This window comes from Brachybacterium sillae, from assembly GCF_025028335.1.
GTDB lineage: Bacteria > Actinomycetota > Actinomycetes > Actinomycetales > Dermabacteraceae > Brachybacterium > Brachybacterium sillae.
Genome location: NZ_JAFEUW010000001.1, coordinates 2,453,776 through 2,510,479, shown reverse-complemented (window position 1 = coordinate 2,510,479; position 56,704 = coordinate 2,453,776). Strand labels below are relative to the sequence as shown.

52 protein-coding genes (2 of these 52 running past the window's edge) are annotated in these 56,704 nt (G+C 71.7%); 13 read left to right on the top strand and 39 right to left on the bottom strand.

What is annotated here, in order from left to right:
* The 12 genes from panC to dacB all read right to left on the bottom strand — a co-directional run.
* On the bottom strand, positions 1 to 690 hold the 5' portion of the coding sequence (gene panC, locus JSY14_RS11560) for a pantoate--beta-alanine ligase (protein WP_259559264.1). Its footprint begins 147 nt before the window's first position; 690 of the gene's 837 nt are visible here — the first part of the coding sequence; it begins with the start codon at positions 688 to 690; the stop codon falls past the left edge of the window.
* The gene (locus JSY14_RS11555) at positions 687 to 1,622 is read right to left on the bottom strand and encodes a Rossmann-like and DUF2520 domain-containing protein (RefSeq protein WP_259559263.1); all 936 of its coding nucleotides are present in this window, start codon (positions 1,620 to 1,622) and stop codon (positions 687 to 689) included. The genes panC and JSY14_RS11555 overlap by 4 nt, the downstream gene beginning before the upstream one ends.
* Positions 1,619 to 3,163, bottom strand: a complete 1,545-nt coding sequence (locus tag JSY14_RS11550; RefSeq protein ID WP_259559262.1) for a PH domain-containing protein — start codon at positions 3,161 to 3,163, stop codon at positions 1,619 to 1,621. The genes JSY14_RS11555 and JSY14_RS11550 overlap by 4 nt, the downstream gene beginning before the upstream one ends.
* Positions 3,160 to 3,645, bottom strand: a complete 486-nt coding sequence (locus JSY14_RS11545; protein WP_259559261.1) for a PH domain-containing protein — start codon at positions 3,643 to 3,645, stop codon at positions 3,160 to 3,162. Before JSY14_RS11545 ends, JSY14_RS11550 begins: the two co-directional genes overlap by 4 nt.
* Positions 3,646 to 3,736: 91 nt before the next feature.
* A complete protein-coding gene (locus tag JSY14_RS11540; RefSeq protein WP_259559257.1) occupies positions 3,737 to 4,243 on the bottom strand; it encodes a DUF3180 domain-containing protein in 507 nt (168 codons plus the stop codon).
* Entirely contained in the window at positions 4,243 to 5,151 is a 909-nt protein-coding gene (gene folK / locus JSY14_RS11535) for a 2-amino-4-hydroxy-6-hydroxymethyldihydropteridine diphosphokinase (RefSeq protein ID WP_259559255.1), read from the bottom strand. The genes JSY14_RS11540 and folK overlap by 1 nt, the downstream gene beginning before the upstream one ends.
* Positions 5,144 to 6,016 carry a dihydropteroate synthase gene (gene folP, locus JSY14_RS11530; RefSeq protein WP_259559249.1) on the bottom strand — a complete coding sequence of 291 codons (873 nt, stop codon included), beginning with the start codon at positions 6,014 to 6,016 and terminating at the stop codon, positions 5,144 to 5,146. The genes folK and folP overlap by 8 nt, the downstream gene beginning before the upstream one ends.
* A 4-nt stretch (positions 6,017 to 6,020) precedes the next feature.
* On the bottom strand, positions 6,021 to 6,584 hold the full coding sequence (folE, locus tag JSY14_RS11525; RefSeq protein WP_259559247.1) for a GTP cyclohydrolase I FolE: 564 nt from the start codon (positions 6,582 to 6,584) through the stop codon (positions 6,021 to 6,023).
* Between the two features lies 1 nt (position 6,585).
* Entirely contained in the window at positions 6,586 to 8,625 is a 2,040-nt protein-coding gene (gene ftsH, locus JSY14_RS11520) for an ATP-dependent zinc metalloprotease FtsH (protein WP_259559246.1), read from the bottom strand.
* A 1-nt stretch (position 8,626) separates the two neighbouring features.
* Positions 8,627 to 9,181: a hypoxanthine phosphoribosyltransferase gene (gene hpt, locus JSY14_RS11515; protein WP_259559245.1), complete on the bottom strand. Its 555-nt coding sequence runs from the start codon at positions 9,179 to 9,181 to the stop codon at positions 8,627 to 8,629.
* A gap of 4 nt (positions 9,182 to 9,185) precedes the next feature.
* Positions 9,186 to 10,307: a tRNA lysidine(34) synthetase TilS gene (tilS, locus tag JSY14_RS11510; RefSeq protein ID WP_259559244.1), complete on the bottom strand. Its 1,122-nt coding sequence runs from the start codon at positions 10,305 to 10,307 to the stop codon at positions 9,186 to 9,188.
* On the bottom strand, positions 10,307 to 11,698 hold the full coding sequence (gene dacB / locus JSY14_RS11505; protein ID WP_259559243.1) for a D-alanyl-D-alanine carboxypeptidase/D-alanyl-D-alanine endopeptidase: 1,392 nt from the start codon (positions 11,696 to 11,698) through the stop codon (positions 10,307 to 10,309). The genes tilS and dacB overlap by 1 nt, the downstream gene beginning before the upstream one ends.
* A 95-nt stretch (positions 11,699 to 11,793) precedes the next feature.
* On the opposite strand from dacB, the gene JSY14_RS11500 reads away from it, so the two are divergent.
* The gene (locus JSY14_RS11500) at positions 11,794 to 12,303 is read left to right on the top strand and encodes an inorganic diphosphatase (RefSeq protein ID WP_259559241.1); all 510 of its coding nucleotides are present in this window, start codon (positions 11,794 to 11,796) and stop codon (positions 12,301 to 12,303) included.
* A gap of 155 nt (positions 12,304 to 12,458) precedes the next feature.
* Here JSY14_RS11500 and JSY14_RS11495 read toward each other — a convergent pair whose 3' ends face one another.
* Positions 12,459 to 13,154: a hypothetical protein gene (locus tag JSY14_RS11495; RefSeq protein ID WP_259559240.1), complete on the bottom strand. Its 696-nt coding sequence runs from the start codon at positions 13,152 to 13,154 to the stop codon at positions 12,459 to 12,461.
* A gap of 142 nt (positions 13,155 to 13,296) precedes the next feature.
* Positions 13,297 to 13,977 (bottom strand): peptide deformylase, encoded by a 681-nt coding sequence (locus JSY14_RS11490; protein ID WP_259559239.1) that lies wholly within the window; start codon positions 13,975 to 13,977, stop codon positions 13,297 to 13,299.
* Positions 13,978 to 14,160: 183 nt separating this feature from the next.
* Here JSY14_RS11490 and JSY14_RS11485 point away from each other — a divergent pair, with 183 nt between their 5' ends.
* Positions 14,161 to 15,246 carry an ABC transporter ATP-binding protein gene (locus JSY14_RS11485; protein ID WP_259559676.1) on the top strand — a complete coding sequence of 362 codons (1,086 nt, stop codon included), beginning with the start codon at positions 14,161 to 14,163 and terminating at the stop codon, positions 15,244 to 15,246.
* 104 nt (positions 15,247 to 15,350) lie between these two features.
* Positions 15,351 to 16,592, top strand: a complete 1,242-nt coding sequence (locus JSY14_RS11480; RefSeq protein WP_259559238.1) for a DUF4032 domain-containing protein — start codon at positions 15,351 to 15,353, stop codon at positions 16,590 to 16,592.
* An 84-nt stretch (positions 16,593 to 16,676) separates the two neighbouring features.
* On the opposite strand, the gene rlmB is transcribed toward JSY14_RS11480, so the two are convergent.
* The 10 genes from rlmB to JSY14_RS11430 all read right to left on the bottom strand — a co-directional run bounded on the left by rlmB (position 16,677) and on the right by JSY14_RS11430 (position 29,019).
* Positions 16,677 to 17,642, bottom strand: a complete 966-nt coding sequence (gene rlmB / locus JSY14_RS11475; RefSeq protein ID WP_259559237.1) for a 23S rRNA (guanosine(2251)-2'-O)-methyltransferase RlmB — start codon at positions 17,640 to 17,642, stop codon at positions 16,677 to 16,679.
* Between the two features lie 68 nt (positions 17,643 to 17,710).
* The gene (gene cysS, locus JSY14_RS11470) at positions 17,711 to 19,156 is read right to left on the bottom strand and encodes a cysteine--tRNA ligase (protein WP_259559235.1); all 1,446 of its coding nucleotides are present in this window, start codon (positions 19,154 to 19,156) and stop codon (positions 17,711 to 17,713) included.
* Positions 19,157 to 19,280: 124 nt separating this feature from the next.
* Positions 19,281 to 19,835: a phage holin family protein gene (locus tag JSY14_RS11465; RefSeq protein ID WP_259559234.1), complete on the bottom strand. Its 555-nt coding sequence runs from the start codon at positions 19,833 to 19,835 to the stop codon at positions 19,281 to 19,283.
* Positions 19,836 to 19,884: 49 nt separating this feature from the next.
* On the bottom strand, positions 19,885 to 21,081 hold the full coding sequence (locus JSY14_RS11460) for a LacI family DNA-binding transcriptional regulator (RefSeq protein ID WP_259559231.1): 1,197 nt from the start codon (positions 21,079 to 21,081) through the stop codon (positions 19,885 to 19,887).
* A gap of 166 nt (positions 21,082 to 21,247) precedes the next feature.
* Positions 21,248 to 23,239 carry an acetate--CoA ligase gene (gene acs, locus JSY14_RS11455; RefSeq protein ID WP_259559228.1) on the bottom strand — a complete coding sequence of 664 codons (1,992 nt, stop codon included), beginning with the start codon at positions 23,237 to 23,239 and terminating at the stop codon, positions 21,248 to 21,250.
* A 90-nt stretch (positions 23,240 to 23,329) separates the two neighbouring features.
* On the bottom strand, positions 23,330 to 24,319 hold the full coding sequence (locus tag JSY14_RS11450; protein ID WP_259559225.1) for a hypothetical protein: 990 nt from the start codon (positions 24,317 to 24,319) through the stop codon (positions 23,330 to 23,332).
* Complete coding sequence (locus JSY14_RS11445) at positions 24,316 to 25,215, bottom strand: hypothetical protein (protein WP_259559223.1); 900 nt, start codon at positions 25,213 to 25,215, stop codon at positions 24,316 to 24,318. The genes JSY14_RS11450 and JSY14_RS11445 overlap by 4 nt, the downstream gene beginning before the upstream one ends.
* Positions 25,212 to 26,168 (bottom strand): hypothetical protein, encoded by a 957-nt coding sequence (locus tag JSY14_RS11440; RefSeq protein WP_259559222.1) that lies wholly within the window; start codon positions 26,166 to 26,168, stop codon positions 25,212 to 25,214. Before JSY14_RS11440 ends, JSY14_RS11445 begins: the two co-directional genes overlap by 4 nt.
* A gap of 2 nt (positions 26,169 to 26,170) precedes the next feature.
* A complete protein-coding gene (locus JSY14_RS11435) occupies positions 26,171 to 27,565 on the bottom strand; it encodes an L-serine ammonia-lyase (protein WP_259559220.1) in 1,395 nt (464 codons plus the stop codon).
* Entirely contained in the window at positions 27,562 to 29,019 is a 1,458-nt protein-coding gene (locus tag JSY14_RS11430) for a DEAD/DEAH box helicase (protein WP_259559219.1), read from the bottom strand. Before JSY14_RS11430 ends, JSY14_RS11435 begins: the two co-directional genes overlap by 4 nt.
* A gap of 96 nt (positions 29,020 to 29,115) precedes the next feature.
* Here JSY14_RS11430 and panD point away from each other — a divergent pair, with 96 nt between their 5' ends.
* Positions 29,116 to 29,523, top strand: coding sequence for an aspartate 1-decarboxylase (gene panD, locus JSY14_RS11425; protein WP_259559216.1), 408 nt, complete (start codon positions 29,116 to 29,118; stop codon positions 29,521 to 29,523).
* A 28-nt stretch (positions 29,524 to 29,551) separates the two neighbouring features.
* Here the strand turns inward: panD and JSY14_RS11420 are convergent, their stop codons facing one another.
* Positions 29,552 to 29,767 (bottom strand): DUF6767 domain-containing protein, encoded by a 216-nt coding sequence (locus JSY14_RS11420; RefSeq protein ID WP_259559215.1) that lies wholly within the window; start codon positions 29,765 to 29,767, stop codon positions 29,552 to 29,554.
* Positions 29,768 to 30,068: 301 nt separating this feature from the next.
* Here JSY14_RS11420 and leuS point away from each other — a divergent pair, with 301 nt between their 5' ends.
* Positions 30,069 to 32,957: a leucine--tRNA ligase gene (gene leuS, locus JSY14_RS11415; protein ID WP_259559213.1), complete on the top strand. Its 2,889-nt coding sequence runs from the start codon at positions 30,069 to 30,071 to the stop codon at positions 32,955 to 32,957.
* An 88-nt stretch (positions 32,958 to 33,045) separates the two neighbouring features.
* Here the strand turns inward: leuS and JSY14_RS11410 are convergent, their stop codons facing one another.
* Complete coding sequence (locus JSY14_RS11410; RefSeq protein WP_259559212.1) at positions 33,046 to 33,198, bottom strand: hypothetical protein; 153 nt, start codon at positions 33,196 to 33,198, stop codon at positions 33,046 to 33,048.
* A gap of 116 nt (positions 33,199 to 33,314) precedes the next feature.
* Positions 33,315 to 36,005 carry an ATP-dependent chaperone ClpB gene (gene clpB / locus JSY14_RS11405; RefSeq protein WP_259559211.1) on the bottom strand — a complete coding sequence of 897 codons (2,691 nt, stop codon included), beginning with the start codon at positions 36,003 to 36,005 and terminating at the stop codon, positions 33,315 to 33,317.
* A 243-nt stretch (positions 36,006 to 36,248) separates the two neighbouring features.
* On the opposite strand from clpB, the gene JSY14_RS11400 reads away from it, so the two are divergent.
* Positions 36,249 to 37,574 carry a PrsW family intramembrane metalloprotease gene (locus JSY14_RS11400; protein ID WP_259559209.1) on the top strand — a complete coding sequence of 442 codons (1,326 nt, stop codon included), beginning with the start codon at positions 36,249 to 36,251 and terminating at the stop codon, positions 37,572 to 37,574.
* 30 nt (positions 37,575 to 37,604) lie between these two features.
* Here the strand turns inward: JSY14_RS11400 and JSY14_RS11395 are convergent, their stop codons facing one another.
* From JSY14_RS11395 to JSY14_RS11385, 3 genes are read right to left on the bottom strand one after another with little or no spacing between them, the layout of a single operon-like run.
* Positions 37,605 to 37,979 carry an RNA-binding S4 domain-containing protein gene (locus tag JSY14_RS11395; RefSeq protein ID WP_259559208.1) on the bottom strand — a complete coding sequence of 125 codons (375 nt, stop codon included), beginning with the start codon at positions 37,977 to 37,979 and terminating at the stop codon, positions 37,605 to 37,607.
* Entirely contained in the window at positions 37,976 to 39,445 is a 1,470-nt protein-coding gene (locus JSY14_RS11390; protein WP_259559207.1) for an amidase, read from the bottom strand. Before JSY14_RS11390 ends, JSY14_RS11395 begins: the two co-directional genes overlap by 4 nt.
* Positions 39,442 to 39,942, bottom strand: a complete 501-nt coding sequence (locus JSY14_RS11385) for a low molecular weight protein-tyrosine-phosphatase (protein ID WP_259559206.1) — start codon at positions 39,940 to 39,942, stop codon at positions 39,442 to 39,444. The genes JSY14_RS11390 and JSY14_RS11385 overlap by 4 nt, the downstream gene beginning before the upstream one ends.
* Before the next feature lie 122 nt (positions 39,943 to 40,064).
* Here JSY14_RS11385 and JSY14_RS11380 point away from each other — a divergent pair, with 122 nt between their 5' ends.
* Together JSY14_RS11380 and JSY14_RS11375 are read left to right on the top strand one after the other, a co-directional pair.
* A complete protein-coding gene (locus tag JSY14_RS11380) occupies positions 40,065 to 40,430 on the top strand; it encodes a DUF952 domain-containing protein (RefSeq protein ID WP_259559205.1) in 366 nt (121 codons plus the stop codon).
* 101 nt (positions 40,431 to 40,531) lie between these two features.
* Positions 40,532 to 42,034: a class I adenylate-forming enzyme family protein gene (locus JSY14_RS11375; protein ID WP_259559204.1), complete on the top strand. Its 1,503-nt coding sequence runs from the start codon at positions 40,532 to 40,534 to the stop codon at positions 42,032 to 42,034.
* On the opposite strand, the gene JSY14_RS11370 is transcribed toward JSY14_RS11375, so the two are convergent.
* On the bottom strand, positions 42,035 to 43,360 hold the full coding sequence (locus JSY14_RS11370) for an MFS transporter (RefSeq protein WP_259559201.1): 1,326 nt from the start codon (positions 43,358 to 43,360) through the stop codon (positions 42,035 to 42,037).
* A 107-nt stretch (positions 43,361 to 43,467) separates the two neighbouring features.
* On the opposite strand from JSY14_RS11370, the gene deoD reads away from it, so the two are divergent.
* Positions 43,468 to 44,190, top strand: a complete 723-nt coding sequence (deoD, locus tag JSY14_RS11365; protein WP_259559199.1) for a purine-nucleoside phosphorylase — start codon at positions 43,468 to 43,470, stop codon at positions 44,188 to 44,190.
* Positions 44,191 to 44,297: 107 nt separating this feature from the next.
* Here deoD and JSY14_RS11360 read toward each other — a convergent pair whose 3' ends face one another.
* Entirely contained in the window at positions 44,298 to 44,546 is a 249-nt protein-coding gene (locus JSY14_RS11360; RefSeq protein WP_259559198.1) for a hypothetical protein, read from the bottom strand.
* A gap of 35 nt (positions 44,547 to 44,581) precedes the next feature.
* The gene (locus JSY14_RS11355) at positions 44,582 to 45,376 is read right to left on the bottom strand and encodes a gamma-glutamyl-gamma-aminobutyrate hydrolase family protein (RefSeq protein ID WP_259559197.1); all 795 of its coding nucleotides are present in this window, start codon (positions 45,374 to 45,376) and stop codon (positions 44,582 to 44,584) included.
* A gap of 224 nt (positions 45,377 to 45,600) precedes the next feature.
* On the opposite strand from JSY14_RS11355, the gene JSY14_RS11350 reads away from it, so the two are divergent.
* The gene (locus tag JSY14_RS11350) at positions 45,601 to 46,329 is read left to right on the top strand and encodes a type 1 glutamine amidotransferase (RefSeq protein WP_259559196.1); all 729 of its coding nucleotides are present in this window, start codon (positions 45,601 to 45,603) and stop codon (positions 46,327 to 46,329) included.
* An 88-nt stretch (positions 46,330 to 46,417) separates the two neighbouring features.
* Here JSY14_RS11350 and JSY14_RS11345 read toward each other — a convergent pair whose 3' ends face one another.
* From JSY14_RS11345 to gcvT, 5 genes are all read right to left on the bottom strand, one after another.
* Positions 46,418 to 47,542 carry a glycosyltransferase family 4 protein gene (locus JSY14_RS11345; RefSeq protein ID WP_490715679.1) on the bottom strand — a complete coding sequence of 375 codons (1,125 nt, stop codon included), beginning with the start codon at positions 47,540 to 47,542 and terminating at the stop codon, positions 46,418 to 46,420.
* Between the two features lie 158 nt (positions 47,543 to 47,700).
* A complete protein-coding gene (locus JSY14_RS11340; RefSeq protein ID WP_259559194.1) occupies positions 47,701 to 48,912 on the bottom strand; it encodes a cobalamin-independent methionine synthase II family protein in 1,212 nt (403 codons plus the stop codon).
* 114 nt (positions 48,913 to 49,026) lie between these two features.
* Positions 49,027 to 51,996: an aminomethyl-transferring glycine dehydrogenase gene (gcvP, locus tag JSY14_RS11335; protein WP_259559193.1), complete on the bottom strand. Its 2,970-nt coding sequence runs from the start codon at positions 51,994 to 51,996 to the stop codon at positions 49,027 to 49,029.
* 15 nt (positions 51,997 to 52,011) lie between these two features.
* Complete coding sequence (gene gcvH, locus JSY14_RS11330; RefSeq protein ID WP_259559192.1) at positions 52,012 to 52,380, bottom strand: glycine cleavage system protein GcvH; 369 nt, start codon at positions 52,378 to 52,380, stop codon at positions 52,012 to 52,014.
* A gap of 40 nt (positions 52,381 to 52,420) precedes the next feature.
* Entirely contained in the window at positions 52,421 to 53,545 is a 1,125-nt protein-coding gene (gcvT, locus tag JSY14_RS11325) for a glycine cleavage system aminomethyltransferase GcvT (RefSeq protein WP_259559190.1), read from the bottom strand.
* 181 nt (positions 53,546 to 53,726) lie between these two features.
* Between gcvT and JSY14_RS11320 the strand changes: the two genes are divergently transcribed.
* Positions 53,727 to 54,323, top strand: coding sequence for a GNAT family N-acetyltransferase (locus JSY14_RS11320; RefSeq protein WP_259559188.1), 597 nt, complete (start codon positions 53,727 to 53,729; stop codon positions 54,321 to 54,323).
* Between the two features lie 125 nt (positions 54,324 to 54,448).
* Here the strand turns inward: JSY14_RS11320 and JSY14_RS11315 are convergent, their stop codons facing one another.
* Positions 54,449 to 55,687: an arginine deiminase gene (locus JSY14_RS11315; protein WP_259559186.1), complete on the bottom strand. Its 1,239-nt coding sequence runs from the start codon at positions 55,685 to 55,687 to the stop codon at positions 54,449 to 54,451.
* A gap of 135 nt (positions 55,688 to 55,822) precedes the next feature.
* On the opposite strand from JSY14_RS11315, the gene JSY14_RS11310 reads away from it, so the two are divergent.
* The gene (locus tag JSY14_RS11310) at positions 55,823 to 56,674 is read left to right on the top strand and encodes an aldo/keto reductase (protein ID WP_259559184.1); all 852 of its coding nucleotides are present in this window, start codon (positions 55,823 to 55,825) and stop codon (positions 56,672 to 56,674) included.
* Positions 56,671 to 56,704 carry the 5' end (the start) of an SIR2 family NAD-dependent protein deacylase gene (locus JSY14_RS11305; RefSeq protein WP_259559182.1) on the top strand. Its footprint extends 749 nt past the window's final position, so the window shows 34 of its 783 coding nt (coding positions 1–34); it begins with the start codon at positions 56,671 to 56,673; its stop codon lies off the right edge, out of view. Before JSY14_RS11310 ends, JSY14_RS11305 begins: the two co-directional genes overlap by 4 nt.

Below are 56,704 nucleotides of genomic sequence, written 5' to 3'. Positions count from 1 at the left end.
GACCTCCTGCCGCTCACGAGCCTGCTCGATCTCCCGCAGCACGGCGGTGGTGCTGGGAGCGGCTGCCTCCACGGCGGTCACCAGGCGCGACAGGGCCAGGGCCTGCTGCCGACCCGCATCGTCGAGATAGGCGTTGCGGCTGGACCGGGCGAGGCCGCTGGGTTCGCGCTGCAGCGGCACCGGGGCGATCTCCACCGGCACGTCGAGGTCCCCCACCAGACGCTGCACGATCGCGAGCTGTTGGGCATCCTTGCGGCCGAACACGGCGATGTCGGGCTGCGTCAGCAGCAGCAGTTTCAGCACGACGGTGGCGACCCCGGCGAAATGACCGGGACGGGCGGTCCCCTCGAACCCGGCGGCGAGGTCCCCGACGGTCACCGTCACCATCGGCGGGAGCATCGGGTACATCTCCTCGACCGAGGGCGCGAACACGAGGTCGACGAGGCCGTCGACCAGACGCAGATCGGCGTCGAGATCCCGCGGGTACCGTTCGAAGTCCTCCTCCGGCCCGAACTGCAGGGGGTTCACGAAGTCGGTGAGGATCACGTGGTCGGCGAGGGTGCGGGCGTGGTCCACCAGGGCCAGATGGCCCGCGTGCAGAGCACCCATGGTCATGACCACCGCGACGGTGCCGTCGAGGGCGGCGCGGGCCTGCCGCAGCTCCTGCTTCGTGGTCACCAGGCGGGTCATGCATCCTCCTCGGGGTCGGGCGCGTGGGGGTCGGCATCCGCGCCGTCCACCACATCCTGCACCCTGCGGGCCGCCTCCGCGGACAGACCGGAGCGGGCGAGGGCCGCGCGGGCCAGGGCTCGGTAGGTCGCCTTGGTGTCGCGGGCATGACCCGGTCCGCCGGTCGCGTCGAGGTCGGCGAGGGCCGCGAGGTGGGCGGCGACGGTGCCGGCATCTCCGCGGCGCACCGGCCCGGTGAGGGCCGCCGCCCCCTGCCGCAGCGCATTGTCGAGAGCCGCCTCGAGCAGGGGCCGCAGGTAACCGCCGGGGTCGTCCATGCCGAGACGCACCAGGGCCTCGCGCGACTGATCCACCAGCACCACGAGGTGGTTCGCGGCATGGGCGAGGGCGGCGTGGTAGAGGATGCGATCCCCCTCCGGGACGGTCACCGGCCGGGCACCGATCTCCACGGCGAGCGCCTGCGCGATGGCCAGGAAGTGGCCCCGGGCGGTGACCGCCATGGGGCAGCCGACCAGTCGCGGCAGGTCGGCGGCGGTGCCGGTGAAGGTCATGGCGGGATGCATCGCGAGGGTCACCGCCCCGGCCCGCTCCAGCGGAGCGAGGACCTCCACCCCGTAACGGCCGGAGGTGTGGACCACGAGCTGTCCCCCGGGGGCGAGACCGGTGGCGGCGATCCCGGCGGCCAGGTCCTCCAGCTGATCGTCGGGCACCGCGAGCAGGAGCATCTCGGAGCGCTCCACGATCCGGGGCACGTCCAGCAGCGGCACCCCGGGCAGCAGCTCCTCAGCGCGCTGCCGGGAGGCGTCGGAGACGGCGTACGCGCCGGTGAGGGCATGACCCTCGCGGCGCAGAGCGGCCCCGAGGACCGCGCCGACACGTCCTGCACCGATGACGCCGATGCCGAGCCGCGGGGCCCGCCGATCGGCGCTCATGGTGTCTCCTCGGGGACGGCGGTCGTCGGCGTGGACGCGGCCGACGGCAGGGAGGCGACGGGACGGGCCCAGCGCTCCCGGTCACGGTAGCGGCGGGCGACGGCAGCGCGTCGGGCAAGCTCCGCGTGGAGACGCTCGGCGTCGGCAGCGGAGCCGTGCTCCCAGTCCACGCCCCCATCGGCGGTGATCATCTCGAGGTGGGCCAGCCCCTGACGTCGGTCGACGGGTCCCTGCACCCATCGCACGCCCTGCAGCCGGTCGCTGGGGACGATCTGCAGACGGCAGGTGAGCAGCCCGCTGCGCAGCACGACCGCCTCCGGCAGCACCACCGCAGCGCAGGTGCGGCGGGCGATCCACTGCCACCGGTGCGGCGGATGCAGGCCGGGCAGCTCACGGGCCGGGGCGGTGAGCAGGTGCAGCAGGGTGGCGGTGTCGTCGGGGGTCCCGAGCGGGGTCATCACGTGCTCCAGCGTCGCACGCAGTTCCGCCTCGGTGCCGACCGGGAGGATCGCATCGGCACCGTCCTCGCCGTCCTCGATCCCGGCGGTGGCCACGGAGAGATCCACCCAGCCCGGTCCCCGCCACAGCAGGGGGCGACGCAGCGTGAGGGTCTGGACACGATCCGGAGCGAGGTTGTCGGTGCGGGTGCTGAACAGGCCCCGACGCAGGCGCAGCCCGGCCGGCGTGGTGCGGGAGACGAACCCCCAGCTCTTCTCCACCCGATCCAGCACGAGCTTCGGCACCGCCAGCACTGCGGGCAGCAACGGCAGGATCACACCCCAGCTCAGCGGCACCGCGCCGGTGAGCATGGTGACCACCGGTGCGAGACCCACGAGCAGCAGCGCCGCACACATCAGCAGGAATCCGACATCGCGCAGCAGGGAGTGCAGCAGACGGGTGGTGGGGATGCCGGCCAGGAGCTCCCCGTCGGTGACACCGTCGTGGAGGACGTGGTCGAGGCGCTCCCGCAGAGGGCTGGAGGTGGGGTCGGCAGCAGACGGGCTCGCGGACCCCGTCGCATCCCCCGAGCCTCCGAGGGCAACCACCCCGGCATGGTCCTCCGCGGCGGCATCCTGGTCGCCGACGGCGGCGACCCGCAGGATGTGACGCCGCAGACGTTCGGCGTCCGCCGAGGAGACGTAGTCGATGTCGAGATGCGAGTCCTCACCGCCGGTGAGCTCCACGCGTACCTTGGCGACGCCCAGCAGTCGGGCCATGAGCGGCCGTTCCACGGAGACCGCGGTGATCCGTTCCCGCGGGGCGGAGCGTTCGGTGCGGGTGAGAAGTCCGCTGTGCAGTTCGACGCCACCGGGTCCGACGGCATAGGTGGTGCGCCACCAGCTCAGCATCCCGAGCAGCACCGCCAGCACCGTGAGCACCGCCAGGGCGCCGAGGGCGATGAGGGCCCGGGTCCAGGTGAACTCCTCGAGCAGGTCGGGAATGTTCTGGAACCCGACCACGGCCGCCACGGCGGCGAGCACCTTCCACCCGTTGACCAGCGGCGTCAGCGGGTGGGTGCGACGGTGGACGACGGTGCTCACAGTGCCGCCAGCTGGGCTTCGCCGCGCTCCAGCAGGCGCAGCCGCAGAGCTTCGGCCTCGGCGCGGTCCAGTCCGGGGATCACCACGCTCGCGGCGGCCGCCGCCGTGGTCAGCTGCACATCGGCGAGCCCCAGACGCTGCAGCAGCGGGCCACGGGAGAGCGTCACCGACTGGATCCGCCCGTAGGGGACGGTGACGACGCGCCGCACCAGGACCCCGGTGGCCACCACCAGGTCGTCATCCCGTTCGGCGTACCCGAGGGCACGGACCCGCCGACCGACGAGCAGCACCCCGGGCAGCACCACGGCGAGCGGGATCAGGGCAAGCAGGGCGAGCCACCAGCGATCCAGGAGCACCGCTGCGGTGACGGCTGCGGCGATCAACAGCAGCGCTACCGCCTGCCCGGGCAGCGCCGCGATCCGGCGAGCCGTGATCAGGCGCGGGGACACGGGCCGCAGCGCGGTCTCGGAGGATGCTCTCATGGGTCCATCATGGCAGGCCGGGTCGGGCATCCCGCTCGACCATCGGTGAGACACCCGGATCCGAAGGTCGCCCCGGGGCGGCCTCCCTCGCTCAGGCAGGGGTGGCGCGTCCGGCCGAGTCCCCGCTGTCGCTCGGCGGAAGGGTCCCCCAGCGTTCGACGATCACCCCGACGACGGCCAGGACGATCGCGCACACACCGGCGAAGGTGGTCGGCAGCACGGCGGTCCCGAGGTCCCCCAGGCCGGTGCTGACCAGGAACACGGCTTCCCCCAGGAACAGGCCCGCACAGATCGCCCCTGTGTAGGCGGCGGCACGGGCGAGCTGCACGGTGCGGTAGGCGGTGGGCATGTCCAGCTGGTGACGTCGCGGCGCAAGGGTCGGGTGCAATCGCCGTTCCTCCGATTCGCGCAGATAGCGCCGCAGCGGAAGCCCGAGAGCCACGAGCACCCCCGCGAGCACCAGCAGCACGAGGCCCGAGAGCCATCCCGCCACCGGCAGGGTTCCGCCGCGGGAGACGGCGAACTCGGATCCCGCCGCGCCGACCCCGCCGGCCAGCACGCCGATGAGCAGCAGCATGGGGATTCCGACGGGGCGCATCAGTCGGTGTCCCCCTGCCGTGCGGCGTGCAGACCATGACGGTCCGGCGCCGCGGCGAGCAGATCGGCGATCGGCCGGGGCCCGTCATGGCCCACCAGGGTGTCGTCGGGGCGGACCGCGTGCCAGGGGGCGAGGACGAAGGCCCGCTCGTGCGCTCGGGGGTGCGGGAGGGTCAGGTCGGGGTCGTCGAGCATCAAGTCTCCCCAGGTGATGACGTCGACGTCGAGGGTGCGCGGGCCCCACCGCACCTGGCGTTCCCGGTGGGCGTCTCGTTCCAGGGCGTGGGCGAGGCCCAGCAGCTCCCACGGGCCGAGCGTCGTGCGCACTCCCACCGTGGTGTTGAGGAACCCCCCCTGCTCGACCCCACCGACGGGGTCGGTCTCCAGGATCGGGCCGGTCCACACCCGCTGGACCTCCGCCGCCCCGTCCAGCAGGTCGAGGGCGCGCTCCAGGAGGGCCCGGCGGTCCTGCAGGTTGGAGCCGAGGGCGAGGACCGCCTCCACGGGCGGCGCGGTGCGGGTGATCTCCACCGCGACATCCGTGAAGGGGTGCGGGATCGGCGCGGAGGGCTTGTGCAGGACCAGGTCGAGGCGACGCACCAGCGGATGCTCGGCGAGGATGCGCGCAGCGGCGCGTTCGGCGACCGTCTCGATCAGGTCGACGGGAGGCCCGGTGATCTCCTCGACGAGGATCTGGGCGACCTCGGCGTAGTTCACGGTGCGGTCGAGGACGTCCCCGCGGGCGGCGGGGGCGAGGGCCAGATGGAGGGCGACGTCGGCGAGGAATTCCTGGCCATCGCGGCGCTCATGCTCGAGCACCCCGTGGTGGCCGTGCGCCCGCACTCCCCGCAGACGGATCACGTCGCGGTGCGGGGCGGGCGCACCCACCTCGGGCACGAACTCAGCCACGGCGGGACCCCGCCTGGGCGAGGGCCCGCGCGGCGCGGGCGGCTGCGGCACTGGGAGCGGCCTCGTGCACCCGCACCGCCCACGCGCCGTGCAGGGCGCTGTGCATGCTTACCGCGGCGGTGACCTGGTCGCGGTCCACCCCGAGAGACCCCATCGACCGCTTCCGGGAGGCACCGATCAGCACCGGCAGGTCGTGGGCCTCGAGCTCATCCCAGTGGGCCAGCAGTTCCCAGTCCTGGGCGGCGGCCTTGGAGAAGCCGAGCCCCGGGTCGGCCACGAGCCGCTCCCGCTCCACTCCGGCCTCGACCAGGGCGCGGAGTGCCGCCCCCAGTTCCTCACGGACCTCCCGGGCCACGTCGGTGTACGTGGTGTGGCGTCGGACGTCGGGCCCCCGCCAGTGCATGGCGATCATGACCGGCGGTTCGCCGCGCCGGGTGCGCAACCGCGCTGTGGTGGCGGGCATGGCAGGGTCGGCGAGACCGCCGGAGACGTCGTTGATGATGCCGACCCCTTCGGCGATCACGGCCTCCGCCACTGCCGCATGCATGGTGTCGATACTGAGCACGGCGCCATCGGCGACGAGCGCCCGCACCACGGGCATCACGCGACGCAGCTCCTCCTCCTCGTCGACCGGTTCGGCACCCGGGCGGGTCGACTCCCCACCGAGGTCGATGAGGTCCGCGCCCTGGTCGCGGAGCAGGCGGGCGTGGGCGACGGCGGCCTCGGGGGCGTTGTGCAGGCCGCCGTCGGAGAACGAGTCGGGGGTGACGTTGAGGATCCCCATCACCGCGGTGCGGTCGAGGGAGGCGAGGGGCTCCGGCAGACCGACGGGGCGACGGGGACCGGAGAGGAGCGGACGGCGCATGGACTCAGCCCTTCATGATCAGGCTCATCGCCTCGGCACGGGTGGCGGTCTCCCGCAGCACACCGCGCACGGCACTGGTGACGGTGCGAGCCTCCTCGGCGCGCACCCCGCGCATGCTCATGCACATGTGCTCAGCCTCGAGCACCACGATCGCCCCGGAGGCCCGGAGCTCCTGCATGAGGGCGTCCGCGATCTCGGTGGTGATCCGCTCCTGCACCTGAGGGCGGCGGGCGTAGACCTGCACCAGACGCGCGAGTTTCGACAGGCCCGTCACACCACCGTCCCCGGGGATGTACCCAATGTGGGCGGCGCCGAGGAACGGCAGGAGGTGGTGCTCGCACATGGAGTAGAACCGGATGTTCTTCACCAGCACGAGCTCCCGGTGCTCCAGGTCGAAGGTGGTGGCGAGGGGCTCGGCGGCGTTCTGATCCATGCCGGCGAACACCTCGGCGTACATCCGCGCCACCCGGGCGGGGGTGTCCCGCAGTCCGTCGCGGTCGGGGTCCTCACCGATGCCAGCGAGGATCTCGCGGACGGCGGCCTCGATGCGCGCGTGGTCCACCGGCATGTCAGTCCCCCAATCCCGGGATGGTCGGTCCGTCACCGCCGGGCTGCGGCAACTCGGGAGCGCCTGGGGTGAGCGGTTCCCCGGCGTCCGAGGATTCGGTGCCCTCGGCGGAGGCGGGGCCGCCCACCAATGGGGCGGTGAACACGGGGCGCTCCGGGCTGGACTGCCACACATCGCGCGGGGGCAGCTTGCGCACGTCACGGAAGATCTCCGCCAGCTCCCTCTCCCCCAGGGTCTCCTTCTCCAGAAGCTCCAGCACGAGGCGGTCGAGCACGTCGCGGTTCTGGGAGATCACCCACCAGGCCTCGTCGAGCGCGATGTCGAGCAGACGACGGACCTCCTCATCGACGAGGTTCTGGGTCTCGGCGCCGTACCGGGGCGACTGGCCCTGCTGCATGCCGACGAACACCTCGTCCTGGTCACCGGACAGGGCGATCTGCCCCACGCGGGAGCTCATACCCAGCTGCGTCACCATCGCGCGGGCGATCTTGGTGGCGTTCTGCAGGTCGCTGGCGGGGCCGGTGGTGACGTCGTGGAAGATGCCCTCCTCCACGGCGTACCCGCCCATCGCGTACGCGAGCCGGTCCAGCAGCTCGTTGCGGGACTGGTAGTTGCGGTCCTGGGTGGGCACCACCATCGTGTATCCGCCGGCCTGGCCGCGCGGCAGGATCGTCACCTTCGTGACGGGTGCCGAGTTGTTCAGCGCCGCCGCCACCAGGGCGTGCCCGCCCTCGTGGTACGCGGTCATCTGCCGCTCCCGTTCGGTCATGACCTTCGAGTACCGCTGCGGCCCCATGGAGACGCGGTCGATGGCCTCGTCGAGGGCACGGTTGTCGATGATCTGGTTGCCGGAGCGGGCGGTCAGCAGCGCGGCCTCATTGAGCACGTTGGCGAGGTCCGCGCCGGACATCCCGACGCTGCGGCGGGCGATGTTCTCCAGATCGACGTCCTCCGCCAGGGGCTTGCCCTGCGCGTGCACCTTGAGGATCTGGAGGCGGCCCTTGAGGTCGGGGGCGCTGACGGCGATCTGCCGGTCGAATCGGCCGGGCCGCAGCAGGGCCGGGTCGAGGATGTCGACGCGGTTGGTGGCGGCGATCAGGATGACGTTCTGGTTGGCCTCGAAGCCGTCCATCTCCACGAGCATCTGGTTCAGGGTCTGCTCGCGCTCGTCGTGCCCGCCGCCCATGCCGGCGCCGCGGTGGCGGCCGACGGCGTCGATCTCGTCGATGAAGATGATCGCCGGGGCGTTCTCCTTCGCGGTGGAGAACAGATCGCGCACGCGGGAGGCGCCCACGCCCACGAACATCTCCACGAAGTCGGAACCGGAGATCGAGTAGAACGGCACGTTGGCCTCACCGGCCACAGCCCGGGCCAGCAGGGTCTTGCCGGTTCCGGGCGGGCCGTACAGCAGCACACCCTTGGGGATCTTCGCGCCGACGGCCTGGTACTTCTCCGGGCTGACGAGGAACTGCTTGATCTCGTCGAGTTCCTCCACCGCCTCTTCGGCACCGGCCACGTCGGCGAAGGTGACGGTGGGCATGTCCTTGCTGAACAGCTTGGCCTTCGACTTGCCGAACTGCATGGCCCGGCCGCCCCCCTGGGCGTTGGCGATGAGGAACCAGAACAGCCCCAGGAACAGCAGCAGCGGCAGGAAGGAGAACAGCAGCGTCGACCACCACGAGTTGCCGACGATCTCGTCGCTGTACCCCTTCGCGGGGGCCGCGTCGGCGACGGCCTGCACGACCTCCTCGCCGCGGGCATCGACGTAGGGGAACCGCACCCGGGTGCCCTTGTCCTCGAATTCCTCGCTGAGGACCAGGTCGACCCGCTGCTGCGTGCCGCCGACGATCTTGGCCTGCTCGACCTGACCGTCGGCGAGGAGCTGGAGCCCCTGCTGGGTGTCGATCTGCTGGTAGCCGTCACGCCCCAGGAAGGAGAAGGCCAGCAGGCCCAGCAGCAGAGCGGTCACGAGCCACAGGGCGACGCTCCCGGAGGGGCGCTTCCTGTTCCTGGGGGAGTTCTTGGGGGCGGCGAATGCCATCTCAGTCCTCGTAGACGGAGCGCTTGAGCACTCCCACGTAGGGGAGGTTGCGGTAGCGCTCGGCGTAGTCGAGCCCGTAGCCGATCACGAACTCGGTGGGGATGTCGAAGCCGACGTACTTCACGTCGATCTCCACGCGGGCGGCCTCGGGCTTGCGCAGCAGGGCGCAGACCTCGACGCTCGCGGCACCGCGGGAGCGGAGGTTCGCCAGGAGCCACTTCAGGGTGAGCCCGGAGTCGATGATGTCCTCCACGATGAGGACGTGACGCCCGGTGATGTCGGCGCCGAGGTCCTTGAGGATCCGCACCACACCGGAGGACTTCGTCCCCGAGCCGTAGGAGGAGACCGCCATCCAGTCCATCTCCACCGGCAGGTCGATGCGGCGCGCGAGATCGGCCATCACCATGACGGCGCCCTTCAACACACCGACCAGGATCGGCGGGTTCTCGGCATAGTCGGCGGAGATGCGACGACCCAGCTCGGTGAGCTTGTCGTGGATCTGCGCCTCGTCGAGCAGCACCCGGTCGACGTCGTCATGGATGGGGTCGGCCGCCACGCCGTCACTCCTTCTGGTCGGTTCCCTCGAGGTGCCCTACGCGACGATCCGTGCCCGCGGGGGCGCGTCGCCACACGAGCAGCCCGTCGCAACGAGCGACCTCGATCGTACCCGGGAGCGGCGCCGGGGCCTGACCGTGCCATGAGCGCACCAGGGCATCGACCTCCCGCACGTGGCGCCGCAGCAGGGACTTCCCGCTGCCGCCGCCCGCGGCCCGGGCGGCCCGACGTGACACGTCCCGCAGGATTCGCGTGCGGATCGGGGTCGGTTCCGCCGCGAGGGCGTGCACATCGAGGGCGAGCAGATCGTGGGGCCCGTCGACGGGCCGGCGCAAACCCTCCGACAGCTCTCGCGCCTCCCGATCGAGGTGGTCGGCGTCCTCCCGGACCAGCGCGGAGGCGCGGGCGAGGTTCTCCTCGACCTGATCCCCGAGCACCTCCCGCAGCACGGGCAACACTTCATGCCGCACCCTCGCGCGCAGATGATGCGGGTCGGCGTTCATCGGGTCGTCCCACCACTCCAGGTCGTGCAGGCGGCAGATCTCCTCGGTGTCGGCGCGCCGCAGTCCGAGGGACTCGTCCTCGTCGGTGCCGAGGAAGGGACGCAGCGTCACGCCCCGCGCCGGGGAGATCGCGGCGATGGACCGGGGGCCGCCGCCTCGGGCGAGACCGAGGAGCACCTGTTCGGCCTGGTCGTCGAGGGTGTGGGCGAGCAGTACGGCGAGCGCCCCGCGGTCCTCCCGGACCTCGGCCAGGGCCCGGTGTCGGGCCTGCCGGGCGGCGTTCTCCAGACCGCCCGGGCCGTCCTCCACCGCGACGCGGCGCACGTGCGCGGCGGCCGCGCCGAGCTGTTCGGCCTGCATCGCGGCATGCTCGGCCACCCGCTCCGAGCCCTCCTGCAGCCCGTGATCGATGATCACCGCCTCGGTGGCCAGGCCGAGCCTGCCCGCCACCCACACCGTCGTCGCGAGCAGGGCCAGGGAGTCGGCGCCGCCGCTGAGCCCGACCAGGACGACGGGGCGCCAGCGGGCGGGATCGCTGGCGTCGGCGAGGGTCTCGAGACGTCGGGTGAGGGCGATGCGCACCGCCGTGCGGGCCCGGGCGACGACCCGGGGCGGGCCGGCCATCAGCCGTCTTCCCCGATCTCCGCGGCGATCGCGTCGACCGCGGCGCGCGCCTCGGCGGCACGGGAGCCGTCGAAGCCGTACACCACCACACTGAAGGCCACCGCCCGCCCGCTCGGCAGCGTCGTCACCCCCGCGAGCGATGCCGTTCCACCGAGGTACCCGGTCTTGCCGTGGACGAGCCCACGGGCGGGGCGCACGGCGCTGTCTCCGAAGCGTTCGGCCAGCGTGCCGTCCAGACCCCCGACCGGTAGCGCGGAGAGCATGCCGCGCAGGGCCGGATCCTCCCCTCCGGCGCTGGCGGCGAGGAGCCCGGCAAGGGTCTGCGGGGCGATGGCGTTGGTGACAGCCAAGCCGCTGCCGTCGACGAGACGCAGACCCTCCGTGGGGATCGCCTGCTGGCGGGCGTACTCGGTGACGCTCTCCTGCACCGCGCGGGCGGAGCCCTCCGCATCGGCGGGCAGACCGCGTTCGACCGCGACGAGCCGCGCAAGGGCCTCCGAGAGGGTGTTCTCCGACGGTTTGAGCGTCTGCGCCACGAGATCGCGCACCGGTGCGGAGCTGATCTCCGCACTCGGTCCCTCTTGCGGGGCCCGGCCACGGGCGACGTCCCCCGTGACCGTCACCCCCTGCCCCTGCAGGCTGCGGGCGAAGACCCGTCCGGCATCGAGGGCGGGGTCGGAGGATTTGCGACCGTACTGTTCGGCATCGAGCCGGCCGAGGTCGACGGCAAGCGCGTGGACCGGGGCGACCCACCCGCCGGCCGGCCCGTTGGCCCCCCAGGCCGGGTTCACCCCGTTCCCGGTGAACAGGGTGTCATCCACCTGCAGTCGCACCTGTGCCAGGCCGGCCTCCCGCACGAGCGGTGCGGTCCGTTCGGCGAGGAGGTCCAGATCCGCGGCGGCCAGGGTCACGTCCCCGCCGCCGACGAGGGTGAGGGTGTCGCCGGAGAGCACCGCGCGGGTGGGCAGGGTGCTGTCCGGGCCGAGCTCGCGCAGGGCGGCGGTCGCGACCAGGACCTTCACCGTGGAGGCGGGCGTACGAGCGGTGGCGGCGTCCCGCTGGGCGAGCACGGCCCCGGTCTCCACGTCGATCACGGAGTAGGCGAGCCGCCCCTGCACCACGGGGGCGGCGGCATGGGCGTCGAGACGCTGTACGAGGTCCTCCCCCACGGCCGGATCGGGCACGCCGGGAGCCGGGGGCGCGAGGGGGGCAGCATCGACTCGCTCGGCATCCTCCCCCTGGGCGGGCGGCCCCGTCGGGTCCTGCTGCTCCCGTTCCAGGGTGAGCACCCCCGGGAAGGCGTCCGTGACATCGCCCACGGCGTAGAAGGCGGTGGGCACCGCCAGGGCCAGCGCGATCGCCGTCGCACGCCAGATCCGCTTGCTGCGCACAGGGCTCCCCTCGTTCGGCCTCCAGGCCCCTCACGATAGAATGCCGCGCACCGGTCATTCGACCCGGCCATCGGCCAGACAGCAACGGAGCAACCGTGGAATTCGACGTCACGATCGAGATCCCCCGTGGGAACCGCAACAAGTACGAGGTGGATCACCACAACGGACGCATCCGGCTCGACCGGATGCTGTTCACCGCCACGCGGTACCCGGACGACTACGGCTTCATCGAGGGCACCCTGGGTGAGGACGGCGACCCGCTCGACTGCCTGGTCCTGCTGGAGGAGCCGACGTTCCCGGGATGCCTGATCCGCTGCCGCGCCCTGGGGATGTTCCGCATGCGTGACGAGTCCGGCGGCGACGACAAGATCATCGCCGTGCCGGTCGGCGACCAGCGCCAGGTGCGCCGCCAGGAGCTCACCGACGTCTCCGAGTTCCACCGTCTGGAGATCCAGCACTTCTTCGAGGTGTACAAGGACCTGGAGCCCGGCAAGAGCGTCGAGGGCGCCCACTGGGAGGGCCGCAGCGATGCCGAGGCGGAGATCCGCCGCTCCTATGAGCGTGCGATCGGCACCGAGCACGAGAACGAGTTCACCCGCAAGTGACCCGGTGACCTTCCGCCGGTGATCCCGCCGGGATCACCGGCGCGCAGCTCCCACCCCGGAGCACTGACGACGGGGCGGGTGGCCGATCGGCCACCCGCCCCGTCGTCGTCACGGTGGACGCGGCACCGGACCCGCCGCCGCTCCCGCGACCGCGCTCAGCGGCCCGTGCCGGGCGCGTGCGCGAAGATCTCCTCGACCGCCTCCACCACCGAGCGGGCGATGGCCCGGTTCCCGACACCCCCGACAACGGCACCGACACCGAAGGGCAGGAGCCGACCGAGCCACACCCCGGTGGTGCGCTGCAACAGCTTGCGCCGGATGTAGCGCGTCACCTGCTGGCGCACGAACGGCGGCATGGACCCGCCCAGCTGACCGGCCAGAACGGTCTCCCACTGCACGCCCTGCTTGCCGAGGGCCTTGGTGACGATCTCGGCTCCGCGCTCCCCTCCGAGCACACCCATCATCACCAGGCGCCGGGCCTCCTTGTCGCGCATGTCGACCCCGTGGATGGCGGCGGCCGAGAGGGCCAGGAACGCGCAGGCCTCGGCGAAGGCCACGCCCGCGCCGACGGTCAGCCCGATGGCGGTGACTGTCCCGACGCCGGGGAGCGCGGCCGCGCCGCCGATCCCCGCACCGGTGGCGGTCAGGAGATTGGTGAAGACCTTGGAGACGTCCTCCATCATCTCCTCGGTCGAGGCGCCCGGCTTCTTCGCCCGCAGGGACGCGACGTACTTCTCGGCCGCCGGGGCCTGCAGTCGCAGGGCGGTGTCGATCATGCTGATCCAGCGGGCGTCCAGCACGCTCTGATCGCCGACGCTCTCGATGTCGCGGCCGGTGGTGTCCTGGTTCATGCATCCTCCGTCGTCGTGAAGTCGTGGACGCGCCCACGCTACCGTCGGCGCCTTCCTCGACGCTGATCGCGCGGCCGGTCACCCCAGGAGACCACCCCGGAGGGGCGCCGCACCGTATCCGGGGCACCCCCGGCGGACGTCCTCAGGGGCGCAGCACCACCTCACCGGGATCCAGCCTCGTCACATCCCCCTCGAGACCGAGGAAGCGCACGGCCTCGGTGAGATCCGCGTAGCGGCTCGTGTAGTGGTCCCTCACGAGGGACCGCGGCACCGAGCGGTCGTGGCAGAGGGTTCCCGCCAGATGATCGGTCTCGTGCTGCACGATCCGGGCCGACCAGCCGGTGAGCTCCTCCTCGGCGGGGATGATGGTGCCGTCCGCCCGAAGCTCCTGGGCACGCATCCGCACCCGGCGCCCGCGCGGCACCAGGGACATCCACCCGTCCACGGACAGGCACCCCTCCCAGAAGTACACGCGCTCGTCTCCCAGCACCTCGTACTCGGGGTTCAGGACGCAGCGCAGCGGCATGCCCCGGCGCTCGAGGGGGTCATGCTCGGACTCTTCCCCCGGCTGCACCCTGTCCTCCATCACGACCAACCGCAGCGGGATGCCGACCTGCGGGGCGGCGAGCCCGACTCCGGGGGCATGGCGCATGGTCAGCGTCATCGCCTCGACGAGTTCCGTGAGGACAGCGGCGGGCAGCTGACCGTCCCAGTCCCGGGAGCGGACCCGGAGGGCCGGATGGCCCGCCTGGACGATGCGCAGCGGATCGGTCGGGGATTCCCGGCGCGCGAGCACACGGGTGGTGAGGTCGAGGAGGTCCATGGCGGCAGTATCGCCCGGGCCCTCGGGCCCGCGGAACCACGCAGGTCATCCGGTACGATGTGCGCACCGGTGCGAGGACCCTGGACGGTCGCACCTGCGGACGACGGAGCCCGCGCCCCGGTGACCATGACACTTCACAACGGATCGTCCGGCACGTACCTGCCGGTGAAGGAGAACACGACCATGGCAACGGTCACCTTTGACAACGCCACGCGCATCTACCCCGGCCAGGAGCGGCCGGCGGTCGACAGCCTGAACATCGAGGTCGCCGACGGCGAGTTCCTCGTGCTGGTGGGCCCCTCGGGCTGCGGCAAGACCACCTCCCTGCGCATGCTGGCCGGCCTCGAGGAGGTCAACGGCGGCCGCATCTTCATCGGCGATCGCGACGTCACCGACGTCCCGCCGAAGGACCGCGACATCGCCATGGTGTTCCAGAACTACGCGCTGTACCCGCACATGACCGTGGCCGACAACATGGGCTTCGCCCTGAAGATCGCCGGGGTGCCGAAGGCGGAGATCCGCCAGCGCGTGGAGGAGGCCGCGAAGATCCTCGACCTCACCCAGTACCTGGACCGCAAGCCGAAGGCCCTCTCCGGCGGTCAGCGTCAGCGTGTTGCCATGGGCCGTGCGATCGTGCGCTCCCCGCAGGTGTTCCTGATGGATGAGCCGCTGTCGAACCTCGACGCCAAGCTCCGTGTCTCGACCCGTACGCAGATCGCCTCCCTGCAGCGCCGCCTGGGCGTCACCACCGTCTACGTGACGCACGATCAGACCGAGGCCATGACCATGGGTGACCGTGTGGCCCTGCTCAACAAGGGCGTGCTGCAGCAGATCGACACCCCGCGTCGCATGTACGACCGTCCGAACAACGTGTTCGTCGCGGGCTTCATCGGCTCCCCGGCGATGAACCTCATCGAGCAGCCGCTGACCGACCAGGGCGTGCAGTTCGGCGGTGGGTTGGTGCCGGTGGATCGCACCACGCTGTCCGACACCCGCGAGAACGCCGTCACCGTCGGTGTGCGCCCCGAGGACCTCGAGATCACCACCGACGGCCAGGGCCTCGCGGTCGAGGTCGACGTGGTCGAGGAGCTCGGTGCCGACGCGTACGTCTACGGTCGCCTCGCCGGCACGGATGAGACCAGCAAGCCGATCATCGCCCGCGTGGACGGCCGCCGTCCTCCGCAGAAGGGCGAGACGGTGCACTTCCGCCCGAAGCAGGACCACGTGCACCTGTTCGATGTCGCCACGGGTGAGCGCCTGGGCGACTGATCCCGACTTGCGGACAGCGGCGGGCACCCCGCTGTCCGCGTCCCTCCCCGACGGGGCGTCCGGCGATGGCCGGGCGCCCCGTCGTCCGTAGCAGAATGGGAGCCATGCCTCTGGAGATCACCGCGTCCCGCGTCGATCCGGCCCTGCTGGATCTGCCGTGGAGCGTCCCGCTCGAGGACTGGCCCGAGGAGCTCCTCGCCGCCCTCCCCCGCGGTATCTCCCGGCACGTCGTGCGCTTCGTGCGGATCTCCGGCAGGGTCCTCGCGCTGAAGGAGATCTCCGGCGAACTCGCCCACCGCGAGTATCAGACGCTGCGGATGCTCGGCCGCCTGGGTGTGCCCGCGGTCCAGCCCTCGGCCGTCGTCTCCGGCCGCGAGACCGCGACCGGGGACGAGCTCGACTCCATCCTCATCACCCGGCACCTGCAGTTCTCCCTGCCGTACCGGGCGGTGTTCACCCAGATCTCCACCCCCGCCACCGCGCGCCGGTTGCTCGACGCCCTCGCGGTCCTGCTGGTGCGCCTGCACCTGGTCGGTTTCTACTGGGGGGACGTGTCGCTCTCGAACACCCTGTTCCGCCGGGACGCGGGCGCGTTCGCCGCCTACCTGGTGGATGCGGAGACCGGGACGCTGGAGGAACGACTGTCGGATGGACAGCGCGACTATGACCTCGACCTCGCGCGGACGAACATCATCGGGGAGCTGATGGACCTGCAGGCCGGCGACCTGATCGGCGAGGACACCGACGTGATCGAGATCGGGGACCACCTGGTGCGCCGCTACCGCGAGCTGTGGTCCGCTCTCACCGCCCGAGAGAGCTTCGGGGCCGATGAGCGCGGCTGGCGGGTCTCCGGCAGGGTGGAGCAGCTCAACCAGCTGGGGTTCGACGTCGACGAGCTGGAGATCACCACCGATCTCGACGGCACCACGGTGTCGATCCAGCCGAAGGTCGTCGATGCCGGGCACCACGCGCGCAGGCTCATGCGTCTGACGGGTATCGAGGCGCAGGAGAACCAGGCACGGCGGCTGTTGAACGACCTCGACCAGTACCGCGCGTACACCGATCAGCAGGCGGAGGACGAGGAGTTCGTGGCCCACGAGTGGCTGCAGCGGCGGTACGAACCGGTCGTCCGGGCGGTGCCGCGGTCCCTGCGGGCGAAGCTGCAGCCACCGGAGTTCTTCCACGAGGTGCTGGAGCACAAGTGGTTCCTCTCGGAACGCGCCGGGCACGACGTGTCCTTCGACGATGCCGTGCAGGACTACATCCTCACCGTGCTCCCCCGCCGCCCCGATGAGAAGTCTCTGGTGACGACGGAGACCTCGGCGCTGCCGATCATGGAGGACTGAGCGGGTCCGACGGCGCCCGCCCTGTCGGCGGGGATCCCCGCCGGAGGTGACGGCCGGTGGTACCGGAAGCGACACCCCGCCGGATCAGGCGAGACCCGCGGCGGCACGCTCCCCACTGATCTCGTACAGCGCGATGGCCGCGGCCACGGAGGCGTTCAGCGATTCGGTGGCCTGGTCCATGGGGATCGAGACGATGCGGTCGCAGGTCTCGCGCACCAGGCGTGACAGCCCCTTGCCCTCGGCACCGATCACCAGCACCACCGGTTCGCTGCCGAGGTCGAGGTCCCGGGAGGAGACATCCCCGCCCGCGTCGAGCCCGAGCGCCATGACGCCCTCGCGCTGCAGGGAGGTGAGCGCGCGGTGCAGGTTCGTCACCTGGGCGACGCGCACCCGGCCGGCGGCCCCCGCGGCGACCTTCCACACGCTGGCCGTCATCCCCACGCTGCGACGCTCCGGGAGGATCACCCCGTGGGCGCCGAACGCCCCGGCGCTGCGCAGGATCGCACCGAGGTTGCGGGGGTCGGTGATCCCGTCGAGGGCGATCAGCAGCGGCGGCTGGAAGGCATCACGGGCGATACCCAGCAGCTCCGCGACATCCGCGTATTGGTACGGGGGCACGGTGAGGGCCACGCCCTGGTGCACGGCGCTGTCGGTCATGCGGTCGAGGTCCGAACGGGTGACCTCCGCGACGGGCAGCGCGCGCTGCGCGGCCAGCCGCAGGATCTCCCGCACCCGCTCGTCGACGTCGATCCGGTGCATCACGGTGACCTGGGTGGCGGGGACGTCCTCCCGCAGCGCCTCCAGCACGGAGTTGCGTCCGGCGACCTGGTCGCTGCCGGGGCGGCGGGCGTGATCTCGGCCCCGTGCTCCCCCGCGGCCCCCGCCCTGGCGGGCCTGCTTGGCGGCGTACGCCTTGTGGTGGGGGCGGTCCTCAGCACGGGGCGTCGGGCCCTTCCCCTCGAGGGCGCGGCGGCGCACCCCGCCGGACCCGACGGTGGCGCCCTTCTTCGCGCCGCGCATGGCGCCGCGGCGCTGCGAATTGCCTGCCATGAGGTTCCTCCTGGGGACGGTGGTCGGGAGCGGGGAGCGTGAGGCGGTGTGTCGGTCGGCGGGGCCGGTCAGGCCCGGGCCTGCGGGGCGAGGCTCCAGCGGGCGCCGTCGCGGCTGTCCTCGACGCGGATCCCGGCGGCGGCGAGGTCGTCCCGGATGCGGTCGGCGAGGGCCCAGTCCTTGGCGGCGCGGGCCGCGGCGCGGGCCTGGAGCTGGGACCGCACCAGGGCATCCAGTGCCGCATGCTCGGAGGCATCGCCTGCGCTCCCTCCACCCCACTGCGGGCCGAGAGGGTCGAGCCCCAACACGTCGAGCATCGCCCGCAGCGCCGCCAGCAGCGGCTCCACCTGCTCCGGTGAGGCACCGGCGGCGAGGGCGGAGTTCAGCTCCCCCTGGGTGCGATGCACCTGGGCGAGGGCCTGCGGCACCCCCAGGTCGTCGTCCAACGCCTCGGAGAACGCCTGCGGGAGGGTGACGGCCCGCAGGTCGGCGTCAGGCGCGGCGGCGCCCTGGCCGCCGAGCACCTCAGCGGCGCGGCGAGCGGTGCCGACGAAGCGCTCCCACACGGTGGCGGCCTCGTGGACGGACTCCTCGTTGTACTCGACGACGGCGCGGTAGTGGGCTCCCACCAGGGCCAGTCGCACGACGGGCGCGGGGTGGTCCGCGAGCGCCTGCTGCGCGGTGACGAAGTTGTCGAGGCTCTTGCCCATCTTCAGGCCGTTGACGGTGAGGACGCCCGAGTGCATCCACAGCTGGGCGAAGCCGTACCCGGCGGCGTGGGACTGCGCCTGCTCGTTCTCGTGGTGCGGGAAGCGCAGGTCAAGGCCGCCAGCGTGGATGTCGAAGGTCTCCCCGAGGTACTTGTGGGACATGGCGGAGCACTCGAGGTGCCATCCGGGCCTGCCGCGGCCGAAGGGGGTGTCCCAGGCGGCGCTCGCCGGCTCAGTCGGTTTCGCGGCCTTCCACAGAGCGAAGTCCCGCGGATCCCGTTTGCCGGGTTCGGGCTCCTCGCCCGCGTCCTGCATGTCCTCCAGGGACTGGCGGGTGAAGGAGCCGTACTCCGGCAGGCTCTGCACGGCGAAGTACACATTGCCCCGGCCGTCGGCGTAGGCGTGCCCGCGGTCGATCAACCGCTGCATGAAGGCGATCATCTCCGGCACATGCCCGGTGGCGCGGGGCTCGTAGTCCGGGCGGCGCGCGCCGAGGGCGTCCATCACATCGTGGAACTCGCGTTCGAAGCGCAGCGACCAGGCCCACCATTCGGCGTGGTTCTCCGCGGCCTTGGCGAGGATCTTGTCGTCGATGTCGGTGACGTTGCGGACGTACGTCAGGCGCAGTCCGCTGCGCTCGATCCACCTGGCCAGCACGTCGAAGGCGAGGAGCGTGCGCAGGTGACCCAGGTGCGGGCCACCCTGGGTGGTGGGGCCGCACACGTACAGGGACACCTCGCCCCCACGCACGGGCGTGAGGTCGCGCAGGGTGCGGGAGGCGGAATCATGCAGGCGCAGGGTCACCGCCCCAGACTACCGGGGGTGTGACCCGCCGGGGACGTGACGACGGCCGGCCCGCGGGAAGCGGACCGGCCGTCGGGGGCTCGGGACGGGCACACAGACCGGGTGGGCCCGGTGCGCGCGGTGATCAGGAGGAGGGGACCGCCACGGAGCCGTCGGTGTGCGGGGTGCGCGGGGACGGCACCGGGGCCTGCGGGCGCTCCGGCGTGGTGGCGGGCACCGACGCGCCGTACAGCTCATCGAAGGTGTCGTCGTACGAGACGGCGTTGCGGCGGCGCTGACCCTTCACGGCCTGCACCGCACCCTGGGCGGTCTCGATGGTGGTGGTGGGGGCGGTGATCTTCTTGAAGATCACGAAGGCGACGGCCCCGGCGATCAGGCCGAGGACGACGAACACCCCGGCCACGATCAGGAACGACGCCCACGCGGGCAGCCCCAGGGCCTGCAGGCCGGTGGCGGCCGCGAACAGCAGCATCACCCAGGCGGACAGCAGCAGGAACAGGAGCACCGCTGCGAGGGCCGCGGTGATCCCGGCCTTGATCGCGATCCCGGTGATCTCCTTCTTGGCGATGGCGATCTCGTGGTGGACGACGCCGAGGAACTCGTCGCGGACGGACTGGACGAGCTCACCGATGGACCGCTGCGTGCGCGGCGTGCTCGGGTCGTTCGTGGTGTTGATCATGAGGCGGAGCCTATCGGAGAAGGTGCAGGGTGGGGGAGTGACCGGGACGTCACTCGATGCTGATGCGCTTGCGGCGCGGTGCCTCCGCACGGGGACCGGCGGAGGTGGAACGCCGCACCACCAGGCTCGGCGCGATCGCGACGTCCCGCGCCGGCGAGTCGTCACCGCCGACGCGATCGACGAGGAACTGCGCGGCCAGGGCGCCCAGACGGTCGGAATTGGGATCGACGCTGGTCAGCTCCACCACCCCGGTGGACCCGAGAGAGGTGTTGCCGTACCCGGCCACCGCCAGCTGGCTGGGCACGTCGAAGGAGGCCTCGCGGGCGGCCGCCAGCACACCCAGGGCGGAGACATCGTTGGTGCAGATCACCGCGGTGGGGATGACACTCCCGCGCAGCAGCATCGACCCGGCGGTGTGCCCCACCTGCTCGGTGAAGTCGCCGGGCTCCACACGGGCGCGGTCGGCCAGACCGTGGCGTTCCATGGCAGCACGGAAGGCGTCGGCGCGCTCCCGGCTCACGGCCGCGCCCACGCCGCCGACGTGCGCGATGTCACGATGCCCGAGGGACACCAGATGGTCGACCAGCAGGCCCTGGCCGATCTCGTCGTCGATGCGCACGGTGTCGATCCGCCCCGCGTACTCACGGGAACAGCCGATGCCGACGAAGGGGCGGCCCTTGGTCGCCTCCAGCACACTGTCCATGTCGGCGAGGTCGGAGATCATGAGGAAACCGTCGACACCGAGGTTCACCAACGACTCGATGGCCTCGGTGTCGGCGGCGACCGGGTACTCCGGGACGCGGCGCCGGGTGGGGACCACGACGGCGGAGCGACCGGTGGCGGTCAGCTCGATCCGGATGGCGCGCACCAGGTCGGAGATCCAGGTGTTGCGCATGGTGTTCACGAGCACCGCGACGACACCGCGGTGGTCACCCTCGCTGACGACCTCGTCGCGGGGGAAACCCAACCGGTCGGCGGCCTCCTCGACCCGCTCGCGGAGCTTGGGGCGGATGTCCTCTGCCCCACGCAGCGCACGCAGCGCCACGGCGCTGGAGATCCCGAGACTGTCGGCGACATCACGCAGGGTGCCGCGGGCCGGCCCGCTCTCGGCCGCCAGCGACTTCTCGACCTCGTCGCCCTGCTCGATGATCTGTCCGGTCTCCCCCGCGTCGGGGGCCGGGCCGTGGGTGGTGTCGGCAGTGGGGTCGATGCGCTCGCCGCCGCTGCTGCTCGCTCCGTTGCTCATACCTCCATTGAACCGCATCACACGCAGTGGAGAGACGTCGGCCCGGTCCCGGAGTCCCGGGACCGGGCCGTGCGGCCGGACGGGCGAGCGCATCGCCGGTGCGCGACGGGCGTCCGGCCACCGTGAAGCGCTCAGCCGCCTCTCGGCGACCGGCTCCCCCGCCCGGTCAGCGCCTGCCGGTCATGCCCTGCTGGATGAGGTCCATCACCGAGGAGTCGGCCAGTGTCTGGGTGTCACCGACCTCGCGGTTCTCGGCGACGTCCCGCAGCAGGCGGCGCATGATCTTGCCGGAACGGGTCTTCGGCAGTTCCGTCACCAGGAGGATCCGCTTCGGCTTGGCGATGGGGCCGATCTCCCGGCCCACGTGCTGGCGGAGCACTTCGATCGCCCCCTCCTCGCCCCCGGCCTCCTCGACGGCCTGCTCGGTGCCGCTGCGGAGGATGACGAAGGCCACGACGGCCTGGCCGGTGGTCTCATCGCTGGCGCCGACGACCGCCGCCTCCGCCACCCACTCGTGGCTCACGAGAGCGGATTCGATCTCCGTGGTGGACAGACGGTGACCGGACACGTTCATGACATCGTCGACGCGGCCGAGCAGCCAGATGTCACCGTCCTCGTCCTTGCGCGCGCCGTCCCCGGCGAAATACCGCCCCGGGAATCGCGACCAGTACGTGTCGCGGTAGCGCTGTGGGTCACCCCAGATGCCGCGCAGCATCGACGGCCACGGCTCGGTGAGGGCCAGGTAACCTCCCTCGCCGTCGCCCACGGGTTCCCCGGTGTCGTTGAGCACCTCGGCGCTGATGCCGGGCAGTGGCACCTGTGCGGACCCGGGTTTGGTGGAGGTGATGCCCGGCAGGGGCGAGATCATGATGGCGCCGGTCTCGGTCTGCCACCAGGTGTCGACGATCGGGCAGCGGTCCCCGCCGATGACGCGGCGGTACCACATCCAGGCCTCGGGGTTGATCGACTCCCCCACGCTGCCCAGCAGCCGCAGGGAGGACAGGTCGTACTTCCCGGGGATGTCCTCGCCCCACTTCATGGCGGTGCGGATCGCGGTGGGCGAGGAGTAGAACTGGGTGACGCCGTACTTCTCGATGATCTCCCACCAGCGGCCCTGGTGCGGGGTGTCGGGGGTGCCCTCGTAGATCACCTGGGTGGTGCGGTTGACCATCGGCCCGTAGACCACATACGAGTGGCCGGTGATCCAGCCGACGTCGGCGGTACACCAGTAGACGTCGGCGGCGGGCTTGAGGTCGAACACCACCCGATGGGTGTAGGCCGCCTGGGTGAGGTATCCGCCGGTGCTGTGGACGATGCCCTTCGGCTTCCCGGTGGTGCCGGAGGTGTACAGGATGAACAGGGGATGCTCGGCCGGGACCGGCACCGGCTGATGCTCGGTGGAGGCGCTCTCCCGGGCCTCGTGCCACCACACGTCCCGGCCCTCGGTCCACGCGACGTCCCCGCCGGTGCGGCGCACCACCAGCACCTTCTGGACGCTGGGTGCGCCGGTGGCGAGGGCTTCGTCGACGGCCGGTTTCAAGGGCAGGGCCCTGCCGCGGCGGAACTGGCCGTCGGCGGTGATGACGGCCTTCGCCTCGGCGTCCTCGATCCGGGAGCGCAGGGCGTCGGCGGAGAAGCCGCCGAAGACCACCGAATGCGGGGCGCCGATACGGGCGCAGGCGAGCATCGCGAAGACGGCCTCGGGGATCATCGGCATGTAGATGGCGACGCGATCGCCGGTGCTCACACCCAGGTCGGTCAGGACGTTGGCCAGACGGGAGATCTCGTCCTTCACCTGGGCGTAGGTGTAGGAGGCGTCGGAGCCGTCCTCGTACTCCGCGAGCAGGGCGACCTGGTCCCCATGCCCGGCCTCCACATGCCGATCCACGGCGTTGTACGCGGCATTGAGCTCTCCGTCGGCGAACCACTTCGCGAAGGGGGCCTCCGACCAGTCGAGCACCTCGGTGAACGGAGTGGCCCAGCTGAGGACCTCGGCGCGGGCCCGCCAGAAGGCGAGCCGGTCGCGGGCGGCCTCCTCATACAGCCAGGGGCGGGCCACCGCGTGCTCGACGAAGTCGGAGCTCGGCGGGAAGGTGCGCGTCTCGGACGACAGCGGGTCGATCCCCGTCGAGGGATCGCGATCCGACGCAGCAGGCATCAGGTCTCCTGGATGGTGCGAGTCACGATATGTGGTGCTGATCACCGTAGCGCACCCGCATGCGCCGTGCCGTGCGTGATCGGGGCCGGGTCACTGCTCCGAGGGACGCAGGCTCTCCCGGTCGTCGGACCACTCCACCCAGACCTGCCCCACCCCGACGTCGCTGGCGACCGCGGCGATGTCCCGCCCCCGCACCGGCAGCACCGGTCCGTCCTGCGTGACGAACTCCCCGTCGGCCTCCAGGCGGAGGATGGACCGGCGATACCACCGGGGGCGATGCCCGCGGGGGAAGCGCACTGCACAGGCGAGCAGGTCCGTGGGATGGATCGACCAGGCGCCGAAGCGCGTCACCTCTCGGAGGTCGCTGCGCCCTGGGGTCTGGACCTCGAAGCGCAGGATCGCCACCTCCCCCGCGGACAGCGGACGCGGCAGTTCGAGCTCGTGCATGGACGCCCCACCGGGGAGATATCCGACCCGGCCCGTCCGGCATCCGGTCAGACCCTCCACGACGGCGGGCCCGTCCAGCCCGTAGAGGCGGGGGTTGAGCAGCAGGAGGTAGCGGGAGGCTCCGTCGATGGTGGCCTCCGCGACCACCTCGTAGACACAGCGCAGGGGCTGGCCGGGCCGCACGTCATACCGGGCGGTGACGAGTCGCCGGCTGAGGCCCTCGTCCCAGGGGATCCCCCATTCCTCATGGGCCCGGCGCAGCACCGCGGCGTAGCGGTCGGGGATCTGCGGGGGCGGCCCGGACGTGGTTCCGACGTCCAGCCCGGAACAGGACAGCAGCTCACCCGGTTCCAGCTCCAGCAGGGATTCGAGGTTCTGCACCACGGCGACGGAGGAGCGGCGCTGAGGACGGGAGCGCCCCTGCGACCAGTAGCTGAGCGTGGCGGGGGTGACCGGCGAGCCCTGCACCGACAAAGCGGTGGACAGGCTCGCCAACGACAGGGGGCTGCGCTGCAGCGCGGTCCGCAGCACCTGGGCGAAGTCGACCTCCTCGGATGCTCCGGTCGCTGCCGCGGGGTTGCCCTCCGGCCCGGTGGCGGCATGACCTCCGGTGGACTCCTCCGCTCCGCTCATGCCCGATCCCCCGGCTCGGCCTCCCAGACCACCTCGACGCTGCCCGCCTCGGCATCGACCAGCACAGCTCCGACACCCCCGGCGCGGGTGCGAGCGTAGGGCTGCCCCGTGCGGGTCTCGGAGCCGTCACGTCCGAGCGACGTGAGGGCGGTGCGCATCCACACGGAACGGTCGGGGTCCGGGAACCGGACCACGACGGCCAGCGCACTGAGGCGCTGCAGACTCCAGATCGCCAGGGCGCTCGGGGGGACGCGAGCGGTGTCGAAGAGCCAGTCGTAGGTGACGGTCGCGGTCTCCCCCTCCGTGAGGGGGCGGGGCAGGATCACCTCGACGAGCGTCTGCGACTGCGAGGTGGTGACGGACCGGCCCCGTCGGCAGTTGCGGATGGCCTGGACCCGCGCGGGCTCGCTGTCGGTCTCATCAGAGGTGTCGAACACAGTCACGAAGCGGTCGGCACCGCTGCGGGTGGCCTCCACCACCACCTCGAAGCGGGTGCGCACAGGGCCGATTTCCTCCGCGAAACGGGTCACCACCACGACGCGGCGTTCCAGCCCGTCGTCGACGGGGAACGCCCACTGCCGCAGGACGTCGCGCAGTTCCGGGCCATACTCTCCCGGTCGGGTCCACCGGCGGGGGGCGACGCCGGTGTCGGCTCGCGCGGCGGCCGACAGGCGACCGCGGTCCAGACGCAGGACCTCCTCCAGGGCGTCGAGGAGCTCCCGATCCTCACGGGGATCCGGGACGATGTCCCCCTCGCACCAATGGGTGATCGTCGCGGGCGTCAGCGCCACACCGCGGCGCATCGCGCTCGTGGCGGCCTCGGCGACGCCGAGTCCGCGCTCCTGGAGGGCTCGGCGCAGTACGACGGCGAAGCTGTCCGGCGCCGGGCGGGTCACGCCGTCGGCTCCTCGTCCCAGGTCCATTCGATGCGCACACCGCCGCGTTCGATGTCGCGACCGGACACGATCGCACTGGACCCGAGGAGCTGCAGGTCGTGGCGGAGCGTGCGTCCACGCCGCCCCGCACCGCCGATGGTGCGGGTCACGGCACCGCGCAGCCCGGTCGGCAGCGCCTCCGGGTGGAAGATGATCTCCAGCACCATCTCCGCGACGGGAAGCCGGTGCACCACGTCGCAGACGTGCCAGCCGGTGGTGTACTCCTCGACCCCGCCCTGCGGGATGACCGTGTATTCGACGATCCCGACCTCCCCGGGTGCGAGGGGGCGTTCCAGGATGATCTCCGCGACGGTCATGCCGACCTCCGGGTGCTCGCGCACCCGCCCCAGCCGGGAGCCCGGCCCGGGTTCCAGCTCGCGCAGGAGCCGTTCACCGTCGGGTCCGGTCACCCCCGAGTGGCCGGCGAGGAAACGTTCCACCGGGCGGTCGAGGGCGCGCAGGATGCGCCGGACGCGAATGCTGCGACCCCGTCGCTGGGCATCGATCTCGAGCGTCTCGTGGAGGAAAATCGTCTCGGCGTCGGCGGCGTCCAGATCGATCCCGAAGTCGTCGGCGTCCTGCCGGTGCAGTGCGGCGCGCAGGTCCGCCTGGCGCTTCTCCTCATCATCGCCGTGCCAGGCGGGTTCCGTGGCCTCGCCGAAGGCGGCGGAGGTGAGGTACCCCTGGGGGACGTTCAGCAGGGCCTCGAGGGCGGCCACCGCCCGCCGGGCCTGGCTGCGCCGGGGAGCGGTGCGCCCGTTCGACCAGCGGCTCAGGGTCGAGGGCGAACAGGAGATGCCCATCTCCCGCAGGCGCTGCGAGATCCGCTGCAGCCCCAGGGGCTGTCCGGCGAGGGCGGCGGAGAGGCGTTCGGCGAAGCTGCCCTGCGGCAGCTGTCCAGACCCGGGGGTCATCCTCAGCACTCGATCTGGGAGACGGGCACAGCGGTGATCGCGAGACCGCCCATGGCCGTCTCCTTGTAGCGCTCGCTCATGTCCTTGCCGGTCTGTCGCATGGTCTCGATGACGGTGTCGAGGGAGACGAAGTGCTCTCCGGTGCCGCGCAGGGCGAAGCGGGCGGCGGTGATCGCCTTGACGGCGGCCATGGCGTTGCGCTCGATGCAGGGGACCTGCACCAGGCCGCCGACGGGGTCGCAGGTGAGCCCGAGGTTGTGCTCCATCGCGATCTCGGCGGCGTTCTCCACCTGCCGGGGCTTGGCCCCGAGCACCTCCGCCAGGCCAGCCGCCGCCATGGAGCACGCGGACCCGACCTCGCCCTGGCACCCGACCTCCGCCCCGGAGATCGACGCATTCTCCTTGTACAGGGAGCCGATGGCGGCGGCGGTGAGGAGGAAGCGGACGGCGACCTCGTCGGCGTCGGCCTCGTGCAGGTAGGTGGTGGCGTAGTCGAGCACCGCGGGGATGATGCCCGCCGCCCCGTTGGTGGGGGCGGTGACCACGCGCCCACCGGCGGCGTTCTCCTCGTTCACGGCGAGGGCCGCGAGGGAGACCCATTCGAAGGCGTACAGGGGGTTGCGGTGCGGGTCCTCGACCTCGAGGGATTCCCGCCAGGAGGCGGCACGACGCCGCACGTCCAATCCTCCGGGCAGGATGCCGGAGGTCTCCTGGCCGCGGCGGATGCAGTCGCGCATGGTGTCCCAGATGCGCAGGGCACCCTCACGGATCTCCTCATCGGTGCGCCACTGCCGTTCGCGACGCAGCATCGCCTCGGAGATGGAGATGCCCTCCTCCTCGCACAGCTGCAGGAGGCCGGCGGCGGTGGTGAAGTGCGCTGTGTCGCTCTCCTCGGCGACGACGTCGGCGAGGCGCTGGTCCATGTCGGCCTCGTCGACCACGAAGCCACCGCCGACGGAGAACATCGGGCGGCGCAGGATCTCCTGGCCGTCGGCGTCGAGGGCCAGGAAGGTCATGCCGTTGGAGTGCTGCGGCAGGAACGTGAGCGGATGCAGCACGATCGTGGAGGGACGTAGGGAGACGGGCAGGCGGCCATCGAGCATCAGGCCGCCCTCCTTCTCGATCCGGGCCACGCGCTCGCGCCCGGCCACCGGGTCGACGGTCTCGGGGTCGGCACCTTCGAGCCCCATGACCACAGCGGAGAGGGTCCCGTGGCCCTCCCCGGTCGCGGCGAGGCTGCCGTACAGGTGCACGGCGACGTCGGCGATCCGCGGCCCGATCTCGGGATCGGCGAGGGCTTCGCGGGCGAACTGCGCCGCCGCGCGCATGGGCCCCACGGTGTGGGAGCTCGACGGCCCGATGCCGATCTTGAACATGTCGAAGAGGCTGACGCTCATCGTGTCCCCTTTCCACGTCGTCGCGGGCCGTGACCCGCGCGTCGAGTCGATCCGCCGGAGCCGCGCGCGGGTCGACCGCGTCCGCGGCCGGCCCCCCGTCGGGGCGTCGCGGTCGCGTCGCCCTCGTCCCAGCCGGCGCGCAGTTCCTCGTTGAGGCGTCGCTCCGCGGCCCGACGCGCATTGGCACCGTCGGCCCGGGAGAGGTCGAGCTTGCGCGGCGCCCCCTTGTACTTGGTGGCGGCGGGGTCGTCCACCGGTTCCCCGGAGGGGCGCCGCCCACCGAGGGCCGCGATCACGTCGACGTCGGCGTCGGGGGCCTCGTCCCAGGCGACCTCCGCAGCCGCCTCGTCGACGATCCGGCGGGTGGCCCCGGTCTGATGCGGCAGGGCCAGCGTGACCACCGTGCCCTCAGCACCCGCCCGGGCGGTGCGCCCGGAGCGGTGCACGTACTCCTTGACGTCCTCGGCGGGGTCGACGTGCACCACCATGGTGACATCGTCGATGTGGAGGCCGCGGGCGGCGACATCCGTCGCGACCAGCACCGGGAAGGCGCCCTGCCGGAACCCGGCGAGGACATTGGTGCGCAGGCCCTGCTGCTTGGCGCCATGGAGGGCCGCCGCCGCGACGCCGACCTCCACCAGCTCCTGGGCCACGCGCTCGGCACCGAGCTGGGTGCGGGTGAACAGAAGGGTGCGGCCGCGCCGGGCGGCCAGACGGGCGGTGATCTCCCGTTTCGCGCTCGGGGCGATCGCCAGGACGTGGTGGTGCATGGTGCGCACCGCCGCGGCGACCGGGGCGGTCTCATGGGAGACCGGGTCCACGAGGAACCGGTCGACGATCTCCTCCACCTTCCCGTCGAGGGTCGCGGAGAACAGCATCTTCTGGGTGCCCATGGGCACGGCCTGGAGGATCGTCGCCACATCCGGGAGGAAGCCGAGGTCGGCCATGTGGTCGGCCTCGTCGATGACGGTGCTCTCGACCCGGTCGAGCATCAGGTCGCCTCGTTCGGCGAGGTCCAGCAGGCGGCCGGGGGTGGCGACGATGATCTCGACGCCGCGGGCGAGGGCCTCGGCCTGCTTGTCGATGTTCATGCCGCCGGAGACCAGTTGCGCGCGGATCCCGACGGCCCGCGCGAAGGGATGCAGGGTGTCGACCACCTGCACCGCGAGCTCCCGGGTGGGCACCAGCACCACGCCCAGGGGGCGGCGGCGATGCGCGCGGCGACCCCGGAAGCGGGCCGTGAGCGCCAGCGCGAACGCGAGGGTCTTGCCGGAGCCGGTCTCGGCCCGCGCCAGGACGTCCCGCCCGGCGAGGGCGTCCGGGAGGATCGCCTCCTGGATCTCGAAGGCGCGCACCAGCCCCTGCTCCTCGAGGGCGACGAGAAGCTCCTCGGGCAGCGCCATCTCCTCGAAACGCTCGGAGCGGTGCGCAGAGCGCCGACGGGCCTTGGGCATGGTGGGGATTCCTTCCGGGACGAGTCCGACCATCATCGCGCATCCCACACGCTTCGGCCTTCGCCGTTCACCCGCGGCGTGCCAGACTGGACGGCGATGATGCGCACTCTGATGACCTCGAAGATCCACCGTGCGACCGTGACCCAGGCGGACCTGCACTACATCGGTTCCGTCACCATCGACGCCGACCTGCTGGATGCCGCCGGTCTGGTCGAGAACGAGAAGGTCGCGGTGGTGGACGTCTCCAACGGCTCCCGCCTGGAGACCTACGTGATCGAGGGCGAGCGCGGCAGTGGCATCCTCTCCATCAACGGGGCGGCCGCCCACCTGGTGAACCCGGGCGATCTGGTGATCGTCATGGCCTACGGGATGTTCACTCCGGAGGAGATGGCCCAGCACCAACCGCGGGTGGTGCACGTCGACGAGAACAACCGGATCGTGGAGATCGGCCACGATGCCGGGCAGCCCGTGCCCGGGGCGACCGACCAGCTGCCCACCCGCTGAGCCCGACCGCCGCAGTGCCGACGCAGGGTCAGGCCGCCGTGGAGGCGCGGTACGCGGCCTGCTTCTCGCGCAGCATCTCCCGCAGATCCGGGTCCTCCATCACCAGACGCACAGTCTGGCAGTCGTGGGGGCCAGTGGCCCCGGGGACGCACAGGGAGCACGGGTCACCGGGCCGCAACGGACACCTCGGCATCGCCTTCCCCGAGGCGTGTCGTCCGTTGCCGGTGGGGTTCGCGCTGTCCATGCCTCCGACGCTACGCCCGCGCAGCCTCCGCTCGCCGCCTCGCGGGTCACATCCGGGGCGTCCCGTGCCTCACACCGGTGGCCGAGCCTCCCGGGGCGGCGGGTCGTCCACGGCCCGGCCGCACCGTCGACGGACCAGTCACCCGCGTACACTGGCGCCGTGGCGCGTGTGCTCCTGCTTCCGTAGCCGCGTCGGAGAAGGCCCCAGCGGGCACCGATGCGGCTCCCCTCGCCTGTGCGGGGGTTTTTCCATGTCAGGGCGCCATACGGCCTGCACCCCACTCACGAAGGACGACTGAGCGATGAGCGAGACCCCGCACCGCTACACGGCCGCGCTGGCCGATGACATCGAACTGCGCTGGCAGCAGCGCTGGCAGGACGAGCAGACCTTCGCCGCCCCCAACCCGGTGGGTGAGCTCGCCGCCGACGGCGCGGAGCTGGGCGAGAAGATGTTCATCATGGACATGTTCCCGTACCCCTCGGGGGCGGGACTGCACGTGGGGCATCCCCTGGGGTACATCGCCACCGACGTGGTGGCGCGCCACCAGCGCATGCTGGGCAAGAACGTCCTGTACACGATGGGGTACGACGCCTTCGGTCTGCCGGCCGAGCAGTACGCCATCACCACCGGCACCCACCCGCGGGTCACCACCGAGCAGAACATCGCGAACATGCGCTGGCAGCTGGCGCGGCTGGGCCTGTCCCATGACGCCCGCCGGTCCTTCGCCACCACCGATGAGGACTTCGTCCGCTGGACCCAGTGGATCTTCCTGCGGATCTTCGACTCCTGGTACGACCCGGACGCCCCGAACGCGGACGGCATCACCGGCCGCGCCCGCCCCATCGCGGACCTGCGAGAGGGCCTGCGCAGCGGGGAGATCGATGCCGTCGCGCTGGCTGAACGCAGCGGCATCGAGCTGCCCGAGGTCGACACGACGCGCCTGGCGGACGATCCGGCCGCGCTGCGGAAGGTGGTCGACGCCTTCCGTCTGGCGTACGTCTCCGACACCCCCGTCAACTGGGCCCCGGGACTGGGCACCGTGCTGGCGAACGAGGAGGTCACCGCGGACGGCCGCTCCGAGCGCGGCAACTTCCCGGTGTTCCGTCGGCGCCTGCGGCAGTGGAACATGCGGATCACGGCGTACGCCGACCGGCTTCTCGAGGACCTGGACCGGGTGGACTGGCCCGAGGCCGTCAAGGCCATGCAGCGGCACTGGATCGGCCGCAGCGAGGGTGCCCAGATCACCTTCGCGGTGCAGGGCACCGCTACCACCTTCGATGTCTTCACCACCCGCGCCGACACCCTCTTCGGTGCGACCTTCTGCGTGCTGGCACCGGAACACGAGCTCCTGGCGGACCCGGCCGCTCTGCCCGACCAGTGGCCGGCCGAGGCCCCGGCCGCGTGGCGTGCGGACGCCCCCTCGCCGCGGGAGGCCGTCGCCGCGTACCAGCAGCAGGCCGCTGCCCGGGATGATGCCGAGCGCACCGCCGAGGACCGTGAGAAGACCGGTGTGTTCACCGGGCTGATGGCGGTGAACCCGATGGACGGGCGTCTGCTGCCGGTGTTCACCGCCGACTACGTGCTCACCGGGTACGGCACCGGCGCGATCATGGCCGTCCCGGCCGAGGATGAACGCGACTTCGCCTTCGCCGAGCGTTTCGAGCTGCCGGTGATCCGCACCGTCCGCCCGCCGGAGGATTTCACCGGGGGCGCCTGGACCGGTGAGGGCGAGAAGATCAACTCCGCCAGCGCCGACCTTGACCTCAACGGTCTCGACAAGGACGAGGCGAAGCGCCGCGCCACGGCCTTCGCCGAGGAGCGCGGTTTCGGGCATGCCCGCACCACCTACCGTCTGCGGGACTGGCTGTTCTCCCGCCAGCGGTACTGGGGTGAGCCGTTCCCGATCGTCTATGCCGTGGACGACCCGGAGACCCCGATCGCCCTCCCGGAGGACATGCTGCCGGTGCCGCTGCCGGAGGTCAGCGACTTCTCCCCGCGCACCTTCGACCCGGAGGATGCCGACACCGAACCCCAGACCCCGCTCTCCCGCGCGGAGGACTGGGTGCACGTGACCCTTGACCTCGGGGACGGCCCCAAGGAGTACCGTCGCGAGACCAACACCATGCCCAACTGGGCCGGGTCCAGCTGGTACGAGCTGCGCTACACCGATCCGACCAATGCGGAGCGTCTGACGGACCCGCAGAACGAGCGGTACTGGATGGGACCGCGCCGCGAGGGCGACGTCGGCGGTGTGGATCTGTACGTCGGCGGGGTCGAGCACGCCGTGCTGCACCTGCTGTATGCCCGCTTCTGGCACAAGGTGCTGTTCGACCGTGGGGACGTCTCCAGCCAGGAGCCCTTCCACCGTCTGTTCAACCAGGGCTACATCCAGGCCTACGCCTACACCGACTCGCGCGGGGTCTATGTGCCGGCCGAGGAGGTCGTGCACGAGGACGACGGCACCTTCACCTATCAGGGCACACCCGTCTCCCAGGAGTACGGGAAGATGGGCAAGTCGCTGAAGAACGCGGTGGCTCCCGACGACATGTACCGCGAGTACGGGGCCGACACCCTGCGCGTGTACGAGATGAGCATGGGTCCGCTGGAGCTCTCCCGCCCCTGGGAGACCCGAGCGGTGGTCGGTGCCCAGCGCTTCCTGCAGCGTCTGTGGCGACTGGTGGTGGACGAGACCACCGGGGAGCTGGTCGTCTCCGACGAGGAGATGCCCCGGGCGACCGCCCAGGCGGTCCACCGCACCATCGACCAGGTGACGCGGGACATGGAGGGCCTGCAGTTCCACACCGCCATCGCCCGGCTGATCGAGCTGGTGAACCACCTGACGAAGGAGGGGCGGGCGCCGCGCGCCGCGGTGGAGCCGCTGGTGCTGATGGTCTCCCCCTTCGCGCCGCACCTGGCGGAGGAGCTGTGGCAGCGCCTGGGACATGAGCAGTCACTGGCGCGCGAGGCCTACCCGACGGCCGACCCGGAGCTGGTCAAGGCCGACGCCGTGACCTGCGTGGTGCAGGTCAAGGGCAAGGTGAAGCACAGGCTCGAGGTGGATCCGGAGATCTCGGAGACCGAGCTGGAGGCGTTGGTGCTGGCGGATCCGACGGTGCAGCAGGTGTTGGGTGGCCAGGAGGTGCGCAAGGTGATCGTGCGCGCCCCGAAGCTCGTCAACCTGGTGGTCTGAGGCCGCCGGATCCGGTCCTGCCGGCCCCGGAGATCGCGAACGGGCCGCATCCCCGAGGGGGTGCGGCCCGTTCTTGCGGCAGGGGCGATCAGCGCGCGTAGTAGTACTCGTACAGCGTCTGCTGGTAGTCGCTGCCCTCGGGCAGCTGGTACCCGGTGTCGGCGGACGCTGCGGTGGCACCGCCGAAGACGGCCCCACCGGCGACGAGCGACGCAGCGGCGATCTTCGCGAACTTCTTCATGATCCACTCTCCTCGTTGTAGCGATCGGAGTCTCTCGAAGGTGTTGCGGCCCCCGGGCACTGCCTCACCCGAAGGTCATTGAAGAGTTAACCACCCCCGGGGGAGTTGTCAACTATTCAACGAGCCGTGTCGGATCCTGCGGTCCGTTCCTCGGCGGGCGGCTCCTCGCGGGACTCGCCCCGGGCCGTCTCCGCGGCCTCCGCGCGGTCCTCACCGTCGGTGACCGAGAGGCGCAGGCCCTCTCCCGCGCCGTCGAGGTCCACCCGCACGCCCTGGTCATCCTGCACCTCGCCGCGCAGGATGAGCCGTGCCAGGCCGTCGCCGATCTCCTTCTGCACCAGCCGCTTCAGCGGGCGAGCCCCGTAGGCCGGGTCGAATCCGGTGCGGGCCAGCCACGCCGTGGCCTCGTCGGTGACGTCCAGGCGGATCCGGCGGTCGGCCAGGCGGCGACCCACCGAGTCGATCTGCAGGCGGACGATCCGCGCCAGCTCCTCGGGGCTGAGCGGGTCGAACATCACGACGGCATCGAGGCGGTTGAGGAACTCCGGCTTGAAGGCCGAGCGCACCACACCCATGACGGCCTCGGTGCGCGCCTCCGGGGAGAGCCCCTGGTCCTGCAAGAAGTGGGCCCCGAGGTTCGACGTGAGGATCAGCAGCGTGTTGCGGAAGTCCACCGTGCGGCCCTGACCATCGGTGAGGCGACCGTCGTCGAGCACCTGCAGCAGGATGTCGAAGACGTCCGGGTGCGCCTTCTCGATCTCATCCAGCAGGATCACGCTGTAGGGGCGGCGCCGCACGGCCTCCGTCAGCTGGCCGCCCTCCTCGTAGCCGACGTACCCCGGAGGGGCGCCGACGAGGCGGGAGACGCTGTGCTTCTCGCCGTACTCCGACATGTCGATGCGCACCATCGAGCGTTCATCGTCGAAGAGGAACTCGGCGAGCGACTTCGCCAGCTCCGTCTTGCCCACGCCCGTCGGGCCGAGGAAGAGGAAGGACCCGGTGGGTCGATCGGGGTCGGAGATGCCGGCGCGGGCGCGCCGCACCGCATCGGAGACCTCCTGCACGGCTCGCTGCTGTCCGATCAGACGTCGGCCGATGAGGGATTCCATCTCCAGCAGCTTCGTCGTCTCGGACTGCATCAGACGGCCGGCGGGGATGCCGGTCCAGTTCGCGACCACCTCGGCGATGTCATCCGGGCCCACCTTCTCCGCGACCAGAGGCTTCTCCTCCGGAGCGGGGCCGTCGGCCTCCTGCTCCTCGGCCTCGCGCAACTCGGTCTTCAGGGCGGGGATGTCGCCGTAGAGGATCTTCGAGGCGGTGGCCAGGTCACCCTCGCGCTGAGCGCGGTCGGCCTGCATGCGCAGCTCCTCCAGGCGGGCCTTGAGCTCGCCGACCCGGTTGAGGCCGGCCTTCTCCCGCTCCCACCGCGCCGACAGCGCAGTCATGCGCTCGGTGCGATCGGCCAGCTGCGAGCGCACCGACTCCAGCTGCGCGACGCTGCCGGGGTCGTCACTGCCCTGCAACGCCATCTCCTCCATCTTCAGGCGATCCACCTGACGACGCAGGATGTCGAGCTCCACCGGAGAGGAGTCCAGCTCCATCCGCTGGCGCGACGCGGCCTCATCGACCAGGTCGATGGCCTTGTCGGGCAGCTGACGGCCGGTGATGTACCGGTCGGAGAGGGTCGCGGCGGCCACCAGCGCGGCATCGGTGATCGACACCTTGTGGTGCGCCTCGTACTTGTCCTTCAGCCCGCGCAGGATCGTCACGGTGTCCTCGACGCTGGGCTCGCCGACGAACACCTGCTGGAAGCGCCGCTCCAGGGCCGGGTCCTTCTCGATCCGTTCGCGGTACTCATCGAGCGTGGTCGCACCGACCATCCGCAGCTCACCGCGGGCGAGCATGGGCTTGAGCATGTTGCCGGCGTCCATGGCACCCTCGGAGCCGCCCGCGCCGACGACGGTGTGGAGCTCGTCGATGAAGGTGATGATCTGGCCGTCGCTGGTGCGGATCTCGTCCAGGACGGACTTCATCCGCTCCTCGAACTCACCGCGGTACTTCGACCCCGCGACCATCGAGGACAGGTCCAGGGAGATCAACCGCTTGCCGCGCAGGGACTCCGGGACGTCCCCGGCGACGATGCGCTGGGCGAGACCCTCGACGACGGCGGTCTTGCCGACGCCGGGCTCACCGATCAGGACCGGGTTGTTCTTCGTGCGGCGCGAGAGCACCTGCACCACGCGACGGATCTCCGCATCGCGTCCGATCACGGGGTCGAGTCGGCCCTCGCGGGCGCGCTCGGTGAGGTCCACCCCGAACTTCTCGAGGCTGCGGAAGGTGCCTTCGGGGTTCTGGCTGTCGTTCATGGTCGTTCCCTTCAGTCGGGTGACGGCGGTGCGGAGGACCTCGGGGGTCGCGCCCGCGCGGCGCAGGATGCGCGCGGCGTCGTCGTCCCCGAGGGCGATGCCGAGCAGCAGGTGCTCGGTGGAGAGGTACTGGGCACCCTGGGAGTCGGCCTCGCGGCGGGCGGCCTCGAGGGCGTCATATCCGGTGCCCTGGAAGGTCGGGCGGGCCGTGGAGCTGCCGCTGACCCGCGGCAGGCCGTCGATCACGCGGTCGGCCTCCCCGCCGATGCGCTCCGGATCGGCGCCCGCGTCGATCAGGGCCGCCCGGGCGATGCCGTCGGCCTGACGGGCGAGCTCGGCGAGCAGGTGCACGGCCAGCACCTGCGGATTGCCCCTCAGTTCGGCGCGCGTCGCAGCCGCCTGCACCGCGTCCTGGGAGCGGGTCGTGAAGTGGAAGTCCACGCGTCTCCTCCGATGGTCGTTCCGGTGGCGGTGTCCCCACCGATCAGCACAACGTCCGCGATCTTGAGTCTATTCCGCTCAACCCTGATGTCGATCCCCGGGTCACGGGGTCCGCAGACCAGGGGGTCGGACCCGCCCGGGTCAACCGGTTGTCCCCACTGCGGATGATCTGCCGGTGAGTCCGCCACCTCCCCGATAGCCTGAGCCCGCGCCGAGCGGCGCGTCCCACCCCGGAAGGCTGACATGACCCACCCGCAGTTCAGCGCTCCGCAGCAGGCCGGAGCCGATCCCCGCCAGCAGTACGGTGCCGCGTCCCACCCGGCGCCCCAGGCCCCCAGCCAGGAGCAGCCCCGCAGCGCCTGGGCGCAGCAGACGCCGTACGTCCAGGCCGTCGCCCGGCATCCCGCGCCCACCGGCATGCCGGTGCGCTCCATCGTGCAGTGGATCCTCGCAGGGATCCTCGGCCTCGGCTTCATCACGGTGCTGGGGCTGGGGTTCGCACTGTTCGCCCTGCAGGGCCGCGCCAACCCGGCCTGGTGGCTGGTGTACGCCTTCCTCGCCGCCCTGTCCCTGCTGGTGATCGCCCTGCTGGTGTGGATCGCGGACCGCTGGGACCCCGAACCCCTCCCGTTGTTGCTCACCGCGGTGTTCTGGGGCGCGGTGGTGGCCGTGGCGATATCCCTGGTGATCAACTCCGCGATGAGCTCCCTGGGGTACGCGATCGGCGGGGAGACGGGGGCGGCCGTCATGGGGGCCATCGTCAGCGCCCCGATCACGGAGGAGACCTCCAAGGGCCTCGGTCTGCTGGTGATCCTGCTGGTGGCCCGCCGCCACTTCAGCGGGCCACTGGACGGTCTGATCTACGGGGCACTGATCGGCGGTGGCTTCGCCTTCGTGGAGAACATCCTCTACTACACGCGGGCGTTCACCACCGGCCTCGAATACGGCATGGACATCGCCCTGTTCTCCTCCGGTGTCACGGTGGTGCTGCGCGGAGTCTTCGGCATCTTCGGCCACTGCATGTACACCTCCCTGACCGGGGTGATCGTCGGCCTGGCGGTGCGCCACGGTGGCACCTGGCGCGGGGTGCTGGTCTTCCTCGTCGCCACCTGGCCCGGCATCGCCCTGCACGCCCTGTGGAACGGGACCGCGACCTTCCTGCCGCTGATGCTGGGCGGATCGGCGCTGTCCCTGCTGCTGATGGTGGTGCTGCAGATGCTCGAGAGCGCCCTGTGGCTGGGTCTGATCGGGTGGCTGGTGGTCGACGAGGTGCGCCACACACGCCGACGGCTGTCGGAGTACGCCGGCGTGGGCTGGCTCACCCAGGAGGAGGTCGCCATGCTCGGCACCTGGGGCGGCCGCCGGGAGGGGCGTCGCTGGGCTGCCGCGATCGGGGCGAAGCCGCTGATGAAGCGTTTCATCGCCGACAGCGCGGAACTCGCCTCGGCCCGCCAGCGGATCCTCGCGGAGGGCGCGACACCAAAGGCGATCGCGGTGGAGCACGAGCTGCTGCAACGCATGACCGCGAACCGGCAGGCGCTGCTGCAGCGCGCCGGGCAGGCCGCCTGAGCGTCGGGGCGTCGCGGCGACGCCCCGGCCTCAGCTGCTGCTGCGACCGCGCAACCGGTCCAGCGCTCGACGCTCCTTCTTCGTCGGCCGCCCGGTGCCCCGATCGCGTCGCGGTGGGGGCGCCGCCAGCACCGGGTCGGGTGCGGGGGTGAGGTCCTCATAGGCGGTGCGGGCGAGGGATGCGCCGACGCGCCGCGTGAGCAGCTCCGTCACCACCAGGTGGCGTTCCCGTCCCCCGGGGAAGCGCAGACGGATCTCGTCGCCGACCGACACCTGCTGGGCCGCCTTCGCGGGCACCCCGCCGCGGCGGACGTGGCCGGCACGGCAGGCGGCTGTGGCCGCGGAGCGCGTCGGGTAGGCACGCACCGACCACAGCCACACGTCCAGCCGCACACCGCTGCTCATGGCCCCACCTCCCCCGTCGGAGCGTCGGTCGCCGCCGACGCCCCGGTGGGCGGTGCGGGCCACGGGTCCACCTCCGCCAGACGCGCGGCGAGCGCCAGAAGCTCGGCGTCCTGGCCGCGGCGCACCGCTCCCATCTGCACCCCGAACGGCACCTCCACCCCGTCGATGCGCTCGCGGTGCAACGGCAGGGCGACCGCCGCGGCACCGATCATGTTCCACAGACTGGTCCACGGGGTCATGGCGCTCTGGGCCGCGAAATCGGCGGAGGGGTCCGCCAGGCGCACCTCCTGCGGATACGGCGGCGGCCCCGACAGGACGGGGCTGAGGATGGCATCGAACACTGCGAGACGGTCGATCACGATCCGGGTGAGGCGCTGCACCTCGGTGAGGGCGGCGACCACCTCGGCGCCGGTGGTGCGGCGGCCCTGCTCCCGCAGCCAGCGGGTGAGCGGCTCCAGGTGCTCCTCGGCAGCCGGGGGCACGGGCAGGGAGGCGGCCCCGGCGGCCCACAACGGCACGAAGGCCTGCCACTGCCACGGGTGGATCGGCGCCTCGATCTCCACCACCTCGTGACCGAGCGCGCGCAGCGAGGCCGCCGCTCTCTCCACGCCGCGCCGTGCGGCGGGATGCACCTCGACCTCCGCGACGACCGGCTCGAGGAGCATCCCGATGCGGCGGGGCGTGCGACCGTCCCCCGGTCCGGGGACCAGACCTCCCGGGGGCAGCGGCAGCGGTGCGAGATCACCGGGCCGGGTGCGGGCCATCACCTCCAGCACCGCGGCGGCATCCTCCACGCTGCGGGCGAGGACCCCGTCGGTGACGAGCCCGACGCCATCGACGCCGTGGGGACCTGCGGAGATCAGCCCGCGAGAGGGCTTGACACCCACCACGCCGCAGCAGGCGGCGGGGATGCGGATGCTGCCGCCCCCGTCGGAGCCGTGGGCGGCCGGCACGATCCCGCAGGCGACCGCGACGGCGGCACCGCCGCTGGACCCGCCGGCGATACGGGTCGGGTCCCAGGGGGTGCGGGCCGGGGCCTGATGCGCGGGTTCGGTGTAGGCGGGCAGGCCGAACTCGGGCGCGGTGGTGGTGCCGACGGTCACGGTGCCGGCCTCCAGCAGGCTCTCGGCCACACCGTCGGTGACCTGTGCGGGGGAGGCGGGCAGCGCGGCGCTGCCCGCATCCCAGGGAACCCCGGTGAGGCGGGTGAGCGCCTTGATCGGCACCGGCACTCCGTCGAGCGGCCGGGGGTGTCCGGCACGCAGTCGGTCCCGGGCGTGGCGCGCCTGATCGGCGGACAGGTCGGGCAGCAGTCTCGCGAACGCCCCCAGGGCGGCGCCGCGGTCGGCGGCCCGCTGGAGCACACCCTCCAGGTGTTCGACGGGGTCGACGACCCCCGCCCGCAGGGCGTCGCGCAGCGCGAGGACCCCGAGATCGAGCGGATCGGTGTCGGGGAGGGCGGTCACGGCCGCGGCAGGTCGGTCCGCCCCGCGAGGTCGGAGCGGACGTGGTCGATCACACCGGGCACGGCGGCGACGAGCATGTCGTAGGTGGCCTCGAAGTCACTGTCGTCGCCGTACCAGGGGTCGCGTATCCCCAGGTCATCACCGGCGTCCGGATCGAAGGAGCGGAGCATCCGCACCTTCGGGGCGACAGTGCGACCACCGAGGCGCTCGACGGGACCGAGGTGGTCATGGTCCGCGAGGAGGATGAGGTCCGCCTGCTCCAGCTGGCTGCGGGTCATCTGGTGCGCGACATGGCCGCGGGAGTCGATGCCGTGGGCGGTGAGCATGGCGGCGGCGCGGGGGTCGATCGGCTCGCCCTCCTCCCAGCCGGTGGTGCCGGCGCTGCGGACCTCGACGTCCTCCAGCCCGGCGTCGTCGACGGCTCGCTGCAGGATCAGCTGGGCCATCGGGGAGCGGCAGATATTGCCGGTGCAGACAGTGAGGATCCGGTAGGTCACTGCTGCTCCCCCGCCAACCGGACCTCGACCCGCTGCTGCTGGGGCACGTGGACCACCTGCAGGCTGCTCATGCCATCTCCCTCCGCACGGCCGGCGCTTCCGGTCACGCTACACTGCGCTCCATGCCCGCGCCGCTGATCTGGCATATCACCGACCACGACTCTTGGCGGAGCGCGGTGCGGCAGGGCGTCTACACCTGCTCCACGCGGGGGCGCAGCCTCGAGGAGGTCGGTTTCATCCACGCCTCGCTGCCGGAGCAGATCTCGCAGGTCGCCAAGGCCGTGTACCCCGATCATCCGGCGGATCTCGTGATCCTGGAGATCGACGTGGCCCGAGTGGAGGCGACGGGTGTGGTGGTCGAGTTCGAACGGGACCTCGCCGGAGGTGGCGAGGCCTATCCGCACATTCGCGGGCCCCTCCCGATCGATGCGGTGCTGCGGCTGCGTCGGACCCGCTGGATCGGCCGCGAATTCGTCGTCATCGCCTGAGGGCACGCCCGCCGGGGCCGTCGTGGAGGACGCGGGCCGCGTCTCGCCCGTCGGGGGTCGTACGCAGACGCCGGTCAGCATCGCCCCCTAGCATCGCGGGCATGCCCCTGGTCCCTCGCCCCGCAGCCCTGCGGCGCGCCGTCCGCGCCGGGGCCAGTGGCGCGACCCGCATGGTGCGGGTGCTGCGTCCGCCGTCGAGCGCTCTCGACATGTCCGTGGCGCGCGCCGCCCGGGGTCTGTGGAACCTCGGGATCCGGCCCGGGCACCGCGTCGCCGTGATCGCTCCGGCGCGGCCCGAGACCACCGTCGCAGTGGGTGCCATCTGGCGCATCGGCGCCGTCGCGGTCCTCCTCGACCCCACGAGCACCGCCCGGGAACTGCGCCGCGTCGTCGAGGATCACGCGCCGTCCGCAGCGGTGGTGGATCCCCGCTCCCGCGCGGCGCTGCTCGCTCTGCCCCCAGATCTGGCCCCGAAGGCGGCGATCCTGCTGCCGCCTCGGGTCACGGTCCGTCTGGCCCAGGCTGTCTCCCGGGGGACCCCGCCGATCGAGGATCCGGCGGAGGACCGCCTGATCCCCTGGTCGCGGGTGGTCGGCAGTGTGCCGCTGGATCCGCACCATCCCCTCCCCGGCCCCCGCGATCTCGCCGTGTTGCAGTACGAGCCGGGACCCGGCGGGGCGGTGTTCGCGAGCAAGCTCACGCACGAGAACCTCTATGCGTGGGCGCAGGCCCTCGAGGACCTCATCGACGCACCGGGGGCGGACGTGATAAGTCTGCTGCCGCTGCAGGAGGCCACAGGGCTCCTGACCCAGCTGGCGCTGCCGCTGCTGCGGGGGCACCGCTGTCTGGCGCCGCGCCGCGTGGACCGTGCCGCTGCCCTTCTGCAGCGCGCGTCCGGTGGCGTGTTGTGCGCCACCGCCGGACAGCTGACGGCCCTGGACGCCCTGCTTCCGCCCGATCGGCGGGCCGTCCACCGGGTCGTGCTGCTGGGGGCGGATGAGCCCGCTGCCGAGGTCCTCACGGCGTGGCAGCGTCGCAGCGACCGACCGGTGACGCGCGCGCTGGTGCGCGCCGAGAGCGGCGTCACCCTCACCGCGGTGCTCGAACCGGCAGCCGATCCCCTCGCTGCCACGCCGACGCCGGCGCCCACCGGGCCGACGCGCTGGCGGGTACCGCACGGTTGCTCCCTGCAGGTCGACGAGGACGGGTGGCTGAGCATCCACGGTGCTCAGGTGTTCCACGGGTACTGGCAGCGGCCCGATGAGACGGCCCTGATGCTCTCGGGAGATGGGTGGGCACGCACCGGCGACCGCGTGCACCGCCTCGCGGGCGATGACGCGCTGGACCTCATCCGACCCCGGTACACGGCGGTCACCGGCGATGGCGAGGTCCTGTCACCGCGTGAGGTCGCGCATGTGCTCGCGGCGCACCCCGATGTGGTCGACGCGCAGGTCGAGGTGCGGGGTTCCCCCGACGGCGGCAGCTGCCTCGCGGCGAGCGTGACGGTCAGGGAGGGATCGGGGCTGTCGCTGGCGGAGGTGGAGCGCCACCTGGCACGGCGTCTCTCCCCCAGCAAGCGACCCCGCCACCTCACTCTGCGCTGATCATGCCGGGCGGGCCGTCCTGTGGGGTCGTCCGTCCAGCGCCCACGAGAAGACCAGCACCCCGACGGCGTACAGCGGGACCAACCACAGCGCGTACCGCAGGGTGAGCAGGTCCGACAGCGCCCCGACCAGCGGCGGCGCCAGGAAGAATCCGAGACGAGCCAACCAGCCGACGACCGCGATGCCCCGCCCCGGCGGCAGGTCCCGGATGTCATCGGCGGCCCGGCAGGCCGCCGGGAAGAGGGTGGCGATGCCCCACCCGGCGGCGGCGAAACCCAGCAGGGCCATGACCGGGTGGGCGATGAGCAGCCCCAGGCCCATGCCAACGGCCGCGATGACCGCGCCCACCCGCGCTGTGCGACGGTCGCCAAGGCGGTTGACCACGGCATCGCCGGTGAAGCGTCCGACCATCTGGGCACCCTGGAGCGCCACGAAGGCCAGACCGGCGACGAACGGGGAGACCTCGAAGGTGCGCCGCATGAACAGGGCGCCCCAGGAGTTCCCGGCGTCCTCGGTGGAACCGGCGAAGACCAGCACCGCCCCGAGGGCGAGCGCGATGACCAGACCGGAGGGGGCCACAGGGGTCGTCGCACCATGCCGCGACCCCGCGGGCCGCCGCGAGCCGGTGGTGTCACCGGGGCGGGTGCCGGTGGGAAGGGCGGCCTCCGCATCGGGCACCGGGACCTCGGCCGCACTGGCCGGGGCGGGCGCGGCCATCTCCCGTTCGGTGTTCTCGGGGCCGGGCAGATGCCACGGCAGCACCGCCAGGGCAAGCGCGCCGAACACCACCAGCCCGGCGAGCCCCTGCACCACCAGGGGCACCCCCCACTGGGCGCAGGCGGCACCGATCAGGCCCCCGATCACGGCACCGGCGGACCACCAGCCGTGGAAGCTGTTGATGATCGACCGGCGGTAGCGGCGCTCGACGCGCAGGCCGTGGGCGTTCATCGCGACGTCGGTGAGGGCATCGGCGGCGGCGGCCACGAACAGCGCCCCCGCGAGCCACAGCCAACTCGCCGCCACATACACCAGCACGTGCACGGATCTGGCGATGACCTGCACGATCACTGCCACGCGGGCGCTGCCGAAACGCGCCATGAGCGGCGCCGCCGCGAGCCCGGCGGCGAGACCACCCAGGGGGCCGAGACCGACGGCGAGCCCGAACGCGCCGTCGCTGAGGCCGATCCGCTCCACAAGTTCGGGATAGCGCGGCAGGATCGCACAGAACGAGGCGCCGTTGAGCAGGAAGATCAGCGAGACGGCCCAGCGGGCACGGCGCAGCGCGCCGTCCGGCACGGACGGGGCAGGGGCGGGTCGGGTCCTCACCGCGGGAGTCTACGAGACGCGGCCGATATCGGACCGGGGCGACGCCGCAGACCGACGGTGGATCCCCGGGGGCGGTGCCCCGGGCGCGGGTTCGCTACGGTGGCGGCATGTCGACCCATATCGCTGCCGAGCCCGGCCAGATCGCCTCCCACGTCCTCATGCCCGGGGATCCCCTGCGCGCCCGCTGGATCGCCGAGACCTTCCTGGAGGACCCGACTCTCTACAACGACGTCCGCGGAATGCTGGGGTACACCGGCACCTATCGCGGAGTGCGGATCTCCGCCCAGGGATCCGGGATGGGGCAGCCGTCCCTCGGCATCTACGCGCAGGAACTGTTCGAGCAGTACGACGTGGAGACCATCATCCGGGTGGGGACCTGCGGCGGACTGTCGGACCGTGTAAAGGTGCGCGACGTGGTGCTGGGCACGGCCGCGTCCACCGATTCGGCGATGAACACACCCCGCTTCGGCCACGTGACGTTCGCCCCCGCCGCCGATTTCGAGCTCGCCCGGATCGCCGCCTCGGTGGCGGAGGAGCGTCTGCTGCCGTACGTCGCGGGCGGCCTGTTCTCCTCGGATCAGTTCTACAACCCGGATCGGGAGATCACCTCCACGCTGGCGCGCTACGGGGTGCTCGGTGTGGAAATGGAGGCGTCCGCGCTGTACACCCTGGCGGCGCAGTTCAGTCGGCGGGCGCTGGCCCTGTGCACGGTGTCGGATCACCTGCTCACGGGTGAGGAGACCTCGGCGCAGGAGCGGCAGGAGAGCTTCGAGGACATGATCATCATGGCCCTGGAGACCATCGTGCACCTGGAGCACCGCAGCGCCTGAGATGCGGGCGCCCGGATGACGGCGGCCCCGGATCCCGTGGGGGATCCGGGGCCGCCGTCATCCGGGGTGGCGTGAGAGGCGTCGCAGCCGTCCCGCCGGTACCCCGGTCAGCTGAGGAACTTGGGCACCACCGCGAAGGCGCCGAACAGCGCGAGGATGCACACCGCCAGGCCGACCAGGAAGGTGACGGGGGTGAGCAGGCTCATGACGTAGAGGCCGGCGATGAAGGCGCCGAACAGCAGGATGAACAGCAGGATGCTCTGCCCCAGCGGGTTGCCGCCGGAGGTCTCCACGAGCTCGCTGCGCTCGTCGCGGGTCGCCTCGCGGTGCGAGGTGGTGGGAACCTGCTCGGACATTCGACCTCCAGGGGTGTCGGGCGTGCAGGTCGATTCTAGACCAGGGGTGCGAGCGGGGCACGTCGCTTCGACGCGGCCGTCACCTGGTCCGTCGTGGTGCGCTCACCCCAGGGACGGCTGCCGCGGATGGTGCTGTCGACGAAGCGCGCGAACAGTGCCTCCGCGCGTCGATCGAGTTCGGGATGCCACTGGACCGCGAGCACCGGGCTGCCCTCAGCGGATTCGAGTGCCATCACCACCCCGCTGGCGTGGTGGGCGACGGGTCGCAGACCGTCGGGGATCCTCCCGGCCGCCTGATGGTGATAGGCGGTGACGGTGGGTCGTGTCCCGAGGGCGAGCGCGAGGTCGCTCGCGGCATCGACGTCGACCTCGACCTCCGTCGGCCGCTGGGAGGAGTCCGGGTGGGCGGGCACATCCGCGGGAAGATGGCGCACCAGGTCTCCGCCCTCGGCGGTGGCGATGATCTGCAGGCCGCGGCAGATCCCCAGCACCGGGATCCCCACCCGCCGGGCGGCACGGTAGAGGTCGGCCTCGAAGGCGTCGCGCTCCGGATCGGCAGGGAGATCCGTGGGCAACGCCTCCGCACCCCAGCCGGTCGGGTCGAGGTCGTTCCCCCCAGTCAGCACCAGGCCGTCGAGCTCGGCGACCTCGGTGTCGCTCCACGGGTCCTGCGGGGCCAGGATCACCACTCGGGCACCGGCCTCCCGCAGAGCACGGACGTAGTGCTCAGTGACCGCGACGGCGGGGTGCCCGGCCCAGGCACCACCCGGCATGACCATGCGTCCCGCGGTGACGCCGATGAGCGGGCGACGCGGAGACGATGCGGTCATGTCCGTTCCTTCCATTCTGAGGATCAGGGGCGAACCGAGACGGCCGGCCCCGGCGTGGGCGTTCCGGGGTGATCCCCGGCGGCCACCCCAGCAGACCTCGCAGAACGGCCCGGGCCCAAGAACCGTGGCGCTGTGTGAACCGGGGCGCGGGTGTCCCGGCCGCTTCCGGGCCCCGCGGTGCGGAGGGCGGGGAGGGTCTTCGGCGGGCCTGGCAGAATCGCGCCATGGAGAGAATCGACCCGGATGTGGTGGTCATCCAGCACGAGGACGATGCACCGATGGGCGCCCTGGAGGGAGCTCTGGGACGTGCCCCGCTGCGGGTGCACCTCGTGCAGGCGCATCGGGGTGAGCCTCTGCCGGGGGATCTGCGCACCGTCGACGGGTTGGTGGTGCTCGGCGGCGGCGTGGGGGCGACGGACGACGACAGAGCCCCGTGGCTCCCGCGCACCCGCGACCTCCTGCGCGAGGCCGCAGACCGGGAGATCCCCACCCTCGGCATCTGCCTCGGCGCCCAACTTCTGGCGGTGGCCCTCGAGGGGACGCTTCGCCGCCGCGACATCCCCGAGATCGGACTGCATGAGGTGACGCTGACGGAGAAGGCCGCGCAGGATCCGGTGCTGTCCGCCCTCTCCCCCGACGGATCCCCCGTCACCGTCCCCCAGTTCCACCAGGACGAGGTCGATCGCCTGCCGCCGGGGGCCACGGTGCTCGCCCGGGGCGGCGGGGCGATCCAGGCCTTCCGGGTCGGGCCCGCCCAGTGGGGCGTCCAGTTCCACCCCGAGGTCGACGACCGGATCATGGAGCGCTGGGCGACCACCAGTTCCCTGACGCCGGCCGGCAGACGACCGGAGGAGTTCGCCCAGCAGATACGTGACGCCGGTGAGGCCGCCCAGGCGTGGGTCGCCTTGCTGGAGGCGTGGACCCGTCAGGTGGCCCCCCGCCGGCGCGAGTGACCCGGTTCGCTCTCGCGTGTGCTCGGGAGAAACCCTTCCCGGCACGCGGGAAGGTCCTGCCGACACCGCGACGGGGTCGGCAGGGGTGTCAGGCGACGCCCACCCGGTGCATGGCCATCGCGCGCTGGTAGTGGCCGCGCAGCTGCTCCGAGAGCGCCGGCCAGGACCGCTGCGCCACCGACTCCAGCGCCGCCTGCCCGAAGGCCGCTCGCTTCGCGTCGTCGAACAGCAGATCGGCGGCCGCGTCCCGCAGTTCGTCGAGCCTGCCGGGGGTGTACAGCCACCCGGTGCGGCTGGGGGCGATGAGATCCACCGGCCCGCCGCGGCGCGGCGCGATCGCCGGCAGCCCCGAGGCCATGGCCTCCTGGATCGTCTGACAGAAGGTCTCCAGCTCCCCCGGGTGGATGAACAGGTCGGCACTGGCCAGGTGCGCGGCGAGATCCTCGCCGCTGCGGAACCCGACGAACCGGGCCCGCGGCATCTGCCGCTGCAGGGCGTCACGATCCGGGCCATCTCCGACGATCACCAGTCGCACCCCGGGGATGTCGTGGACCACCTGCAGGTCTCCGACCTGCTTCTCGGGGGCGAGCCGCCCGACGTACACCACGATCCGCTCCCCCGGGTCGGCGAGCCTCCGCCGCAGGGACGCACTGCGATGCCGTGGGCCGAACAGGGAGGTGTCCACCCCGCGCCGCCACAGGTCGACCCGCTCGATGCCGTGCTCCACGAGCTCGTCACGGGTGTGCGTCGACGGGGCCAGCGTGAACGTGGCCCGGTTGTGCACGTCCCGCAGCAGCTGCCAGCTGGCGGACTCCAGGAACGGCATCCCGTATTTCGCGGTGTACCCGGGGATGTCCGTCTGGTACACCGCGACGGTCGGGATCCCCAGCTTCTGCGCCGCGACCACTGCCCGGCCCCCGAGGATCGTCGGCGAGGCCAGGTGGATGACGTCGGGGCCGAAGTCGTCGATCTTCTGGCGCAGACTCAGTGCGCTCGTCGTGGCGATCCGCACGTCGTGGTACCCGGCCATCGGCACCGAGGTGATGCGCCGCACCCGCACCTTCCGACCGGTGGAGGTCCGCAGGAACTTCTCGCACCCGGGCTGCTTGGGGGCGATGATCTGGACGTCATCCCCGGTGGAGGCGAAATGGTCGACGACCCGCAGGACGGAGTTCGTCACACCGTTCATATGGGGCAGGAAGGACTCGGTCACGACAAGTATCCGCACGGATCCCACGGTGCTCCTCCTGCCTCACGCCCGGCCCGCCGCGCCATGACGTGTCCATGACGACTCGGTGAACTCTTGGACCGCTCGACGCGGCGGACCGACTCCCCGGCCGCCGCCGGACGCGGCGGTCGGGGGACCGACGTTCAGATCCGGGAGGACGCCAGGCGCGCCCCCTCGACGAGGCTCTCCAGCTTCGCCCAGGCGATGTCCGCGTGGATGCGGCCGCCCAGACCGCAGTCGGTGGAGGCGATCACGCGCTCCGGCCCGACCAGCCGGGCGAAGCGTTCGATGCGCTGCGCCACCAGCTCCGGATGCTCCACCACGTTCGTCGAGTGCGACACGATGCCGGGGACGATGACCTTGTCCTGCGGCAGCTGCACCTGCTCCCACACCGTCCACTCGTGCTCATGCCGCACGTTGGCGGCCTCGAAACTGTAGTAGCGGGCGTCGATCTCCAGCAGCAGACCGGCGATGTGCTTCAGCTCGATATCGGTGGTGTGCGGGCCGTGCCAGGAGCCCCAGCACAGGTGGAACCGGGTCTGCTCCGTGGGGACGTTCTCCACCGCACGGTTGATCGCCTCGACCCGCTTGCGGGTGAAGGCCACATAGTCCTCGATGCTGGGCTCGGGGTTGATCTGGTCCCAGTTCTCCGCGATCGACGGATCGTCGATCTGCACGGTGAGACCCGCGGCGGCGATCGCCTCGTACTCCGGGCGCATCACCTCCACCCAGGCGTCCAGGAACGCGTCCACATCGTCGTAGTGGTCATCGGCGATCCGTGCCCCCGAACCGGGCGCCACCGAGTTGAGGAATCCGCCCTCGTACCCGTGCGCCCGGAGTGCCGCCCAGAGGTTCTCCGCATCGCGGGCGGTCTGCTGCCGTCCCGTCTCGGAGTAGGAGACCGGGCCGGTCGCCGCCGGGAACACCTTCTGCTCCCCCAGGGTGATGCCGGCGCTCGGATCGTTGTAGGCCTCGCGGAACCGCACCCAGTCCCGCCGATCGGGGAAGCTCGTCAGACGCACCTGACCGGGGGCGGAGCGGACGGGCTCGGCGGTGCGGTGGTCGACGCCGGTGAGCTCCAGGCCCTCGACGCGGTCGAACACGTAGGACCACCACGACCCGTAGTTCAGGGCACTGCCCATGGCATGGCCGTATTCGCCGTCGTTGGGGACGTCGATGCCGATCTCGCGCTGCTTGGCGACGACGGAGTCGACGGCGGCGCGCAGCACCGCGTCGAAGTCCTCATCGGGCAGCGGGGTGATGCCGTCCTCGGCGAGGGGCCGGGAGGCGTTGGCGGCGATCAGCTCGGGCGTGCGGGGAAGCGAGCCGGCGTGGGAGGTCAGGATCGTGGTCATGGGACCACGCTAGACGCTGTGACGCCCCGGCCGGGGGCCGGGGCGTCACAGTGGTTCATGCGGGCCGGTCACCCGCCGCCGCGGGGGCGACGGGCGGCCAGCTCGATGGTGGGATCACTCGTCGACGACGACGTCCTGCCAGCGGACCACCAGGTGGCGGTCGCCGTAGGCCTGGTCGATGCGACGCACCGGCGGCCAGTACTTGGCCTGGACACGCATCTCCAGGGTGGCGTGCTGCCCGTCCGAGGCGACGGTCTCCTTGGACGCATGGACACCGGGGTACGCCGCGACGGAGCGCGGGTACGGATGGGTCCACTCGTCGGCGGTGACGTGCGCCGCGGTGTGCGGGGAGTTCACCAGCGGGTTGTCGTCCTTCGGCCAGGTGCCGGAGAGCACGTCCTCGGCCTCCTGGGCGATCATCAACATGGCGTCGACGAAGCGGTCGATCTCCTCGAGGTCCTCCGACTCCGTCGGCTCCACCATGAGCGTGCCCGCGACGGGGAACGACATGGTCGGGGCGTGGAAGCCGTAGTCGATGAGGCGCTTGGCGACGTCATCGACCGTGATCCCCGTGCGGGCGCTGAAGGGGCGCAGGTCCACGATGCACTCGTGGGCCACCAGGCCGTTCTCACCGGTGTAGAGGATCGGGTAGGACTCCGACAGCCGCTTGGCGATGTAGTTCGCCGCGAGGACCGCCGAGGCGGTGGCGTGACGCAGGCCCTTCGGCCCCATCAGGCGGATGTAGGTCCACGTGATCGGGAAGATCGACGGGGAGCCGTACGGCGCCTGAGAGACCGGCGCCCCGCCGTGCACGGTGTCCGCACCACCCACGACCGGATGCTCCGGCTTCTGGATGAACGGGTGACCGGGCAGGAACGGCGCCAGGTGGGCGCGCGCCGCGACCGGGCCGACGCCCGGGCCGCCGCCGCCGTGGGGGATGCAGAAGGTCTTGTGCAGGTTCAGGTGCGAGACGTCGCCGCCGAACTCGCCCGGGCGGGCGACCTCGAGCAGCGCGTTGAGGTTCGCACCGTCCACGTACACCTGACCGCCGGCGTCATGCACCAGCTGACAGACCGTCCGGACCTCCGACTCGTACACGCCGTGCGTGGACGGGTAGGTGATCATGATGGCCGCGAGCTGATCGCCGTGGTCCTTGATCTTCTGCTTCAGGTCCTCGAGGTCCACGTTGCCGTGGGAGTCCGAGGCCACCACCACGACCCGCAGACCCGCGTTGACGGCGGAGGCGGCGTTGGTGCCGTGGGCCGAGGACGGCACCAGGCAGACGTCGCGCTCCGACTCGCCACGGGAGTCGTGGTACGCCTTGATGGCCATCAGGCCGGCGTACTCACCCTGCGAGCCGGCGTTCGGCTGCAGGGAGACGGTGTCGTATCCGGTGAGCTCCGCGAGCCAGGTCTCGAGCTGGGTGATGAGGTCGAGGTAGCCCTCGACGTCCTCACGCGGCGCGAAGGGGTGCGGCCCGTTGAACTCCGACCAGGTGATCCCGGCCATCTCCGTCGCGGCGTTGAGCTTCATCGTGCACGACCCCAGGGGGATCATGCCGCGATCCAGCGCGTAGTCGCGATCCGCGAGGCGGCGCAGGTAACGCATCATCGCGGTCTCGGAGTGGTACGAGGTGAACACCGGGTGGGTGAGGAACTCCGACTCCCGGCGCAGCTCGCCCCAGGCGGCCTCGGGATCGACCTCGGACGGGGCCTTCGCACCCTCGGACAGCACACCGAGCAGCTGCTCGACGTCGGCCGCGGTGATGGTCTCGTCGAAGGCCAGGTGGAGCACGTCCTCACCCGGGGTGTGCACCAGGAAGCCGGCGTCCGCGAACGCGGACTTCAGCTCCTCGGCGCGGCCCGGGACCTTCACCTCGACGGTGTCGAAGAAGGCGTCGTGCACCAGCTCCAGGCCGGCGTCCTGCGCACCCTTCGCAAAGGCGGCGGCGCGCTCGGCCACCTGACGGCCGATCGCGCGGACACCCTCGGGGCCGTGGTAGACGGCGTAGAACGCCGCCATCACGGCGAGCAGCACCTGGGCCGTGGTGATCGAGCTCGTGGCCTTCTCACGCCGGATGTGCTGCTCGCGGGTCTGCAGGGACAGGCGGTAGGCGGGCTTGCCCTCGGCATCCACCGAGACGCCGACGAGGCGGCCCGGCAGCTGACGCTCGAGGCCCTTGCGCACGGCCACGAAACCGGCGTGGGGGCCACCGAAGCCCAGCGGGATACCGAAGCGTTGGGAGGTGCCGACGGTGACGTCGGCGCCCAGCTCCCCCGGGGTCTTCAGCTGGGTGAGGGCCAGGAGGTCGGCGGCGACGATGGAGACCGCCTTGGCCTCCTTCACCTTCGCGATGACCTCGCTCGGATCCCAGACCCGGCCGGAGGCGCCCGGGTACTGGATCAGCGCGCCGAAGCAGTCGAGATCCTCGGGGGCACCCTCGGCGGCGAAGTCGACCTCGCGCAGCTCCACACCGAGGCCCGCGGCGCGACCGGCCAGGACGGCCTTGGTGGCGGGGAGGGCGTCGGCGTCGACGAGGAACACGTTGCTCTTGCCGCGGGTCTGGCGGCGGGCGAGCATCAGCGCCTCGGCGGCGGAGGTGGCCTCGTCCAGGGTGGACGCGTTGGAGACGTCCATCCCGGTGAGGTCGCAGATCATGGTCTGGAAGGTGAGCAGGGCCTCCAGGCGGCCCTGGGAGATCTCGGGCTGGTACGGGGTGTACGCCGTGTACCAGGCCGGGTTCTCCAGGACGTTGCGCTGGATCACCGCGGGAGTCTGCGTGCCGTGGTACCCCAGGCCGATGAGCGGACGACGCACCGTGTTCCGCTCGGCCAGGGCGCGCAGCTCACGCAGCGCATCGGGCTCGCTGATGCCCTCGGGCACGACACCGTCGACGGTGCCGTCCAGCAGGATGGTGCCGGGCACCGCCTTCTGCAGCAGGTCGTCGAGGGACTCCAGACCGAGGGTCTCGAGCATCGTCGCCTGCGCGTCGCCCGTGGTGCCGACGTGGCGACGGACGAAGGAGTGCTGGCCGTACAGGGCGTCGTCGACGGCGGAACCCGTCGGCGTCGAAGAATTCGTCATCGGAACGTCAGATCCTCACTCAGCAGTGAGCTTGTTGTACTCCTTCTCGGAGAGGAGGTCGTCGGGCAGGCTGTCGAAGGAGGCCTTCACGAGCCAGCCGTCCCCGAGCGGGTCGCTGTTCACGGTCTCCGGGGCGTCGACGACGTCCTGGTTGACCTCGGTGACGGTGCCGTCGATCGGGGAGAACAGATCGGAGACCGACTTGGTGGACTCGATCTCGCCCATCTCCTGGCCGGCGCTGATGGAGGCACCGGTCTCGGGCAGGTCGACGTAGACGACGTCACCGAGCTGGTCGGCGGCGAACTTGGTCACGCCGATGACGGCGACACCGTCGGACTCGACGCGAACCCACTCGTGGTCCTTGCTGTAGAGCAGATCAGCCATGGCTGTGTCCTTCCTTCGAAAGGTGTGTGGTGGAGGGAGGTCAGGAACGGGTGTAGAACGGCAGCGCCGTGACGGTGGCCGGGAGGTCCTTGCCGCGCACGTCGATGACGAGCTCGGTGCCCTCGGCGTTCAGGTCCGGGCGCACGAACGCCATGGCGATCGGGTGCCCGAGGGTCGGGGACAGCGCCCCGGACGTGACGACGCCGACCTCGGTGCCCTCGGAATCCTTCACCGCGGAGCCGGCGCGGGCGGCGCGACGGCCCTCGGCTGTCAGGCCCACCAGGACGGGGCGGTCGGAGACGTCGGTGTTCTCGATGCCGGAGCGGCCCACGAAGTCACCCTTCGAGGACAGCGCCACGACCTTCTCGAGACCGGACTGGGCCGGCAGCTTGTCGCGGCCGAGCTCATTGCCGTACAGCGGCATGCCGGCCTCGAGACGCAGCGAGTCACGGGCGGCCAGGCCGCACGGGACGAGCGAGTCGCCACCGGTGGACACCATCAGGTCCCACAGCGACTCGGCGTGGGCGTTGGGCACATAGAGCTCGAAGCCGTCCTCACCGGTGTATCCGGTGCGGGCCACGAGGATCTCGTCACCCTGGTAGGTGCCCTGCAGCACGCGGTAGTACTTGAGGTCCGCGATGTCCTCGGCGGTGATGCCCTCCGCACCGGAGGTCAGGCCGCGGGTGACGATGTCCGCGCTCTCCGGGCCCTGCACCGCGATCAGCGAGTAGTCGAGGGACGAGTCGGTGACGGTGACGTCGAAGTCCTCGGCGCGCTTGCGCATCTCCTCGGCGTCCACCTCGGCGTTGCTCGCGTTGGCGACGACCATGTAGCGCTTCTCGTCGAGGCGGTTGACGATGAGGTCGTCGATGACGCCGCCGTCCTCCTGCAGCAGCAGGGTGTACTTGGCGCGCCCGACACCGATGCCGGACAGCTTGCCGGCGAAGGCGTAGTCGAGATACTCCCCGCACTGCTCACCGGTCACGAAGATCTCGCCCATGTGGCTGAGGTCGAAGATGCCGGCGGAGGCGCGCACGGCCTTGTGCTCGGCGAGGTCCGAGCTGTAGCGCACGGGCATGCTCCACCCGGCGAAGTCGGTGAAGGACGCACCCAGACGCTCGTGCACGCTGTGCAGGGCGGTGGTCCGAAGATCCTGCCCGGTCATGAAAAATCTCCTTCTCACTCCAGAGGTGCCCGGGTCAGGAGCCGGCCTCGCCCGTCAGGGGCGCTGCGACGCTCCGGCGGGCCGCGCGCCAACTGTACCGCTCAGTCCTGACATTCCCCGACGGGTCGAGGGCGGCCACGGGAGCCCTCCGGATCGGGGTCCGGACGGTTAGGCTGGCGGCGTGGCACGAGAAGGAACCGCGGAGTGGCCCGTGCGGATCTCCAGTGCCCGGCTCCAGCTGCGCGAAGCGGGCGAGGACGACCGCGGCACCATCATCCGGCTGATGACGGACCCCACCACCCGGGAGTACCTGGGTGGTGCCGTCGACTACGCCTCGCGCCAGGCCCTGGAACTGTCCCCCCTCGGGTTGACCTGGGGCAGCTGGGTGATCGCCGACGCCGCCACGGATCGCATGATCGGTTCGATCACCCTGGCCTACGACCGTGGTGAGCTGGAGCTCTCCTACGCACTCCTGCCCGAGCACGTGGGCCAGGGCTATGCCGGCGAGGCCTGCCGGGCGCTGCTCGACTGGGCACGCGCGAACCTCGAGGACGACACCGTCATCGCCGTCACCCAGACCCGCAACAAGCGCAGCGTGGCCCTGCTGAAGCGCCTCGGTTTCACCGTCCGCCGCGGCCTGGAGGAGTTCGGCGCCCAGCAACTGCTGATGCAGCGTTCGCTGCGGGAGCCGCTCCCCCCGCCGTCGTCGCCCACGGACCCCTGGCGCGAGGGCCCCGAACCCCTGCGCCCGGCGTCCGGCACGCCGGACAGCAACTGAGGCGGCCCCTCCGCGCCGACGTCGGCACGGACCCCCTGAAGGCCCGCCGGGTCCCGGCGAGGGACCGGCGGGGGCGTCCCCTCACCCCCGCCCCGTCGCACCTCCGGACGACTGCCGTCGGGCGCTCAGTCGCGCGCCACCGGGCAGGTCATGCAGCGCGGCCCCCCGCGCCCCCGGCCGAGCTCGCTGCCGGAGATCTCCAGCACCTCCACCCCGTGATCGCGCAGCACGTCGTTCGTCGCGACGGCGCGTTCGTAGGCGACGACCCGCCCCGGGGCGAGGGCCAGCACATTGCACCCGTCATCCCACTGCTCCCGGGCTGCGGCGTAGGGATCCAGCTGCGGGGAGATGACCCGGAGCCGATCGATGCCGAGGGCCCGGGCGAGCACATCGTCCATCTCGGAGGCCGGATGGGCGCGGCTGGTGAGCCGCCCGTCGGTGCGGGTGATCTCGATCGTCTCCAGCGGCGCCAGGAGGCTGTACCGCACGACGCTCTCGTGGTCGACCATCGTCATCACGGTGTCCAGGTGCATCATCGAGCGGTGGTGCGGGAGCGCCACGGCGATCACCCGTTCCACCGCGCCGGACCCCAGCAGGGCGCCGGCCATCAGCTCCACCCCCACGGCGCTCGTGCGTTCCGACAGACCGACGGCGACGACGCCGTCGCGCAGCACCAGAACGTCGCCGCCCTCGACCGTGGCCCGGGCACCCGTCAGGGCATCGGAGAGAAGGTCCAGACCGGCCCCGCGCCCATCGCCGAAGAGCGGATGGTGGCGGTGGATCGCCGTGAGGTGGAGGCTCTCGCGTCGACGCGCCCGACGCCGCAGGGAGCTGACCAGCACCGCGTGCCCGACGACCGCGGAGGGGTCGCGGGTGAAGAGGTGGTTGGGCAGCGGGTCGAGCACCAGGGCGTCCGGGCGCAGCCGACTCAGGGTCAGGGCCCGCATGGGGACCCCCAGCTGCTCGAGTTCCCTGCGGGTCACCCCGGCCAACAGGATCGTCGCCAGGTGCGTGGAGTCCAGGTCGGTGAGGGCCTCGAACATGTCGCCGGCGGTCTGCGGGCCGAGCTCCCCGGGGTCGAGGGTCTGGTCGAGCAGTTCCGCGCGGGCCTGCGGGATGTCGAGCACCTCCCGCAGCAGATCCTCCAGCAACAGCACCTCTGCACCTTCGCGGCGCAGAAGATCGGTGAAGGCGTCGTGCTCGGCGCGGGCGCGGTCCAGCCACAGCACCTCGTCGAACAGGAACCGGTCGTGATTCGTGGGGGTCAACCGCTCCAGCTCCGGGCCCGGGCGGTGCAGGAGGACCCGCCGCAGCGGCGAGACCTCGTCCCGGACCCCCAGGGGGACAGTCGATGCAGTGCTCATGGAACTCCTCCCGGAGGCGGTGCGGTGAGGCGACGATGGCGCAGCGCACGTGACGGACATCGCACTCTATCGGGTCGCCTCCCGGACTCCCGTGGTAGGACAGGAGCGCCCGCAGCGTCCACGAACGGAGTCACCATGTCCATCACCCCCGAGACCCTCGAGATCCCCACCACGACGTTGCGCGATGGCACGCCGTTCCCGCTGATCGGTCTGGGCACGAGCTCCCTCAAGGGGGTCGAGTGCGCCACCGCCGTCAGCGACGCCCTGCGGCTGGGCTACCGCCTCGTCGACACCGCCTCGCAGTACGGCAACGAGGCAGCCGTCGGCGAGGGTCTGCGGGTCTCCGGTGTCGACCGCGCGGAGGTCGTGCTGACGACCAAGGTGGCCGGCGGAGACCAGGGGCGGGAGGCCTCGAGGGAGGGCGTCCTCACCTCCCTGCGTCGTCTCGGGGTCGAGTACGTCGATGTGGTGCTGATCCACTGGCCGAACCCCTCGCGCGGTCTGGCCACCGACACCTGGCGCACGCTCCTGGATCTGCGCGACGAGGGGCTGGTGCGGCACGTCGGGGTGTCGAACTTCCGCCCCGAGCAGATCGACTCCCTGGTCAAGGAGACCGGTGAGACTCCGGAGATCAACCAGATCCAGCTCTCCCCCGCCCTGCCTCGGCAGACCTCCGTCGCGTACCACCGCGACCATGGCATCGTCACCGAGGCGTGGGGACCGCTGGGGGGCCGCGAGGACCTGCCGCAGCAGTTCGCGATCCGACGGGTGGCAGCGAAGCACGGGGTGGATCCGGCCCGGATCGCCCTGCGCTGGGCGATCGACCAGGACATCGTCGTCATCCCGAAGTCCAACGATCCGGCGCGTCGCCGCACCAACGCCGATCTCGCGCAGATCACGCTGGACGATGAGGACCGCGCCCTGCTGGCGAGCCTGGACCTCGGTGAGTCCGCCGCCTGGGATTCACGGGAGCACGAGGAGTGGTGAGAGACGGCGCCCTCCCCGGTCGGCCGGGGC

Bases quoted from the DNA above. Each gene is read 5' to 3' on its own strand.
- JSY14_RS11555 (WP_259559263.1), bottom strand. From the start codon at position 1,622: ATGAGCGCCGATCGGCGGGCCCCGCGGCTCGGCATCGGCGTCATCGGT.
- JSY14_RS11430 (WP_259559219.1), bottom strand. From the start codon at position 29,019: ATGCCCAAGGCCCGTCGGCGCTCTGCGCACCGCTCCGAGCGTTTCGAG.
- gcvH (WP_259559192.1), bottom strand. From the start codon at position 52,380: ATGGCTGATCTGCTCTACAGCAAGGACCACGAGTGGGTTCGCGTCGAG.
- JSY14_RS11450 (WP_259559225.1), bottom strand. From the start codon at position 24,319: ATGAGCGGAGCGGAGGAGTCCACCGGAGGTCATGCCGCCACCGGGCCG.
- JSY14_RS11340 (WP_259559194.1), bottom strand. From the start codon at position 48,912: ATGACCACGATCCTGACCTCCCACGCCGGCTCGCTTCCCCGCACGCCC.
- folE (WP_259559247.1), bottom strand. From the start codon at position 6,584: ATGCCGGTGGACCACGCGCGCATCGAGGCCGCCGTCCGCGAGATCCTC.
- JSY14_RS11440 (WP_259559222.1), bottom strand. From the start codon at position 26,168: ATGACCCCCGGGTCTGGACAGCTGCCGCAGGGCAGCTTCGCCGAACGC.
- JSY14_RS11485 (WP_259559676.1), top strand. From the start codon at position 14,161: ATGGCAACGGTCACCTTTGACAACGCCACGCGCATCTACCCCGGCCAG.
- JSY14_RS11350 (WP_259559196.1), top strand. From the start codon at position 45,601: ATGGAGAGAATCGACCCGGATGTGGTGGTCATCCAGCACGAGGACGAT.
- JSY14_RS11395 (WP_259559208.1), bottom strand. From the start codon at position 37,979: ATGAGCAGCGGTGTGCGGCTGGACGTGTGGCTGTGGTCGGTGCGTGCC.
- tilS (WP_259559244.1), bottom strand. From the start codon at position 10,307: ATGGCCGGCCCGCCCCGGGTCGTCGCCCGGGCCCGCACGGCGGTGCGC.
- JSY14_RS11545 (WP_259559261.1), bottom strand. From the start codon at position 3,645: ATGAGAGCATCCTCCGAGACCGCGCTGCGGCCCGTGTCCCCGCGCCTG.
- deoD (WP_259559199.1), top strand. From the start codon at position 43,468: ATGTCGACCCATATCGCTGCCGAGCCCGGCCAGATCGCCTCCCACGTC.
- JSY14_RS11540 (WP_259559257.1), bottom strand. From the start codon at position 4,243: ATGCGCCCCGTCGGAATCCCCATGCTGCTGCTCATCGGCGTGCTGGCC.
- ftsH (WP_259559246.1), bottom strand. From the start codon at position 8,625: ATGGCATTCGCCGCCCCCAAGAACTCCCCCAGGAACAGGAAGCGCCCC.
- rlmB (WP_259559237.1), bottom strand. From the start codon at position 17,642: ATGGCAGGCAATTCGCAGCGCCGCGGCGCCATGCGCGGCGCGAAGAAG.
- JSY14_RS11480 (WP_259559238.1), top strand. From the start codon at position 15,351: ATGCCTCTGGAGATCACCGCGTCCCGCGTCGATCCGGCCCTGCTGGAT.
- JSY14_RS11355 (WP_259559197.1), bottom strand. From the start codon at position 45,376: ATGACCGCATCGTCTCCGCGTCGCCCGCTCATCGGCGTCACCGCGGGA.
- acs (WP_259559228.1), bottom strand. From the start codon at position 23,239: ATGCCTGCTGCGTCGGATCGCGATCCCTCGACGGGGATCGACCCGCTG.
- JSY14_RS11495 (WP_259559240.1), bottom strand. From the start codon at position 13,154: ATGAACCAGGACACCACCGGCCGCGACATCGAGAGCGTCGGCGATCAG.
- gcvP (WP_259559193.1), bottom strand. From the start codon at position 51,996: ATGACGAATTCTTCGACGCCGACGGGTTCCGCCGTCGACGACGCCCTG.
- leuS (WP_259559213.1), top strand. From the start codon at position 30,069: ATGAGCGAGACCCCGCACCGCTACACGGCCGCGCTGGCCGATGACATC.
- JSY14_RS11375 (WP_259559204.1), top strand. From the start codon at position 40,532: ATGCCCCTGGTCCCTCGCCCCGCAGCCCTGCGGCGCGCCGTCCGCGCC.
- JSY14_RS11490 (WP_259559239.1), bottom strand. From the start codon at position 13,977: ATGGACCTCCTCGACCTCACCACCCGTGTGCTCGCGCGCCGGGAATCC.
- JSY14_RS11465 (WP_259559234.1), bottom strand. From the start codon at position 19,835: ATGATCAACACCACGAACGACCCGAGCACGCCGCGCACGCAGCGGTCC.
- JSY14_RS11460 (WP_259559231.1), bottom strand. From the start codon at position 21,081: ATGAGCAACGGAGCGAGCAGCAGCGGCGGCGAGCGCATCGACCCCACT.
- JSY14_RS11435 (WP_259559220.1), bottom strand. From the start codon at position 27,565: ATGAGCGTCAGCCTCTTCGACATGTTCAAGATCGGCATCGGGCCGTCG.
- JSY14_RS11410 (WP_259559212.1), bottom strand. From the start codon at position 33,198: ATGAAGAAGTTCGCGAAGATCGCCGCTGCGTCGCTCGTCGCCGGTGGG.
- folP (WP_259559249.1), bottom strand. From the start codon at position 6,016: ATGCGCCGTCCGCTCCTCTCCGGTCCCCGTCGCCCCGTCGGTCTGCCG.
- panD (WP_259559216.1), top strand. From the start codon at position 29,116: ATGATGCGCACTCTGATGACCTCGAAGATCCACCGTGCGACCGTGACC.
- JSY14_RS11400 (WP_259559209.1), top strand. From the start codon at position 36,249: ATGACCCACCCGCAGTTCAGCGCTCCGCAGCAGGCCGGAGCCGATCCC.
- JSY14_RS11315 (WP_259559186.1), bottom strand. From the start codon at position 55,687: ATGAGCACTGCATCGACTGTCCCCCTGGGGGTCCGGGACGAGGTCTCG.
- gcvT (WP_259559190.1), bottom strand. From the start codon at position 53,545: ATGACCGGGCAGGATCTTCGGACCACCGCCCTGCACAGCGTGCACGAG.
- JSY14_RS11420 (WP_259559215.1), bottom strand. From the start codon at position 29,767: ATGGACAGCGCGAACCCCACCGGCAACGGACGACACGCCTCGGGGAAG.
- JSY14_RS11310 (WP_259559184.1), top strand. From the start codon at position 55,823: ATGTCCATCACCCCCGAGACCCTCGAGATCCCCACCACGACGTTGCGC.
- JSY14_RS11360 (WP_259559198.1), bottom strand. From the start codon at position 44,546: ATGTCCGAGCAGGTTCCCACCACCTCGCACCGCGAGGCGACCCGCGAC.
- JSY14_RS11380 (WP_259559205.1), top strand. From the start codon at position 40,065: ATGCCCGCGCCGCTGATCTGGCATATCACCGACCACGACTCTTGGCGG.